This window comes from Pseudorhodobacter sp. W20_MBD10_FR17, from assembly GCF_052119765.1.
Lineage (GTDB): Bacteria > Pseudomonadota > Alphaproteobacteria > Rhodobacterales > Rhodobacteraceae > Pseudorhodobacter.
This window is the reverse complement of sequence record NZ_JBGQOQ010000026.1, coordinates 1-52,434: the sequence shown is the minus strand read 5'-3', so window position 1 is coordinate 52,434 and position 52,434 is coordinate 1. Positions and strand designations below refer to the sequence as shown.

48 protein-coding genes and 1 tRNA gene are annotated in these 52,434 nt (G+C 55.1%); 29 read left to right on the top strand and 20 right to left on the bottom strand.

The annotated features are described in order from the left end of the window. Positions 1 to 75 precede the first annotated feature (75 nt). Positions 76 to 1,065, bottom strand: a complete 990-nt coding sequence (locus ACEN2J_RS15880; RefSeq protein ID WP_442107087.1) for a glycosyltransferase — start codon at positions 1,063 to 1,065, stop codon at positions 76 to 78. A gap of 209 nt (positions 1,066 to 1,274) precedes the next feature. Here ACEN2J_RS15880 and ACEN2J_RS15875 point away from each other — a divergent pair, with 209 nt between their 5' ends. The 3 genes from ACEN2J_RS15875 to ACEN2J_RS15865 are packed head-to-tail and all read left to right on the top strand — an operon-like array spanning position 1,275 to position 6,386. Continuing rightward, a complete protein-coding gene (locus ACEN2J_RS15875; RefSeq protein WP_442107086.1) occupies positions 1,275 to 1,934 on the top strand; it encodes a TetR/AcrR family transcriptional regulator in 660 nt (219 codons plus the stop codon). A 4-nt stretch (positions 1,935 to 1,938) separates the two neighbouring features. Next, complete coding sequence (locus tag ACEN2J_RS15870; RefSeq protein WP_442107085.1) at positions 1,939 to 3,102, top strand: efflux RND transporter periplasmic adaptor subunit; 1,164 nt, start codon at positions 1,939 to 1,941, stop codon at positions 3,100 to 3,102. Between the two features lie 11 nt (positions 3,103 to 3,113). Next, positions 3,114 to 6,386, top strand: coding sequence for an efflux RND transporter permease subunit (locus ACEN2J_RS15865; protein ID WP_442107084.1), 3,273 nt, complete (start codon positions 3,114 to 3,116; stop codon positions 6,384 to 6,386). An 80-nt stretch (positions 6,387 to 6,466) separates the two neighbouring features. On the opposite strand, the gene ACEN2J_RS15860 is transcribed toward ACEN2J_RS15865, so the two are convergent. The 3 genes from ACEN2J_RS15860 to ACEN2J_RS15850 form a co-directional block, all read right to left on the bottom strand. After that, positions 6,467 to 7,579 carry a hypothetical protein gene (locus tag ACEN2J_RS15860; protein WP_442107083.1) on the bottom strand — a complete coding sequence of 371 codons (1,113 nt, stop codon included), beginning with the start codon at positions 7,577 to 7,579 and terminating at the stop codon, positions 6,467 to 6,469. After that, positions 7,518 to 8,363: a viral aspartic protease gene (locus ACEN2J_RS15855; protein WP_442107082.1), complete on the bottom strand. Its 846-nt coding sequence runs from the start codon at positions 8,361 to 8,363 to the stop codon at positions 7,518 to 7,520. Before ACEN2J_RS15855 ends, ACEN2J_RS15860 begins: the two co-directional genes overlap by 62 nt. A gap of 333 nt (positions 8,364 to 8,696) precedes the next feature. Continuing rightward, positions 8,697 to 8,772 (bottom strand) — tRNA-Thr (locus tag ACEN2J_RS15850). 232 nt (positions 8,773 to 9,004) lie between these two features. Here ACEN2J_RS15850 and glmM point away from each other — a divergent pair. The 7 genes from glmM (at position 9,005) to ACEN2J_RS15815 (ending at position 17,655) form a co-directional block, all read left to right on the top strand. Beyond that, a complete protein-coding gene (gene glmM / locus ACEN2J_RS15845) occupies positions 9,005 to 10,345 on the top strand; it encodes a phosphoglucosamine mutase (protein ID WP_442107081.1) in 1,341 nt (446 codons plus the stop codon). A 102-nt stretch (positions 10,346 to 10,447) separates the two neighbouring features. Next, positions 10,448 to 11,371 carry a sulfate adenylyltransferase subunit CysD gene (gene cysD, locus ACEN2J_RS15840; protein ID WP_442107080.1) on the top strand — a complete coding sequence of 308 codons (924 nt, stop codon included), beginning with the start codon at positions 10,448 to 10,450 and terminating at the stop codon, positions 11,369 to 11,371. Then, a complete protein-coding gene (gene cysN / locus ACEN2J_RS15835; RefSeq protein WP_442107079.1) occupies positions 11,371 to 13,290 on the top strand; it encodes a sulfate adenylyltransferase subunit CysN in 1,920 nt (639 codons plus the stop codon). The genes cysD and cysN overlap by 1 nt, the downstream gene beginning before the upstream one ends. 100 nt (positions 13,291 to 13,390) lie before the next feature. Next, a complete protein-coding gene (gene hslV / locus ACEN2J_RS15830; RefSeq protein ID WP_442107078.1) occupies positions 13,391 to 13,948 on the top strand; it encodes an ATP-dependent protease subunit HslV in 558 nt (185 codons plus the stop codon). Further along, positions 13,941 to 15,011, top strand: coding sequence for a hypothetical protein (locus tag ACEN2J_RS15825; protein ID WP_442107077.1), 1,071 nt, complete (start codon positions 13,941 to 13,943; stop codon positions 15,009 to 15,011). Before hslV ends, ACEN2J_RS15825 begins: the two co-directional genes overlap by 8 nt. Beyond that, positions 15,004 to 16,311: an ATP-dependent protease ATPase subunit HslU gene (gene hslU / locus ACEN2J_RS15820; protein ID WP_442107076.1), complete on the top strand. Its 1,308-nt coding sequence runs from the start codon at positions 15,004 to 15,006 to the stop codon at positions 16,309 to 16,311. The genes ACEN2J_RS15825 and hslU overlap by 8 nt, the downstream gene beginning before the upstream one ends. Positions 16,312 to 16,431: 120 nt before the next feature. Further along, complete coding sequence (locus tag ACEN2J_RS15815; protein WP_442107075.1) at positions 16,432 to 17,655, top strand: MFS transporter; 1,224 nt, start codon at positions 16,432 to 16,434, stop codon at positions 17,653 to 17,655. Here the strand turns inward: ACEN2J_RS15815 and ACEN2J_RS15810 are convergent. The 3 genes from ACEN2J_RS15810 to ACEN2J_RS15800 are packed head-to-tail and all read right to left on the bottom strand — an operon-like array spanning position 17,638 to position 19,912. Continuing rightward, on the bottom strand, positions 17,638 to 18,210 hold the full coding sequence (locus ACEN2J_RS15810) for a Smr/MutS family protein (protein ID WP_442107074.1): 573 nt from the start codon (positions 18,208 to 18,210) through the stop codon (positions 17,638 to 17,640). The two genes, ACEN2J_RS15815 and ACEN2J_RS15810, sit on opposite strands and share 18 nt — an antisense overlap. After that, complete coding sequence (gene mltA / locus ACEN2J_RS15805) at positions 18,210 to 19,253, bottom strand: murein transglycosylase A (protein ID WP_442107073.1); 1,044 nt, start codon at positions 19,251 to 19,253, stop codon at positions 18,210 to 18,212. The genes ACEN2J_RS15810 and mltA overlap by 1 nt, the downstream gene beginning before the upstream one ends. Next, positions 19,253 to 19,912: a Tim44/TimA family putative adaptor protein gene (locus ACEN2J_RS15800; RefSeq protein WP_442107072.1), complete on the bottom strand. Its 660-nt coding sequence runs from the start codon at positions 19,910 to 19,912 to the stop codon at positions 19,253 to 19,255. Before ACEN2J_RS15800 ends, mltA begins: the two co-directional genes overlap by 1 nt. Before the next feature lie 151 nt (positions 19,913 to 20,063). Between ACEN2J_RS15800 and ACEN2J_RS15795 the strand changes: the two genes are divergently transcribed. Beyond that, a complete protein-coding gene (locus ACEN2J_RS15795) occupies positions 20,064 to 20,582 on the top strand; it encodes an FxsA family protein (protein WP_442107071.1) in 519 nt (172 codons plus the stop codon). A gap of 53 nt (positions 20,583 to 20,635) precedes the next feature. Beyond that, on the top strand, positions 20,636 to 21,136 hold the full coding sequence (gene secB, locus ACEN2J_RS15790) for a protein-export chaperone SecB (RefSeq protein WP_442107070.1): 501 nt from the start codon (positions 20,636 to 20,638) through the stop codon (positions 21,134 to 21,136). 46 nt (positions 21,137 to 21,182) lie between these two features. On the opposite strand, the gene dnaQ is transcribed toward secB, so the two are convergent. Genes dnaQ through ACEN2J_RS15770 form a run of 4 tightly spaced genes read right to left on the bottom strand, consistent with a single transcriptional unit; the run spans position 21,183 to position 23,896 of the window. Next, positions 21,183 to 21,875, bottom strand: a complete 693-nt coding sequence (dnaQ, locus tag ACEN2J_RS15785) for a DNA polymerase III subunit epsilon (RefSeq protein WP_442107069.1) — start codon at positions 21,873 to 21,875, stop codon at positions 21,183 to 21,185. Next, complete coding sequence (coaE, locus tag ACEN2J_RS15780; RefSeq protein ID WP_442107068.1) at positions 21,868 to 22,461, bottom strand: dephospho-CoA kinase; 594 nt, start codon at positions 22,459 to 22,461, stop codon at positions 21,868 to 21,870. The genes dnaQ and coaE overlap by 8 nt, the downstream gene beginning before the upstream one ends. Then, a complete protein-coding gene (locus ACEN2J_RS15775) occupies positions 22,458 to 23,297 on the bottom strand; it encodes a shikimate dehydrogenase (protein ID WP_442107067.1) in 840 nt (279 codons plus the stop codon). Before ACEN2J_RS15775 ends, coaE begins: the two co-directional genes overlap by 4 nt. Then, the gene (locus tag ACEN2J_RS15770; RefSeq protein WP_442107066.1) at positions 23,294 to 23,896 is read right to left on the bottom strand and encodes a Maf family protein; all 603 of its coding nucleotides are present in this window, start codon (positions 23,894 to 23,896) and stop codon (positions 23,294 to 23,296) included. Before ACEN2J_RS15770 ends, ACEN2J_RS15775 begins: the two co-directional genes overlap by 4 nt. Before the next feature lie 388 nt (positions 23,897 to 24,284). Between ACEN2J_RS15770 and hemJ the strand changes: the two genes are divergently transcribed. The 7 genes from hemJ to ACEN2J_RS15735 all read left to right on the top strand — a co-directional run bounded on the left by hemJ (position 24,285) and on the right by ACEN2J_RS15735 (position 31,796). Then, complete coding sequence (gene hemJ, locus ACEN2J_RS15765; protein WP_442107065.1) at positions 24,285 to 24,734, top strand: protoporphyrinogen oxidase HemJ; 450 nt, start codon at positions 24,285 to 24,287, stop codon at positions 24,732 to 24,734. Between the two features lie 132 nt (positions 24,735 to 24,866). Then, positions 24,867 to 26,171: a transcription termination factor Rho gene (rho, locus tag ACEN2J_RS15760; RefSeq protein ID WP_442107064.1), complete on the top strand. Its 1,305-nt coding sequence runs from the start codon at positions 24,867 to 24,869 to the stop codon at positions 26,169 to 26,171. 105 nt (positions 26,172 to 26,276) lie between these two features. Continuing rightward, entirely contained in the window at positions 26,277 to 27,569 is a 1,293-nt protein-coding gene (gene mnmE, locus ACEN2J_RS15755) for a tRNA uridine-5-carboxymethylaminomethyl(34) synthesis GTPase MnmE (RefSeq protein WP_442107090.1), read from the top strand. An 11-nt stretch (positions 27,570 to 27,580) separates the two neighbouring features. After that, on the top strand, positions 27,581 to 29,446 hold the full coding sequence (gene mnmG, locus ACEN2J_RS15750) for a tRNA uridine-5-carboxymethylaminomethyl(34) synthesis enzyme MnmG (RefSeq protein ID WP_442107063.1): 1,866 nt from the start codon (positions 27,581 to 27,583) through the stop codon (positions 29,444 to 29,446). Continuing rightward, positions 29,443 to 30,069, top strand: coding sequence for a 16S rRNA (guanine(527)-N(7))-methyltransferase RsmG (rsmG, locus tag ACEN2J_RS15745; RefSeq protein WP_442107062.1), 627 nt, complete (start codon positions 29,443 to 29,445; stop codon positions 30,067 to 30,069). The genes mnmG and rsmG overlap by 4 nt, the downstream gene beginning before the upstream one ends. Then, complete coding sequence (locus ACEN2J_RS15740) at positions 30,062 to 30,883, top strand: ParA family protein (protein WP_442107061.1); 822 nt, start codon at positions 30,062 to 30,064, stop codon at positions 30,881 to 30,883. The genes rsmG and ACEN2J_RS15740 overlap by 8 nt, the downstream gene beginning before the upstream one ends. Positions 30,884 to 30,887: 4 nt before the next feature. Next, on the top strand, positions 30,888 to 31,796 hold the full coding sequence (locus tag ACEN2J_RS15735) for a ParB/RepB/Spo0J family partition protein (RefSeq protein WP_442107060.1): 909 nt from the start codon (positions 30,888 to 30,890) through the stop codon (positions 31,794 to 31,796). 10 nt (positions 31,797 to 31,806) lie between these two features. Here ACEN2J_RS15735 and hemW read toward each other — a convergent pair whose 3' ends face one another. The 3 genes from hemW to rph are packed head-to-tail and all read right to left on the bottom strand — an operon-like array spanning position 31,807 to position 34,297. Further along, positions 31,807 to 32,985, bottom strand: coding sequence for a radical SAM family heme chaperone HemW (gene hemW, locus ACEN2J_RS15730; protein WP_442107059.1), 1,179 nt, complete (start codon positions 32,983 to 32,985; stop codon positions 31,807 to 31,809). Continuing rightward, positions 32,973 to 33,581, bottom strand: a complete 609-nt coding sequence (locus ACEN2J_RS15725) for a non-canonical purine NTP pyrophosphatase (RefSeq protein ID WP_442107058.1) — start codon at positions 33,579 to 33,581, stop codon at positions 32,973 to 32,975. The genes hemW and ACEN2J_RS15725 overlap by 13 nt, the downstream gene beginning before the upstream one ends. Before the next feature lie 2 nt (positions 33,582 to 33,583). Continuing rightward, positions 33,584 to 34,297, bottom strand: coding sequence for a ribonuclease PH (rph, locus tag ACEN2J_RS15720; protein WP_442107057.1), 714 nt, complete (start codon positions 34,295 to 34,297; stop codon positions 33,584 to 33,586). A 117-nt stretch (positions 34,298 to 34,414) separates the two neighbouring features. Here rph and hrcA point away from each other — a divergent pair, with 117 nt between their 5' ends. Together hrcA and ACEN2J_RS15710 are read left to right on the top strand one after the other, a co-directional pair. Beyond that, positions 34,415 to 35,494, top strand: coding sequence for a heat-inducible transcriptional repressor HrcA (gene hrcA / locus ACEN2J_RS15715; RefSeq protein ID WP_442107056.1), 1,080 nt, complete (start codon positions 34,415 to 34,417; stop codon positions 35,492 to 35,494). Between the two features lie 6 nt (positions 35,495 to 35,500). Further along, entirely contained in the window at positions 35,501 to 36,079 is a 579-nt protein-coding gene (locus ACEN2J_RS15710) for a nucleotide exchange factor GrpE (protein WP_442107055.1), read from the top strand. Positions 36,080 to 36,148: 69 nt separating this feature from the next. On the opposite strand, the gene mutS is transcribed toward ACEN2J_RS15710, so the two are convergent. Beyond that, positions 36,149 to 38,749 (bottom strand): DNA mismatch repair protein MutS, encoded by a 2,601-nt coding sequence (gene mutS, locus ACEN2J_RS15705; protein WP_442107089.1) that lies wholly within the window; start codon positions 38,747 to 38,749, stop codon positions 36,149 to 36,151. A gap of 171 nt (positions 38,750 to 38,920) precedes the next feature. Here mutS and ACEN2J_RS15700 point away from each other — a divergent pair, with 171 nt between their 5' ends. Together ACEN2J_RS15700 and ACEN2J_RS15695 are read left to right on the top strand one after the other, a co-directional pair. Beyond that, complete coding sequence (locus tag ACEN2J_RS15700) at positions 38,921 to 41,179, top strand: NADP-dependent malic enzyme (RefSeq protein WP_442107054.1); 2,259 nt, start codon at positions 38,921 to 38,923, stop codon at positions 41,177 to 41,179. Positions 41,180 to 41,272: 93 nt separating this feature from the next. After that, a complete protein-coding gene (locus tag ACEN2J_RS15695; RefSeq protein ID WP_442107053.1) occupies positions 41,273 to 42,139 on the top strand; it encodes a ribokinase in 867 nt (288 codons plus the stop codon). On the opposite strand, the gene msrA is transcribed toward ACEN2J_RS15695, so the two are convergent. After that, positions 42,136 to 42,759 carry a peptide-methionine (S)-S-oxide reductase MsrA gene (msrA, locus tag ACEN2J_RS15690; RefSeq protein ID WP_442107052.1) on the bottom strand — a complete coding sequence of 208 codons (624 nt, stop codon included), beginning with the start codon at positions 42,757 to 42,759 and terminating at the stop codon, positions 42,136 to 42,138. The genes ACEN2J_RS15695 and msrA overlap by 4 nt on opposite strands. A 121-nt stretch (positions 42,760 to 42,880) precedes the next feature. Here msrA and ACEN2J_RS15685 point away from each other — a divergent pair, with 121 nt between their 5' ends. Then, positions 42,881 to 43,597 carry an HAD family hydrolase gene (locus ACEN2J_RS15685; protein WP_442107051.1) on the top strand — a complete coding sequence of 239 codons (717 nt, stop codon included), beginning with the start codon at positions 42,881 to 42,883 and terminating at the stop codon, positions 43,595 to 43,597. Positions 43,598 to 43,633: 36 nt separating this feature from the next. Here the strand turns inward: ACEN2J_RS15685 and ACEN2J_RS15680 are convergent, their stop codons facing one another. Both ACEN2J_RS15680 and ACEN2J_RS15675 read right to left on the bottom strand, forming a co-directional pair. Continuing rightward, on the bottom strand, positions 43,634 to 44,152 hold the full coding sequence (locus ACEN2J_RS15680) for a hypothetical protein (protein ID WP_442107050.1): 519 nt from the start codon (positions 44,150 to 44,152) through the stop codon (positions 43,634 to 43,636). Positions 44,153 to 44,371: 219 nt separating this feature from the next. Continuing rightward, positions 44,372 to 45,610 carry an argininosuccinate synthase gene (locus ACEN2J_RS15675; RefSeq protein ID WP_442107049.1) on the bottom strand — a complete coding sequence of 413 codons (1,239 nt, stop codon included), beginning with the start codon at positions 45,608 to 45,610 and terminating at the stop codon, positions 44,372 to 44,374. A gap of 169 nt (positions 45,611 to 45,779) precedes the next feature. Between ACEN2J_RS15675 and ilvA the strand changes: the two genes are divergently transcribed. Beyond that, a complete protein-coding gene (gene ilvA, locus ACEN2J_RS15670; RefSeq protein ID WP_442107088.1) occupies positions 45,780 to 47,027 on the top strand; it encodes a threonine ammonia-lyase IlvA in 1,248 nt (415 codons plus the stop codon). A gap of 3 nt (positions 47,028 to 47,030) precedes the next feature. Here the strand turns inward: ilvA and ACEN2J_RS15665 are convergent, their stop codons facing one another. Then, positions 47,031 to 47,363, bottom strand: a complete 333-nt coding sequence (locus ACEN2J_RS15665) for an Hpt domain-containing protein (protein ID WP_442107048.1) — start codon at positions 47,361 to 47,363, stop codon at positions 47,031 to 47,033. 177 nt (positions 47,364 to 47,540) lie between these two features. Between ACEN2J_RS15665 and ACEN2J_RS15660 the strand changes: the two genes are divergently transcribed. Continuing rightward, entirely contained in the window at positions 47,541 to 48,791 is a 1,251-nt protein-coding gene (locus ACEN2J_RS15660) for a PP2C family protein-serine/threonine phosphatase (RefSeq protein ID WP_442107047.1), read from the top strand. Here ACEN2J_RS15660 and ACEN2J_RS15655 read toward each other — a convergent pair. After that, a complete protein-coding gene (locus ACEN2J_RS15655; protein WP_442107046.1) occupies positions 48,780 to 49,226 on the bottom strand; it encodes an NUDIX domain-containing protein in 447 nt (148 codons plus the stop codon). The genes ACEN2J_RS15660 and ACEN2J_RS15655 overlap by 12 nt on opposite strands. Positions 49,227 to 49,302: 76 nt before the next feature. Between ACEN2J_RS15655 and hslO the strand changes: the two genes are divergently transcribed. The 3 genes from hslO to ACEN2J_RS15640 are packed head-to-tail and all read left to right on the top strand — an operon-like array spanning position 49,303 to position 51,993. Continuing rightward, entirely contained in the window at positions 49,303 to 50,289 is a 987-nt protein-coding gene (hslO, locus tag ACEN2J_RS15650; protein WP_442107045.1) for an Hsp33 family molecular chaperone HslO, read from the top strand. Continuing rightward, a complete protein-coding gene (locus ACEN2J_RS15645; protein ID WP_442107044.1) occupies positions 50,279 to 50,866 on the top strand; it encodes a CoA pyrophosphatase in 588 nt (195 codons plus the stop codon). Before hslO ends, ACEN2J_RS15645 begins: the two co-directional genes overlap by 11 nt. Beyond that, positions 50,866 to 51,993, top strand: a complete 1,128-nt coding sequence (locus tag ACEN2J_RS15640) for a CCA tRNA nucleotidyltransferase (protein ID WP_442107043.1) — start codon at positions 50,866 to 50,868, stop codon at positions 51,991 to 51,993. Before ACEN2J_RS15645 ends, ACEN2J_RS15640 begins: the two co-directional genes overlap by 1 nt. The last annotated feature ends 441 nt before the right edge of the window (positions 51,994 to 52,434 follow it).

Genomic DNA, 52,434 nt, shown 5'->3' with positions numbered 1-52,434 from the left:
CGGAATTGAAGCCACAACCCCAGACCAGATCGCCGCATGACCGACAAGCCTCAAACACCAGATTTGACAATAACTCTAATCAGGCGGCTTGACTGCCGCCCATGCCAGCACAGTTGCATGCGCCACATCGGTACGCCGCAGCAGCCCGTCCCAAATGGCGCGGCTTATCAGCTTTAGATAGCGAACACGCTCACCCCGATAGAACCGCACCTTAAGCGCCCATTTCACCACCATAAACAGCAGCACCAACCAGAACCACCGCCCCGCCGCCAAGCGGTAAACCATCAGCAGATTGCGAAAGTGGTAATACGCCTTCCACAGCGGATGAAACCGTTGGTCTGCACCCAGCAACGTGGTGAAATCATGCTCGAACCGGAGTGCGGGATCAAACAAGATCTGGCCGCCAGCCTGCCGCAGACCCAGCGAATACAGCACATCATCGCCATAAATAAACAGCGCGCCATCAGGATAGCCCACAGTCTGAATTGCGTCGCGCGAAATGAACAGCCCGACAAATGACCCGCTGTCTACAGACCGATGCGCCGTACCCGCATAATCAACCGCATTCAGATGAAACCCGTCACGCCCCCGCCCCCGCAGCACCCCGATCAGGGTGCGCCGCACCATGCCACGGTGCCAAAAGGGGTTAAGGGTTGGCCTGTTCATATCACAAATCCGGCCATCAGGATGATACACAGCCGCCGCCCACGCCATTGCCGTGCTGCGATCCGCGCTTAGAAAGGTCTTTATCACGCCGGGGGTTGGACGCGCATCATCATCCATCACCAAAACCCAATCAGGATCAGACTGCGCCACGGCAAGGCGCATACCCTGTTCAAAGCCGCCTGCCCCACCGCCATTGATCGCGCAACGCAGCACAACAAGGCGCGGATCGTTTTGGGCCGCAAGCCAAGCGGCGGTGCCATCGGTCGAGGCATTATCAATCACAATCACACGGTCCAGCCCCTCGGCCCGCGCGGCCAGCAAACGCTGCACAGTCACTTGCAACTGATCCAAACGGTTGTACGTCACAACAACCGCGACAAGGCGGGGCGGGCTCTGCATCTTTAACGCTCCTTTATCCCGAAGTCTGACTGTCAGTGATCGCAAAACCAAAACAAGTTAAACAACAGGCGCCACAGCTAATCTATCCCCTGCCACTCGGGCAAAATGCACCCTTGGCCGCTGGATTGATCAGCGGTGATCAGCATCTTGGCAAATCCTTAAAATTTGGTGTGATTTTTCGCTTGAAAAATCATTCGGCTGATATACCTATGCCCACGCTGAATGAACGTTCATTCTCGGGGGTGATGGTGACAGTAAAACAGATAAAATCGCTGCCCTTGGTAGACCAGCGAATCGCAGGCATCCTTGCCAGCGCGCGCACGGCCTTTTTAGAAAAGGGCTTTGACGGCGCGTCGATGCAAGATGTTGCCCGCACAGCCGACATGAGCGTTGGCAACCTGTACCGCTATTTCCCATCCAAGGCGGCCATCGTCGAGGCATTGGTGATGTCTGATATGGCCGAGATGGAGCAGGACTTTGCGGCGATATTAGAGCACGCCGATCCCCTATCGGCGTTGCGCGCCGCAATCGCCCAGCGCATTACAGCGGCCTGTTGCAGCACTGATACCCAGCTATGGGCCGAAATTGATGCCGCCGCCCTGCGCAAACCCGAAATAGGCAAGGCCTCGGCCCGAATGGAAGACGCGATTGTGGACCACCTGACCACCATCTTTGCCCGCAGCACAGGGCAGCCGCTGGCCACAGCACAACAGAAATTTACAGCCCATGCCCGCTTTTTGGTGATGCTGGTCAAGGCGGGCTCGTCCCAAAGCCGCGACTTGCCGGAAACCGATGATGTCACGCGGCTTGTACTGCGCAATATTAACCAAACCCTTGATGAAATTTCCCTGACAGCCCAGAAAGGCTGACCACATGACCCCCAAAATTTCTTTTTTAGTTGCTCTGTCTTTGCTTGGTTTACCTCTGGGGGCAGCAGCACAAACAGCCGAAGCCCCTGCGGCCCTCGTTTTGCCTGCCATCACGGTATCGGCGGTTGAACAGCGCATGTTGCGCGACCGTGCCATAGTGACCGGATTGATCGCACCCGTGGAATCCGTTCAGGTTGCCCCTTTGATTGAAGGCCAGCCAATTGAGGCGCTTTTGGCCGATGTGGGCGACGTTGTGACCGAAGGGCAAACACTTGCGATTTTGTCCAAAACCACGCTCGAATTGCAAAAAAGCCAGCTCGCAGCATCGCTCGCCTCGGCCCGCGCGACGATTGCGCAAGCCGAAGCGCAAATGATAGAGGCGCGGACAGCCGCAGATGAGGCGCAGCGCATCAATGAACGCACGACCGCGCTGCGCAAGCAAGGCTCGGCATCGCAGGCCGCCGCAGATACCGCCGCCTCTAACGCCATTTCCGCCACCGCGCGCGTGACTGTGGCCGCCCAATCGCTTGAAGGGGCGCGGGCGCAAGTTACCTTTGTTCAGGCGCAAACCGAAAATATCGACCTGCAACTGCGCCGTACCGAGGTGAAATCGCCGGTAAATGGCGAAATTACCCAGCGCAACGCGATTGTTGGCTCTATCGCGTCGGCGACAGGGGCGCCAATGTTTACGCTGATCCGCGATGGCGAACTTGAAATGGACGCGGATGTCGCCGAGGTTGACGTGATGCGCATCGCGGCAGGGCAAAAAGTATTGCTGTCGCTGGTTGGCGCAGAGACGGCCCTGACGGGCACGGTACGGCTGGTGGAGCCAACGATTGACGCCATTACACGGCTGGGCCGCGCCCGCATCACGCTGGATCAACCGCGCCAGTTGCGGTCGGGCATGTTCATTGACGCCGAGGTGTTGGTTTCGGAACGCAATGTGCTTGCGGTGCCTGTCACAGCCATCGGGCGCACACCTGAGGGCGCAACGGTCAAACGTGTCCAAGACGGGCTTGTTACCCAAGTGCCGGTACAAACCGGTGTCCGCGATTCTGGCTGGGTCGAGATTGTTTCGGGGCTAGTGGCAGGCGACAGTATTGTCACCAAGGCTGGCGCTTTTGTGCGGGATGGCGACCGGATTAATCCGGTCCCCGCGACGAACTAAGGGGGTTTGCAATGAACTTTTCAGCTTGGTCCATCCGCAACCCTGTTGCACCCCTACTCGCGTTCTTTTTGTTAATGATGCTGGGGTGGCAAAGCTTTAACGCGCTGCCGATCACCCGCTTTCCAAACATTGATGTGCCGCTTGTGGCCGTTTCAGTCTCACAGCCGGGGGCTGCCCCTGCTGAAATGGAAAATCAGGTTACCAAAAAGATCGAAGATGCGGTTGCCGGCATCAACGGTGTTAAAAACGTACGCTCGACCGTGAATGACGGGGTTTCGACCACTGTGGTTGAATACAACATGGATATCCCGACCGACAAAGCGGTACAGGACACCAAGGACGGTATCGACCAGATCCGCGGCGATTTGCCCGGCTCGATCGACGCCCCGATTGTCACCCGCATTGACGTTGAAGGGCAGGCGATTATGACCTTTGCCGTCAGCGCGCCGAATATGTCCTTGGCCGAATTATCTTGGTTTGTGGATGATGTGATCACACGATCCTTGCAAGGCAGGCCCGGCATTGGCCGCGTCGATCGCTATGGCGGGGCTGACCGTGAAATCCGCGTGGAATTGGATTCGACCCGCCTGAACAGCTTTGGCATCACCGCCGCCCAAGTGAACCAACAGTTGCGCCTGACAAACGCCAACACGGGGTCTGGGCGGGCCGAGTTGGGCGCAGGCGAACAGGCGATCCGCACCTTGGGCGATGCCGCCACTGTGCAACGCTTGGCCGCAACCACCATCGCCTTGCCCTCGGGGCGGCATGTGCGGCTGTCTGATCTGGGTACCGTTGTCGACACGAATGAGGAATTGCGAAGCTTTTCCAGCCTGAATGGCAATCAGGTTGTCAGTTTCGCGGTGTTCCGCGCCAAAGGCGCATCCGAAGTGTCGGTGGCCGAGGTGGTGAACGAACAGCTTGTCAGCTTGCGGGCGAACAACCCTGAGGTTGACATCAAGCTTGTTGATGAAACGGTATTTTACACCTATGGCAACTATGAAGCGGCGATTCACACCCTGCTGGAAGGGGCGTTGCTAGCCATTCTGGTGGTGCTAGCGTTTCTGCGCAACTGGCGGGCAACGTTGATTGCCGCCGTGGCGCTGCCCTTGTCTGCGGTTCCGACCTTTTGGGTCATGGATATGTTGGGGTTCTCGCTTAACCTAGTGTCATTCTTGGCGCTGACGCTGGCCACGGGTATTCTGGTCGATGATGCGATTGTCGAGATAGAGAACATCGCCCGACATATCCGCATGGGGAAAACCCCGTTTCGCGCCGCGATTGAGGCGGCGGATGAGATTGGGTTGGCGGTGATTGCGACCACCTTTACCATTATCGCCGTGTTTGTCCCTGTATCGTTTATGCCCGGTATTCCTGGCCAATATTTCCGACAATTCGGGCTGACTGTAGCGATTGCTGTGGCGTTTTCACTGCTGGTTGCGCGGCTTATCACGCCGATGATGGCGGCCTATTTGATGCGCGACAAAGACGCCCATGCCGAGGGCGACGATGACGGCCCGATCATGCGCGGCTATTTGCGGATGATCCGGCAAACCCTGCGCTTTCGCTATGTCACCTTGGTGGGGGCTATCGGGGTGCTGGCGGTTTCCATCTATTTCATGGTGCAAATCCCCGGCTCATTCATACCGCCCGAAGATGTGAGCCGCATTCCGATTTCGGTCGAACTGCCCCCCGGCAGCACATTGGACCAAACAGATAAAACCACGCAAGCGATGGTTGATGAAATCAAGTCGATTGACTGGGTAGATGATGTGTTCGTGCTGGGCGGGTCATCCCCCACCGGCGACCGCGACATCCGCCGCGCCTCGGTGACTGTATTGCTGGCGCGTCTTGATCATTCGTTGTTGTACAAACTGTCGCAAATTGCGTCTCGAACCCCGCTGATTGGCTCTTATATTCCCAAAATTGAAAGCACGGGGCGGACGGTTCCGCAAAACCAGATCGAGGCCGAAATTTTCAAACGTCTGGCCAACATTCCCGACGTGCGCGCCTTTAAGCTGAATGACAGGGGCGAGCGGGACCTTTCCTTTTCTATCCTATCCACCAATGAAGCCGACCTGAATGAGGCGGTGGCGCGGCTGGAAAAGGCCCTGTCAGGTGAGCCGCTTTTGGCCAGCGTTGCCTCATCAGGTGCGCTGCCACGGCCCGAAATTCAGATCAGCCCGCGCACAGATGAGGCGGCACGGCTTGGTATCACCTCGGCGCAAATCGCCGAAGTGGTGCGCGTGGGGACGATTGGCGATGTGGATGCGGCCCTTGCAAAACTGTCCATCGACAACCGGTTGATTCCTGTGCGCGTGCGGCTGAATGATGCCGCCCGAGAAGATTTGACCCGCTTGGGCGCCTTAAAACTGACCACGGCAACCGGCGCAGTTGTGCCGCTGTCAACCGTGGCCGATATTGCGATTTCCGAAGGGCCATCAACCGTGAACCGCCTGAACCGCGAACGGCTGGCAACCATTGGGGCAAACCTGCCGGTGGGTGTAGCACTTGGCACGGCAACGGCACGGTTCAATGAGATCATTGCATTGGTGGAATTGCCCCCTTCGGTGCGCGTAGCCCCCGCAGGCGATGCCGAGGTGCAAAATGAGCTGATGACCGCCTTTGGCAACGCGATGCTGATGGGGTTGTTCTTGGTGCTGACCGTGCTGATCTTGCTGTTCAAATCGGTGATCCAGCCGTTCACCATCCTGCTGTCTTTGCCGCTGGCGATTGGCGGCGTGGCGGCGGCCCTGATCCTAACCGGGTCGGCCGTATCGATGCCGGTGTTGATCGGGATATTGATGCTGATGGGGATTGTCACAAAGAATGCCATTCTGCTGGTGGATTTTGCTGTTGAGATGCGCGTGCAGGGCATGGACCGTGTCAAAGCGGTGATGGAGGCCGGGCACAAACGCGCACGGCCCATCGTCATGACCTCTATCGCAATGTCGGCCGGCATGTTGCCTTCGGCGCTTGGCGTAGGTGAAGGCGGATCCTTTCGCGCGCCGATGGCGACGGCTGTGATCGGCGGCATTATTGTGTCTACGGTGCTGTCGTTGGTAATCGTGCCATCGTTCTATCTGATCATGGACGATCTTAGCCGCTTGTTGGGCCGCCTGTTCGGGCGCTTGATTGGCAAAGCGGATGTTGAGGTGGCATCCCCAACGTCCGAAATTCTGGCCGAACGTATCGCCCTGCTGAACGCCGAACAGCAATCCCTGCGCGATAGGTTAGACGCCATTAGCGGCCCCAAGCCCCAAAAACCGCTGGCGGCCGCCGAATAGCCGCCACCAATGATTGCCCGTCAGCCTGCCCTTATTTCGGCGGGCTGGCGGGCCAACGCCAGCCGTTCATGTATGGGCCCTTACCAATGCACAGCATCAAAACGCACCTGAAGGGATGATTGCGACACATCAAACAGGTCAATATTTGAGCGATTTTCCATATACCCAAGCTGAACCGTCAAACCGGCGCGTGGTTGATAGGAAAGGCTAATGCCTGTTGCGGCGTCACTGCGCGCCGTTCCCAAAAACGCCCCGCCGGTAAAGCGTTGATGCCACAGGCCTACGCCCACCGCGTGCCCCCCCATCAACCACTGTGCATCGGCGGCAATCCGGCTGTTCAGGGCGATTTCTCCGGCTTTTGGGGCTGCTTTGGTCAGTGACAGCTTTGTTGCGGCACGGTCCCATATGGCCCCCCATGACAAAGTGACTGCAGGCTGAAACCCTGCCTCATCCTGCAATTGTGCAACCTCGGCCGTCATTTCGTGGTACCCTGCACCCGTCTGAAACAACTGCGTTGCAGATAGGGCTGTTTCCCGTGAAACACTGGACCCAAGCGCACGATCTGACCCTGTTGCGCTGTGGCACAGATCAAGGAACGTCCATGCTTTCACATGGTTGCGGCTGCACAATGACAGCGCGGCGGTGCTGCGCCCGATGTTATAATCTGGTGACCAGACAGACTCGGCGCGCAACTGCATCTCAATATAACGGCCACTGGACCAGGCAAGCCGCGACAGGCCACCCGCAGCAACCCCCATGACCACCCCCGCTTTGGCGCGAACGGTAGGATCGGCGTCAAAGACAAACCCGTTAAAGGTAAAGCTATCATTCAATACGCCGCCGTTTATATTGCTATCATAGTTCAGGACGGGTGCAGCCCAGGCCTCGGCCGCAATCACATGGCTCTCTCCGGGGGCATAGTAAAAGCCCTGACCCACCATAAGCTTTTTCATCCGCCCGACGACAGACCTTGGCGCCACGCCGGTTTCCAGAAACTTGCCATAGGTGAACATCCGCAGGCGGTCTGTTCCCGCTATGCCCGCAATTTGTGCACGATCAGCAGCATCAGCTTTCGCAGCATCAGCCGTTACGACAAGGCCCAATAAGGTGCCAAATATGGCTGCGCAAAGGCTAAGGTATCGCATTTGGATCAGTGCCGAAAAAGACACCATCAACCGAAACATCCACGCCATCAACAGTACCCGTTGCAGTATAGAGGCCCGATGTCGTCATACCATGAAGGCTATTTGTATAGGCAGGCGTGCCCCCTATATTGCCACGAAGGCTGCCGTAGATGTTATGATCTGTGATACTACCCGGCACCTTAACCTTCACGGTAATATCGCCGCCATAAGCGCCGGTTCGAATGTTGAAAAGGCTTACGGCTGTAATCTCGGTACTCAGGGTGGACGTGCCCGATGCTGTCGCGCGAAGGTTGATACTTGCGGTTTGGGTATCAAAATCCAAAACCAGATTTTCAAGGCCATCGCTGTTGCTGCCGCTTAGTAAATCCCCGCCGCCAATCGTGGCCCACACAAAATTCTGCCCGCGCAGATAATACTTGCCCGTCGCCGCAATCAATTCGCCATTTTGTTCGTTAAGGAACGGGGTTTGATCGGCGGTCAGACGCAAGATGCGGGTGGTGGTTTCCGTGCCGCCATCGGTTGTAATCTGGGCCAGCACCTCAATCGTCACCGAGCCTGCATAAAGCGCATCCGATAGGGTAATCAGGCTTTTATAGCCCTCAGGGCTAGACCAGTCGGCATCTTCAAACTGTGCAATAATGGACGCGTCTGCGCTTGTTGATTTGTCATAACGAACACGACTAAAGCCGGTGTCATCTGTCGTATAGGTATCAAAGGCAGGCGTCGACACAACCGCGCCATCCGGCAGGGTCGTAACGCTCGTCCCACCCCCACCGCAGCCACTTAGCAAGGCAAAGCAGGTAATTGCTGTCACTTTCCAGATCACAAGCATGCCAGCCTTTGAAGTTCATTTATGTAGGCAGGGCTTTGGCGCGAGATGCAGCAAGCCCCTTTGTAGGTAGCACTTACTGGGATGTGTCGCAAATTTTTGCCAAATTTGCAACGCACAAACGCCGAGCACACTGGCCCGCCAAACTTGACAAATTGCTTGCATAGAAAGGGGTTATTTTCCAAGACCCCACACTGCAGATATTGTTGGCAGCTTTGTCACCTACGATAGCTGGCAGCCAAATGACGGCCTTTGGTGCCCGTACCTTGCGTCGCATCTCCAATGCAGGGAAATTTACGGCAAACGTTTGATATTATTTTATTATATCTGGAAAAATGGTGCCCCAAGACGGATTCGAACCGCCGACCTACTATTTACGAAACAGTTGCTCTACCTGCTGAGCTATTGGGGCCATGTGGGCGATATAATTCGCTTGGCCCCCCTATGCAACAGTGTTCACAAACTCCGCGCTTAGTTTGCATATATCAACAGGATTTGCGCTGAGGCGCGCCACAGATTGCCAGACGATTGCAGCACACTGGACACAGTGCAGCGTCTGCTCTATTTGAATCTGTAAGAAAAATAGGCAAATGCAGCGTCTCTTTGGCAAAATTTCCTGCGGGGCGGCATGCAAAAGAGGCAGCATGACACAGACACTTTTCGGAACAGACGGCGTGCGCGGGCGGGCGAACAGCTGGCCAATGACAGCCGAGGTGGCGCTACGGCTTGGTGCTGCGGCGGGTCGGTATTTTCGCCGTGATAACCATGAATACCGTGTTGTTATCGGCAAAGACACGCGGCTTTCGGGCTACATGATTGAAAACGCTTTGACGGCTGGGTTTCTGTCAACCGGAATGAATGTATTTTTGCTGGGCCCAGTGCCCACGCCCGCCGTTGCCTATCTGACCCGATCTTTGCGCGCCGATGTGGGCGTTATGATTTCGGCCAGCCACAACCCTGCTGCAGATAACGGCATCAAATTTTTCGGCCCCAACGGGTTTAAACTGTCGGATGAGGCCGAAGCCACGATTGCCGAACTGCTTGAGTCAGGCGTGGCACCCGCGGCACCCGAAAATATTGGCCGCGCGCGCCGGTTTGAGGATGCCCGTGGGCGCTACATCGAATATGCCAAGACCACTTTCCCCGGCGGCAAACGGCTTGAGGGTTTGCGCATTGTGGTAGATTGCGCCAATGGGGCGGCGTATCGCACGGCGCCTGCGGTTTTGTGGGAATTGGGCGCCGATGTTATCCCGATCGGGGTGGACCCTGACGGCACAAATATCAACGCCAACTGCGGATCGACCCACCCCGAGGCTGCTGCCAGAAAAGTGCTGGAGACTCGGGCCGATATTGGCATTTGCCTTGATGGTGACGCAGACCGCCTTATCCTGATTGATGAAACCGGTGCTGTTGCCGATGGCGACCAGATCATGGGCCTGATTGCAACGCGATGGGCGGCAGAGGGTAAACTGGCGGGAAAAACACTTGTGTCGACCGTTATGTCCAATCTTGGGTTGGAACGGCACCTGCAATCACAAGGAATCGCGATGGAGCGCACATCTGTCGGCGACCGCAATGTGGTGGAGCGTATGCAAGCCGGCGGGTTCAATCTTGGCGGCGAGCAATCAGGCCATATCGTAATGACCGACCACACCAGCACAGGCGATGGCCTGATCGCCGCGCTGCAATTTCTGGGCTTTATGGTCGAAACCGGCAAAAAGGCCAGCCAGCTGGCCAAAGTGTTCAAACCCATCCCGCAGCGCTTGGTCAATTTGCGCTATACTGAGGGAACGGCACCGCTTGAATCTGATGAGGTGCTGTCAGCCATTCAGAAATGCGAAAAGATGCTAGAGGGCAGTGGCCGGCTTTTGATCCGCAAGTCCGGGACAGAGCCGCTGATCCGCGTCATGGCCGAAGACGAAGACCCGGCCAAGCTGGAGAAGGTTTTGAATATGGTTGTGCAGGCGGTTAAAAACGCCTGCTAAACGGGCACAGCATGCATAGTTTTGCAAAATTTGTCGTCACTGCCTTTCCGCTGACGCATGTTTTTGGCAAATAGAACAAAAGCAAATTACAAAGGTATTGTGATGCCATTATCTGAGACGATTTCACCAAGCAGATTGACGCATATTCAGCGGCTTGAGGCCGAAAGCATCCACATCATGCGCGAAGTGGTGGCAAATGCTGAAAATCCGGTGATGCTCTATTCGGTGGGCAAGGATTCTGCCTGCATGCTCCACTTGGCGAAAAAGGCGTTTTACCCTGCGCCACCGCCCTTTCCACTGCTGCACGTTGATACCACTTGGAAATTCCAAGAGATGTATAAGCTGCGCGAAAAGGCTGCCAAAGATGCGGGCATGGACCTGATCGTCCATCAAAACCCCGAGGCCATGGAAAAGGGTATCAACCCGTTTGATCATGGCGCAGCCCACACCGATATGTGGAAAACCGAAGGCCTGAAGCAGGCTTTGACCAAGTATAAATTTGACGTGGCCTTTGGTGGCGCGCGCCGTGATGAGGAAAAGTCCCGCGCCAAGGAACGGATTTTTTCGTTTCGCTCGGCCAATCACCGCTGGGACCCAAAACAACAACGCCCCGAGTTGTGGAAGCTGTACAATACCCGCAAAGCCAAGGATGAAAGCATCCGTGCCTTTCCACTGTCGAACTGGACGGAATTGGACATCTGGCAATATATCCACCTTGAAAACATCGAGATTGTGCCGCTGTATTTCTCGGCCCCGCGCCCTGTGGTGGAACGTGGCGGCATGTTAATCATGGTGGATGATGACCGGTTCCAACTGAGCGCGGGTGAGGTGCCGATGATGAAATCGGTCCGTTTCCGCACCTTGGGCTGTTACCCGCTGACCGGCGCTGTGGAAAGCATGGCCGCCACCCTGCCCGAGGTCATTCAAGAAATGCTGCTGACCACCACGTCAGAACGCCAAGGCCGTGCGATTGACCACGACCAAGCCGCCAGTATGGAGAAGAAAAAACAAGAGGGGTATTTCTGATGTCTACACTTACACCCAAAGACCCCACCTATGTGACCGATAGCCTGATCGCCGAGGATATTGACGCCTATCTGGTCAAACATCAGCATAAAACCATGCTGCGCTTTATCACCTGCGGGTCGGTTGATGATGGCAAGTCGACGCTGATCGGCCGCCTTTTGTACGACAGCAAGATGATTTTTGAGGACCAGCTTGCCAGCCTTGAGCACGATTCAAAATCGCACGGGACCCAAGGCGCGGGTATTGATTTTGCGCTGCTGGTCGACGGTTTGGCCGCTGAACGTGAACAAGGGATCACAATCGACGTGGCCTACCGTTTTTTCGCCACCGATAAGCGCAAGTTCATCGTCGCCGATACCCCCGGCCACGAACAATACACCCGCAACATGGTCACCGGCGCATCTACTGCCGATTTGGCCGTGATCTTGATCGACGCGCGCCAAGGGGTGCTGACCCAAACGCGGCGGCATTCGTATTTGGTGAACCTGCTGGGCATCAAAAACATCGTGCTTGCGGTGAATAAGATGGATTTGGTGGGCTACAGCCAAGAGCGGTTCTATGAGATCGTTAAAGAATACTCGCATTTTGCCCAGAAAATCGGGATGAAATCATTTTTGCCGATGCCTATTTCGGGGCTGGCTGGCGATAATATCGTCACCAAGTCGGAAAATATGCCTTGGTATCAAGGCCCTACCCTTCTGGGCCACCTAGAGGATGCACCGATCAACGTGGCCCAAATGGCGGATCAACCGTTCCGCATGGCCGTGCAATGGGTCAACCGCCCTAACCTCGATTTCCGTGGCTTTGCGGGGCAAATCGGGTCGGGCAGCATTGCCCCCGGTGATGCGATCCGCGTGCTGCCTTCGGGCAAAACCACGCGCGTTAAATCGATCGTCACCTATAACGGCAATCTTGATCGCGCTGTAGCGGGCCAATCGGTCACGCTGACCTTTGCCGATGAGGTAGATTGTTCGCGCGGTGACGTTATCACCGCATCCGACGCACCCTGCGAAGTTGCCGATCAGTTTGAGGCAACGCTGGTTTGGATGGATGAGGCCGAGATGTTGCCCGGCCGCCCCTATCTGCTGAAAATAGGCACCCAAACCATGACCGCCACAGTGACCGAGCCGAAATATGAGGTGAACGTCAACACGCTGGAACACCTGACCTCGCAAACCTTGGGGCTGAATGCGATTGGCGTGGTCAATATTTCGACCGACCGCGCCATTCCGTTCGAATCCTATGCGCAAAACCCCGATCTGGGCGGCTTTATCCTAATCGACCGGATGACAAACGCAACCGTCGCCGCTGGCATGGTGCATTTCGCCCTGCGCCGCAGCCAAAACATCCACTGGCAAGCACTGGATATTGACCGCAACGCCCATGCCGCGATCAAAACGCAAAAGCCCAAGGTTGTCTGGTTTACCGGTCTGTCTGGTTCTGGCAAATCGACCATTGCGAACATCGTGGAAAAGAAACTGCACGCGATGGGCAAGCACACCTTCCTGTTGGATGGCGATAACGTGCGCCACGGGCTGAACCGCGACCTTGGCTTTACCGATGCCGACCGCGTGGAAAACATCCGCCGCGTGGGTGAGGTGGCCAAGCTGATGACCGATGCCGGATTGATCGTACTGACCGCCTTCATCTCGCCTTTCCGCGCCGAACGGCAGATGGTGCGCGAAATGATGGCCGAGGGCGAGTTTATGGAGGTTTACGTCAACACCCCGCTGGCTGTGGCCGAAGAGCGTGACGTGAAGGGCCTTTATAAGAAAGCCCGCGCAGGCAACCTGAAAAACTTTACAGGTATCGACAGCCCGTATGAGCCGCCAGAAGATGCCGAAATCATCGTCAACACGGTCGAACTGACCGCCGAAGACGCCGCCGAACAGGTCATCGCGGCCTTGTTGAACAGCTAAAACAAAAAGGGCGGTCCATCACTCGGGCCGCCCTTTTTCGCTGCCGCCTTGTACTGCCCGCCTCAGCCAGCCATATATAACACTGATACGGAGGGCGATCATGGCTGAAGATAAATTCCCCGGTTGGCACGGTACAACCATTCTGGCGGTGCGGCGCGGCGGCGAGGTTGTCGTGGCGGGCGATGGGCAGGTTAGCCTTGGGCAAACCGTCATCAAAGGCTCGGCCCGCAAGGTGCGCCGCCTATCGCCAGGTGGGCGCGATGTGGTTTGCGGCTTTGCCGGATCAACCGCCGATGCCTTTACCCTGTTGGAACGGCTCGAAAAAAAGCTTGAGGCAATGCCGGGGCAACTGGCCCGCGCCTCTGTGGATCTGGCCAAAGACTGGCGGATGGACAAATACCTGCGCAATCTTGAGGCGATGCTGATTGTCACCGATGGGCGTGATCTGTTTGTCATCACGGGTGCCGGTGATGTGCTGGAACCCGAACATGACATCGCGGCCATTGGCTCGGGCGGCAACTTTGCCTTGGCCGCAGCGCGGGGGTTAATGACCACCGACCTGCCCGCCGAGGATATCGCCCGCAAAGCCATGGCAATTGCCGCCGATATTTGCGTTTACACCAATGGCAACCTTACCGTGGAAACCATCCGTGGCTGATATTTCCCCTGATGATCTGCGCGCTGCCGTTGCCGCAGGTACGATAACCGAGGCACAGGCCGCAAGCCTACTGGCCACGGCCCAAGCCCGCGCCGGACTGCGTATCGCCGAGGATGAACCCTTTGAACTGTTCAAAGGCTTTGCCGAGATTTTCGTAGCCGTGGGTCTGTGCATCCTGATCGCTGGCATCGCTGGCCTAACAATGCTTATTGAAAACAACGGTATCGCCGCCGCTGTTTATGCCGCCATGGCGTGGGGCCTCGCGCGGTATTTCACGCTAAACCGGCGAATGATGCTGCCCTCTATCGTTCTGGTCTGCGCCTATGCGGCGGCCTGTGCGGTCGTGGTGTTTTGGCTGCTCGCGCTGGTTATGCCAAAGCCCGCAATGCAGGCTGTGCCCATCGGCCTAACCCTTACAGGCACAATCGGGTTCTTACTGCTGTGGTATCGCAAGTTTCGCTTGCCCTTCACCATGTTTCTGATCGGGCTTGCTGGGTTCAGCATCGCGATGTCCATCTCGGGCAACCTTGATGGCACCGGTTTTACGCTCCGCAACTTTGGGCAAGCCTTTGACCTGCGCACAGGGTCAAACCTGCCACTCGGCACGCTGATCTTTGGCCTAACCGCGCTGGCGGCTGGGTTGTGGTTTGATATGCGCGACCCGCACCGCCTTGGGCGCAACGCGGCATCGGGGTTTTGGCTGCATATTTTGGCCGCTCCCGCCTTGGTGAACACCGTCGCACTGACGTTTTACAACATGGGCGCGGGGCTGGGCTATGCGCTGCTGGCGCTGTCTCTGGCGCTGGTTGCCGTACTGGCACTGGTGATCGACCGCCGCTCCTTCCTGACAGCTGGTATCGGCTATCTGATCTTTCTGATCGGCTATGTGCTGACCGACCCCACCTCGCCCGGATCTTGGGCCTTGGTGCTGTTCATCGTCGGCCTTGGCCTTACCCTGCTGGGCACGTTTTGGACCCAGTTGCGCATCGGCTTGATGCGCCTTTTACCTAATTTCCCCGGCAAATCCCGTTTGCCGCCCTATGCTAAGGTGATCCATGACTGATCTTACCCCCCGCGAAATCGTATCCGAGCTTGACCGCTATATCATCGGCCAAAATGACGCCAAGCGCGCCGTTGCCGTGGCCTTGCGCAACCGCTGGCGCCGCAAACAACTGGGCGATGATCTGCGCGATGAAGTGTACCCAAAAAACATCCTAATGATTGGGCCAACCGGCGTTGGTAAAACAGAAATCAGCCGCCGCCTCGCCAAACTCGCCCGCGCGCCGTTTCTGAAAATTGAGGCGACCAAATTTACAGAGGTCGGCTATGTCGGCCGCGATGTCGAAAGCATCATCCGCGATCTGGTTGATGCCGCCATGATCGACACCCGCGCCCATATGCGCGAAGACGTCAAAGCCCGAGCCAAACTCGCCGCCGAAGACCGCGTGATTGAGGCCATTGCCGGCAAAGACGCGCGCGAACAAACCCGCGAAATGTTCCGCCGCAAACTAAAGGCAGGCGAGCTGGACGACACCGTGATCGAGCTTGAAATCGCTGACACTACCAACCCCTTTGCCGCCTTCGACCCAACCGGCCAAGGTGCAGGTGGCCAAATGGGCGGCATGATGAACCTCGGCGATATCTTTGGCAAAATGGGCCGCACCCAAAAACGAAAAATGACAGTCGCCGAAAGCCATGAAATGCTCGTGTCCGAAGAGGCCGACAAGCTGCTGGATGATGAGGCCGTGAAGCTGGCAGCATTAGAGGCCGTTCAAGAAAATGGTATTGTTTTTATTGATGAAATTGACAAAGTTTGCGCCCGCGCCGATGCCCGCGGCGCCGATGTTTCACGTGAAGGCGTACAGCGCGACCTGCTACCATTGATTGAGGGCACAACCGTTTCCACCAAACACGGCCCCGTCAAAACCGACCATATCCTGTTCATCGCCTCGGGCGCGTTTCACACCGCCAAACCCTCGGATCTGCTGCCCGAGCTCCAGGGCCGCCTCCCAATCCGCGTTGAACTCCGCCCACTGACCGAAGGCGATTTTGTCCGCATCCTGACAGAAACCGACAATGCCCTCACCTTGCAATACTCGGCACTTATGGGCACCGAAGGCGTCACCGTCACCTTTACCGAAGACGGCATTCAGGCCCTCGCCCGTATCGCAGCCGAGGTGAACCAGTCGGTCGAAAACATTGGCGCCCGCCGCCTCTACACCGTAATCGAGCGCGTCTTTGAAGACCTCTCCTTCAACGCCCCAGACCGCGACGGCGAGTCGGTCGAGGTCAACGCCGCCTTTGTTGAACAACACCTTGGTGAACTTTCCCGCTCCACCGATCTCTCTCGCTACGTCCTCTAACAGCCCCAATTTCATCTTGGCAAAAATACCTCGGGGGTCCGGGGGCTGGCCCCCGGCTCTTTTCAGCAAAACCCGCTTTTCGGGCTTCCCTCCGCGACAAAACCCCCGCATCAAAGGCGGATGAAAACCCTAACCTTCCTGCGCAACAACGCCCCCTTCCTCGCGACTGGCGCTTTGCTGTCGTTCCTGTCCAGTTTTGGCCAGACCTTTTTTATCTCAATCTTTGGCGGTGAAATCCGTGCGCAATTCGGGCTGACCAATGGCGATTGGGGCCTAATCTATATGCTTGGCACCGGACTTTCTGCGTTGGTGATGGTGTTTGCAGGCGGGCTGGCCGACAAGTTTCGCGTTCGCGTCCTCGGCCTTGGCGTCATCGCCCTCCTCGCGATGGCCTGCCTTGCGATGGCCTTCAACCCCTGGGCCGCAGCCTTGCCGCTGGTTATTTTCGCGCTACGCTTCACCGGCCAAGGCATGACCAGCCATGTCGCCACCGTGGCAATGGTACGCTGGTTTGTCGCCGCACGGGGCCGCGCGCTGGCTGTGGCAACGATGGGCTTTATGACAGCCGAGGCGCTGCTGCCCATCAGCTTTGTCTGGCTTAAAACCCGCTTTGAGTGGCACCATCTCTGGATCGCAGCCGCACTGTTTTGCTTGGCCTGCCTGCCCATCCTCCACCGCCTGCTCCGGCTTGAGCGTACCCCGCAAAGCGCCGCAGAAAATACCGCAACCCTAGGCATGAACGGCCAACATTGGACCCGCGCGATGGCGCTACGCCACCCGCTGTTTTGGGCGCTGACCCCCGCGATGATGTTCTTTCCTGCCTTTGCCACTGCATTTTGGTTTCACCAAGTCCACTTTGCCAGCATCAAAGGCTGGGAACACCTCTCCCTCGTCGCGATCTTCCCTCTGGGCACGCTAGCCTTCGGGCTTTCCACCATTTTCTACGGCTGGGCGATTGATCGTTTCGGGGCCGCGCGGTTACTGCCTATCTACCTGATCCCGCTGGTCTTTGCGTTCAGCCTCCACGCCTTTGCCCCGACAATCCCTTGGGCCGCTGTGGGTGTTGTGCTGATGGGCATGGCCGGTGGTGGCCAAGCCACCATCCCCAGCGCCGTCTGGGCCGAGTTTTACGGCACCCGCTACCTCGGGTCGATCAAATCGGCCGTGGCGGCGGTGATGGTGCTCGGCTCGGCCATCGGCCCCGGCCTTTCAGGCTGGCTGATTGATGCAGGCATAGGTTTTGAGGCCCAGCTCTACGGGTTTGCCGCATCCTTTGTCTTCGCGATTCTGGTCATGCTGATCCCGCTGCGCAACGCCCAACGCGCCCTAACGACTGCGCCGTAGGTACACATAGCAGGCACCACTGCCGCCATGCCGCAAATGCGCCTCGGTCACTTGCAAAATGGCGGGCGCGCAGGGGTTTTGGCGTAACCAATGCGGCACCTGCTGGCGCAAAATCCCCGAACGGCGCGGAATTGGGCCACTATCGACGCCCGGTTTGCCCTTGCCTGTAATCACCAGCACCAAGCGCAACCCATTGGCATGGGCGCTCAGGATAAACCGGACCAATTCAGGGTGCGCCACGTCCAAGGTCATGCCGTGCAAATCAATCCGCGCCTCGGGCACCAACTTGCCGCGCGTCATTTTGCCAAAGGCTTTGGCATCCATGTGCAAACCAGAGGCCGCGACAGGTTTCGGTTGCGGGGTGGCAGGCTTTTCGCCCATCCGAAACGGAGCGATGCGCGGCGCCGATGGCAGTTTAAAGGGGGTAACAGGCGGTTCCAAAGGCGTTTCAGTGATTTTTCGGCGAAAAATCGGGGCGTGCATTGGTTTGGCCGTCCGCGCGACTGCTTTCCACAATTCCTCTTCTTCGGGGTGTAGGGACCGGCGACGTGACATCACTCTGCCTCCAGCTGGGCAAAGGCCCGCTCTATTGGCAATAGCACGACCATGCGGCCGTTATCTTTTAGCTGGCCCGCATCTTCGCCTGCCTGCACGCCCGTACCAAAGAAAATATCGGCCCGTTGCGCACCTTTAATCGCACCACCCGTATCTTGGGCAATCATCAGCCGCCGCAATGGGTTGCGCCCGTTTTTTTCCACCCAAACCGGCGCGCCCAGAGGCATATAGGTTGGGTCCACCGCCACACTGCGCATGGTGGTGATAGAGCGCCCCATCGCCCCAATTGGCCCTTTTTCAGGCGGTAAATCGGGCAAACGGCGAAAGAACACGAATGACGGGTTATGTTGCAAAAGTTCTCTGCCAAGCGCAGGGTTTGCCCGCACCCACGCCTTGATCCCTTGGGCAGAGGCATCGTGTTCACCCAAAATACCGCGGCGTATCAACTCTTTGCCAACAGACCGGTAGGGATGGCCGTTGCGCCCCGCATATCCCACCCGCACCACCTTACCGTTCGGCAGCCTAATCCGACCAGAGCCTTGAACTTGAAGGAAAAACACCTCCACCGGGTCTTCTAGCCAAGCGATTTCCAGACCCCTGCCGCGCAACGCGCCGCTAGCCTCAATCGCGCTACGGTCCAGCCATTGCTGGCCGTCTTGCAGCTCGGGCGGGCGGGCGTAGATTGGGTAGGGATAGCGCGGGCTGCGCACGGGTGAGCCCGCTAGCTCTGGCTCATAATAGCCGGTAAACAGCGCTGGCCCCTCGCCAATAACGACAGGTCGAAACAGCATTTCAAAGAAGCTGCGCGCGGCGGCGTCTGAGGCCATTGCATCGGGCGCAAGGCGGCAAATCGGGGTCCAGTCAGGATCATCCAACAGCGAACAGGTATCGATAAAAGTGGAAAGGGCGGCGCGATGATTATCATCTTGCCACCCGTCCAAATCACTGAATTCCAACATCTGCGCCATTGCAGGCCCCGTTATTAACCCGAGCGCAAGCACGGGCGCAGCGGCCCATGCAAAAAGGCGGGCCGCGCCACGCATCAGTCGCCAGTGGCAACCAGCAGCCAGTTCGGGTCTTTCGCCCCCATCTGGCGCGAGAACGTCCAAACATCGCGCTGACGTTTGATTTCGGTCGCGCTGCCTTCGACAATCTCACCCAGTTTATTGCGCACAACCGAGTTCAGCTCGGCCACAAAGCGCACCGAAATTTCGCCTTCACGGGTTGCGGCATCAAAGGTCGCATCTTGCAGCGCCAATTCACGAATACCGATGAACTTTGCCTCGATCGTCAGGCCCTGCGCCTCACGCGCCTCTACCGCCTCGGAAAAGCTTTCAAATACATCTGCGCTCAGGAATGGCTTGATCTGCGCCATGTCGCCTGCTTCAAACGCCATAAAGATCATCTCATAGGCGCCACGCGCGCCGCCCAAAAACTCACCCACGGCAAAGCTTGGCTCGGCTGATTTCATCGCGGCCAGTGCTTTGGCGGCATCGCTGCCTTCGGGCGCATGGTCAATGATATCACGGTCAGGGCCGCCTTCGATCACCTCAAATGACTTGCGGCCCCGTGGCTTGGCATCCTCTTGCGGGATGGGCGGTTTTTCAAAACCTTCGCGCGTGCCGAGCACAGATTTCAGCTTTAGGATCAGGAAAACAGCAATCCCTGCCAGAACGAGAAGTTGGATCAGCGAAGAATTCATAATCAGACCTCAGAACGCCGGGGATAGGCCCCGAAACAAGATTGGGGTGTTGGTGTCACACCGCTTTATCCTTATGTAGGGTGTGGGGGGGCGCAAGTCTACCGCCACGCATGTAAAGAAATCACCGGGAAACCGGGAAAGGAGGCCCATTATGTGGCTTTTTCTGGCTTTCATCGCCGTACCTCTGATTGAGATCGGTTTGTTCGTCAAAGTTGGTGGTTGGCTGACCCTTTGGCCAACCCTTGCGATTGTGCTGTTGACGGGCATCATCGGCACGCATTTGGTGCGGCAACAAGGCATTAAGGTGCTGGGAGAGCTGCGCAATTCAATGTCGCAGATGCGCGACCCGCTTTCGCCGCTGGCACATGGGGCGCTGATCGTGCTGGCAGGGGTTTTGCTGCTGACACCGGGGTTTTTCACCGATGCGATCGGGTTTTTGCTGTTGGTGCCATCAGTGCGGCAGGCCGTCATTGGCTTTTTGGCATCGCGCGTGCAAGTCAACAGCTTTAGCGCCAGCTTTCAGGCGGGGCCAAACCCACACCCAAATTCTGGGCGCCGCAGTGACGATATAATCGACGGCGAATATTCCGATCTGTCCGACGCGCCAAAACCACAAGCCACGTCGCATAAACCCATAAACAAGCACCCTTCTGGCTGGACAGAGCATTGAGACCGTTTCAATGACCTGCTAAACAATGCGCAACGAATTTATGGGAGAGTAAGATGACCGAAGCAAACGGGGCCGCCGCGGCCCAGCCTTCTGAAGGCGTAAAAATGCAAGTCCTTGGCCAGTTCATCCGCGATTTGTCGTTTGAAAACGCTGTGGCGCAACGCGGCATGCAGGCCGGCGACGTGCAGCCCGATACCCAAGTGGCCGTTAGCCTTGATGCGCGCAAGCGGTCGGCTGACAACCAATTTGAAGTGATCACCAAGTTCCGTGTTACGTCGAAAAACAAAGCCAATGATGAGGTTTTGTTTGTGGTAGAGCTGGATTACGGCGGCATCTTCCACGTTGAAGGCGTGCCAGAAGATCAGATGCATCCGTTCTTGCTGATCGAATGCCCCCGTATGCTGTTCCCATTCGTGCGCCGCATCATTTCAGATGTGACCCGCGATGGTGGCTTCCCGCCGTTGAACATCGACACGGTTGATTTCTTGGCGCTGTACCGTGCCGAGCTTGCCCGCCGTGTAGAAGAGCAAAAAGCGGCACAGCCAGCCAACTAAGCTGTTGATATAAATTAGGAAAGGTCGGGCGCTTTGCCCGACTTTTTTATTGGCGTTTACGCCAGATCGCAGTTTCACCCAGTTTCTCGACAAAAGTGATATGGGCCGTGATCTCGACCTCGGTAATGCGCGGGGGCAGGGCGGTCGGGCGCGGTTTTGGCCGCCACTCATCAGCTTGGGGACCGCCTGCCGCACGCTGGCTTTCGGCTGACAGAGCAAAATCGGGCTGGCGGCCGCCAATCAGCTCTAAATACACCTCGGCCAGAATTTCGCTATCCAACAACGCGCCGTGCTTTTCACGGTTCGAGTTATCAACCCCGAAACGGCGGCACAGCGCATCCAGCGACGCGGGTGAGCCGGGGAACTTTTGCCGCGCAATCGCCAGCGTATCCAGCGCTTGTTTCAAAGGCAGTTTCGGCAAGCCGACAACGCCCAACTCATGGTTAAGGAATTTCATATCAAAGCTGGCGTTGTGAATGACCAGCAGATCGCTGCCAACAAAATCAAGAAATGCCTGCGCAATATCGCGGAAAACCGGTTTGTCGCGCAAGAAGTCATCGCCCAGCCCATGCACCTCAAACGCGGCTTTGGGCATGGGGCGTTGGGGGTTGATATATTGATGATAGGTGCGGCCGGTGGGCATGTGATTGAACAGCTCAACAGCGCCGATTTCGACAATGCGGTCACCTTCGGTCGGCTCAAACCCCGTGGTTTCAGTATCGAGTACGATTTCACGCATGGCGCACCTCTCGGATATAGCCAATCAGCGCAGTCACACAGGCACTGGCCGCAGATAAGCTAAGGGTTTCAATGATATGCGTCGCGCGTTGCCGCTTATCAACGTCGGGCATTTGGCGCGATAGGATGGTTTGAAACTGCGGCTCGGTCATGCCCTCACGTGCCATAACGCGGGCGCGCTGCAGGGCAGGGGGTGCGGTGACCAGAAGCGTGGCATCCATATCGGCCTCGGTCCCTTTTTCAAACAAAAGAGGGATGTCAAAAACAGCGATATCGGCGGTGCAGGCAGCCAGAAACGCGGCGCGGTCTTGGGCAACCAACGGGTGCACGATCCGCTCAATCTGGCCCAAGGCTGTTGGATCTGCCGCAATAACCGCTTTCAACGCCGTACGATCAATCGCACCCGCGTTTTGCGCCTGTGGCCACAGCGCTGTAATCGGCGCCACCGCCGCACCACCCATTCCATACATCCGGTGCACAGCAGCGTCAGCATCCCACACTGGCACGCCAGCAGCCGCAAAAAAACCAGCAGTGGTCGATTTGCCCATACCGATAGAGCCGGTTAGCCCCAACAGATAGGGCATCACACGCCCATCACGGCATCACGGGTTTCCTCATCCACCTCGGGGCGGTGGCCAAACCAACGCTCAAACCCCGGTGCGGCCTGATGCAACAGCATGCCAAGGCCATCAACCGTTTTACAGCCCCGCTCGGCTGCGGCGGTTAGAAATTCGGTTTGAAGTGGGGTATAAACGAGGTCATTGACCAAAGCTTTGGGGTTTAGGTTGTCCAGCGCGATGTTCAATTCCGGCTTACCAATCATGCCCAAAGCGGTGGTATTGATAACTGTGGCAGCATCATCCAACATATGCGGAATTTGCACCCAATCCACCGGCGTAATCTTGGCCCCAAAATCAGCGCGCAACGCCTCGACACGGGCGCGGGTGCGGTTGGCCAGACGAATTTCGGGCACACCAACCTCTATCAACGCGGCGATGACTGCACGGGCCGCACCCCCCGCACCAAAGACCACCGCAGGGCCAGCTTTGGGCTGCCAATCCGGAGCGTTTTGACGCAGGTTAGCGATAAAACCAGAACCATCGGTATTGTCGGCATGAATTTTGCCATCGCTACGGAAAATCAGCGTATTGGCGGCGCCGATCAAAGCGGCACGGTCGGTCACAATATCAGCCAAACGAATGACGGTTTCTTTGTGGGGAATAGTGACATTCAGACCGACAAAACCCATCCTGGGCAACATGCGCAATGCCTCGGCCAGATCGCCTTGGCCGATATCCATAGGGATATAATGGCCTTTAATACCATAGCGTTTCAGCCAGTAATTGTGCAAAATCGGCGAACGGCTGTGTGCGATCGGCGAGCCGATAACCCCTGCCAGTGGAATGCGCGGATGGTCTGTCATGTCTCTATAAATCCCCTCGATCTGAGATAGCCCAAGAGCGGCAACAGGGGAAGCCCAAGGATGGTAAAGTAATCACCCTGAACCGCAGAAAACAGGCGCACGCCTTCGTGTTCTAGTAGATAGCAGCCAGCGGAATGACGGATGCTATCCCAGTTTCGATCAACATAGCCCGCCAAAAATTGGTCAGATACATCATGCATAGTAAGCTGTGCCTTACCGATATGCCGCCAGACCGGTTCACCCTGATGATAGGCGACGATAGCCGATAGCAGATGATGCGTTTGGCCCCGCAGTTGGGTAAGCTGGTCAATAGCATCTTGTTCTGTCGAGGGTTTTCCCCATACCTTTCCTTTAAAATCAAGTACTTGATCACATCCAATTACAAAGGCATCAGGGTTTTTCTCGGCCAGTTTTCGGGACTTCATTTCGGCGAGCAGGTCTGCGATGTCGCGCGGCTTGGCACCTTCGGCCTCTAGGCTGGCGCGAATAGCCTCTTCATCTATGCGGGCAGGGGCGTGGGTAAACACAAGACCGGCGGCGTTTAGCATCTGTACGCGGGTTTTGGATGACGAGGCGAGAATGATTTCTGGGGCAGTCATGGCTGTGAACAGTCCTGTGGAAAATCTTGATATGTTCCGGCATGCAGTTTTGTGGAGAACGCAGGGTTTAGAGGCTGGTGTGGGTAAAGTGGGCTTTTTGAAAAGCTTTCAGAGATGATATCCACATGTGGACAGCGGGTAAATACGGGTTGGGAAAACTGTGCTTAGGTTCCCCATGTGGAAAAGTTTTTAAGATCAGATGGAATTCAAGTATCAGAAAACTATACGTTTTTATAGGCTCCTTTTTTTATTCACATTCCTATCCACAAGTTGAAATCTGTGGATGAATACTGGGGCAATTTGCGCTATTCCCATATCCATAGGCCCATCTATTACTACATCCTCTATAAATACTTATATTTATTAGAAGTAAGAAAAGGAAAATCACATGACTTCATTTCTGGCGGATGTCTATCTTTGGGTAAAAGCACTGCATGTCATGTCGGTCATCACGTGGATGGCCGGGTTATTTTATTTGCCACGGCTGTTTGTGTATCATGCCGAGCAGGTGCAGACGGGTGAGGTAACAGATAAGCTGTTTCAAACGATGGAGATGAAGCTGCTACGGGTGATTATGAACCCGGCGATGATCGCTACATGGGTTTTTGGGCTTTTGTTAGTGGCAACACCGGGGATTGTGGATTGGTCGATGGTCTGGCCATGGACCAAAGCGGCATCGGTGATTGTGATGACTTGGTTTCATCATTGGCTTGGCCTTCGGCGGAAGGATTTCATGGCGGGGCAAAATACGCTGACAGGGCGGCGCTACCGAATGATGAACGAGCTGCCCACAGTGCTGATGATCGTGATTGTCTTGTCGGTTATCGTCAAGTTTTGACGCGATGATTGACTTTTATCTAAGGCTCGCCTAATTGCGAGTGAGCTGGACCGTCCGGTCTGTAAAGCGATTCCCATTTCTTAGGCGATGTCTGGCCCCGTTTTGGGGTTTGGACCAAGGATGATTTAGAAGATGAACGAAGAAAATACCATTGTTGAAGAAGAAGAAGACGTGCAGCGTCTTAATCTTGCGGATCTAAAGGCGAAAACGCCTGCCGATTTGCTGGCGATGGCAGAAGAATGGGATATCGATAACGCACCCTCGATGCGCAAGGGCGAGATGATGTTCTCGTTGCTGAAAGAGCATGCCGAAGAAGGCTGGGAAATCGGCGGCGACGGTGTGTTGGAAGTGGTGCAAGACGGCTTTGGCTTTTTGCGGTCGCCTTCGGCCAACTACCTGCCCGGACCAGATGATATTTACGTTTCGCCCGAGATCATTCGGATGTTTTCACTGCGTACCGGTGACACGATTGAAGGTGTGATTGCGGCGCCGCGTGAAACCGAGCGTTATTTCAGCATGACCAAGGTGACGCGGATCAACTTTGATGATCCAGAAAAAGCACGTCATAAGGTCCATTTTGACAACCTGACGCCGCTGTACCCGGATGAGCGGTTTAAGATGGAAGTTGACGATCCGACATTGAAGGACCGGTCAGCGCGGATCATCGACCTTGTGGCCCCAATTGGTAAAGGCCAGCGTGGGTTGATCGTCGCGCCGCCGCGGACGGGTAAGACTGTGCTGCTGCAAAATATCGCGCATTCGATCGCAACCAATCATCCGGAATGTTATTTGATCGTTTTGCTGATCGATGAACGGCCTGAAGAGGTGACGGACATGCAACGCTCGGTTAAGGGCGAGGTCGTGTCTTCGACGTTTGACGAGCCAGCAACGCGTCACGTAGCAGTGGCCGAAATGGTGATTGAAAAGGCAAAACGGCTGGTCGAGCATAAGCGCGACGTGGTGATTTTGTTGGATTCGATCACGCGTTTGGGCCGTGCATTTAACACGGTTGTGCCATCATCTGGTAAGGTTTTGACCGGTGGTGTGGATGCGAATGCGTTGCAACGGCCGAAGCGGTTCTTTGGTGCCGCGCGGAACATCGAAGAGGGTGGCTCTCTGACGATTATCGCGACTGCGTTGATTGATACTGGGTCGCGCATGGATGAAGTGATCTTTGAAGAGTTCAAAGGTACGGGTAACTCGGAAATCGTGCTTGATCGTAAAGTTGCGGATAAACGCGTGTTCCCAGCAATGGATATTCTTAAATCTGGTACGCGTAAGGAAGATCTGCTGGTTGATAAAAATGATCTGCAGAAAACCTATGTTCTGCGGCGGATTTTGAACCCAATGGGGACGACCGACGCGATTGAGTTCCTGATTTCGAAGTTGAAACAAACAAAATCGAACGCAGATTTCTTTGATTCAATGAATACATAAAACCGACAGGCCTTTGTTCGAATCTTTCGGTTTTCGCAGCCTTGATAAGGAAGCGAAAACCGATTTTGTTTGTGAAGTCTGTTCTTGGCTGGGGAATTTGCAATGATCGATACGATTTATGCGCTGGCCTCGGCACGGGGGAAGGCTGGCGTGGCCGTTGTTCGTATATCTGGACCAAAGGCGCATGACGCCTTGGCGATGATGACGACAGTGCCGAAAACGCGGCAAGCAAGCCTACGAAAATTGATGTGGCAGGGCATTTTGTTAGATGAAGCGCTTGTTTTGGTGTTTGATCACGGCGCAAGCTTTACGGGGGAATCGAGTGTTGAGCTTCACTTGCATGGGGGGCAGGCAGTCGTTGCCGCTGTCTTGGGCGCTTTGGCTAGTATTGAAGGCCTAAGGTCTGCAGAAGCTGGAGAGTTTACGCGCCGGGCGTTGGAGAATGGGTGCCTTGACCTTACGCAAGTTGAGGGGCTTGCGGATTTGATTGATGCAGAAACCGAAGCGCAGAGAGTGCAATCCTTGCGGGTTTTGTCGGGTGCCATTGGTAAAAAAGTGGACGGCTGGAGGCGTGATTTGGTAAGGGCCGGGGCGCTTTTGGAAGCGACTATCGATTTTGTCGATGAGGATGTTCCAATTGATGTAATGCCCGAAGTTCATGAATTATTGGCCGGATTGAAAACCGAATTAACCAAGGAAATCGAAGGTTCAAAGATTGCTGAGCGTGTTCGAGAGGGTTTTGAAGTTGCGATTGTTGGTAGGCCAAATATAGGAAAATCCACACTTTTGAACGCGTTTGCAGGCCGTAAAGCTGCAATCACTTCGGAAATTGCGGGAACAACGCGCGACGTTATTGAAGTTCGGATGGATGTCGACGGCCTTGCTGTTACATTTTTGGATACGGCAGGGCTTCGGGATACCGAAGATAAAGTTGAGGCATTGGGTGTTGATCTTGCGATTGAACGCGCAGATGCTGCAGATCTTCGGATTTTTTTGACTGACGGTGCAGATGAAATTGTTGGCGTTCTGCCACAAGACGGTGATTTGATCGTTCTTGGCAAGGCTGATACTGAGGGTGATAAGGTATCCGACTTGGTTCGTGTTTCTGGCTTAACGGGCGAGGGCGTCTCGTCGTTGCTATTGGCGGTTTCAAAAAGCTTGTCCGACAGAGCGGCCGCTGCGGGAACCTTGACCAGAGCACGTCACAGAAATGCTATTGTTGGCGCCGTTCATGCGTTAGACGCTGCATTGGATGAGTTGGCAAAGCCATTTGCTGTGGTGGAGTTGGTGGCCGAAGAGCTGCGATTGGCCGCGCGTTCGCTAGAAGTGTTGTTGGGACGAATCGACGTTGAAGTATTGCTTGGGGAAATATTCGCAAGCTTTTGTATTGGCAAATAAGGATGTTTCACGTGAAACAGTTTGATGTAATCGTAGTGGGTGGTGGTCATGCCGGCTGTGAAGCCGCCGCAGTTTCGGCGCGTATGGGCGCAAAAACTGCTCTTATTACATTGAAACGTAACTCTTTGGGCGTCATGTCGTGCAATCCTGCGATTGGCGGGCTTGGTAAAGGCCATCTGGTTAGAGAAATAGACGCGTTTGATGGGATAATGGGCGTAGCTGCCGACCTGGCAGGTATTCAATTTCGGCTTTTAAACCAAAGCAAAGGGCCCGCTGTACAGGGCCCGCGCACTCAGGCAGACAGAAAGCTCTATCGTCACGCAATTCAGAAAATCCTGAGCTCGACGCAAAATTTGCAGATCATTGAAGGTGAAGCAGTTGATTTCATTCAAAATGGAACAAAAATTTCCGGAGTGACCTTGCACGATGGCACAGAGCTTACATCGCATAGTGTAATTCTGACTGCCGGAACCTTTTTGAATGGAATCATTCATATTGGCGATAAAAGAAGCTCGGGCGGCCGGATGGGCGATCTACCATCTATTCGTTTGGCCCAAAAGCTGGCAGAATTCGGATTTTCGAGAGGGCGTTTAAAGACCGGTACTCCGCCGCGTTTAGACGGAAAAACAATCGATTGGGATAAATTGCAAATGCAGGCGGGTGATGAAACTCCGACCATGCTTTCATTTCTAAGCGAAAAGCCGAGTGCCCCGCAGATCAGTTGTGGGATCACGGAGACGAATGAGCTAACGCATGAGATTGTTCGGTCGAATTTGTCGCGTTCTGCAATGTATGGGGGGCATATTGAAGGTGTCGGTCCCCGCTACTGCCCATCTATTGAGGATAAAATCGTTCGATTTGCCGATAAAACATCGCATCAAATTTTTCTTGAGCCTGAAGGAATCGATGACGATACCGTTTATCCAAACGGTATCTCTACGTCTCTTCCCGCCGACGTTCAGGAAAGCTATGTAAGATCTATTGAGGGGCTTGAAAATACGGTCATCCTTCAGCCGGGTTATGCGATTGAATATGACTTCTTTGATCCAAGGGGGCTCTCACCTAGCCTTTTAGTGAAAGGCTTTTCGGGCCTCTATTTTGCCGGTCAGATTAACGGGACTACAGGATACGAAGAGGCCGCTGCGCAAGGGCTGGTTGCTGGGTCAAATGCTGCTGCGGCAGCCCTTGGGCGCGATGAAAACATATTTAGCCGCGCCGACAGTTATATTGGCGTGATGATTGATGACCTCACAACCCGCGGCGTTTCAGAGCCTTATCGGATGTTTACGTCACGTGCAGAGTATCGTCTGGTGTTACGCGCTGACAATGCTGACCAACGTTTAACGCCAAAAGCTATTGCACTGGGCAGCGTAGGGGCCAAAAGGCGAGCGATTTTTTCTGAAAAGATTGAGTGCTTGAATCGGTACAAGTTATCATTGGAAACAATAACTTACACGCCAAAGCAGATCTCGGATTCAGGTTTCAAAGTGCGCCAAGATGGATCTCGCCGAAGTGGCTTTGCTGTCCTTTCTCACTTAGAGGGCGGTGTCGGTGAGATATCGCAGCGCTTACCCCAGTTTCCAGATATTCCTGTTGAGTATTTGACCCAACTTTGGCGCGAATCATTATATGCGAACTATTCGGACCGCCAAGCCAGCGAAGCAGTAAAGCTTAAACGTGACGAAGAAACGCGGATTCCAGTTGAATTTGACTATGAAAACCTATCGGGTTTGTCTCGGGAATTGTGCCTTAAATTGGTTTTTCATCGGCCGTCATCTATAGCTCAAGCTAGTAGGATCGAAGGAATGACGCCTGCCGCTCTTGTACTAATTCTCTCACGCCTCAAAGGCGCTTCAAACAGGCGCGATGCAATATGAATGGTTTTGATCTGATTGACTTGCCGGGCATTAATGTTTCACGTGAAACAGTTGAAATGCTTAAAACCTATGAACAGCTGGTTCGGAAATGGAACCCCACAATAAATCTAGCTTCCAAACAAAGCATGGCGGAACTTTGGAGTCGCCATATTGTTGATTCTGCGCAAATTTTTCCACATATACCCGAGGCATCCAAGCTTTGCCTGGATGTAGGGAGTGGGGGAGGCTTTCCGGGCATTGTTCTAGCAACGATTTCTACAGCTCTATCGCAAGACCGCCAATTTATTCTGGTAGAATCGGATCAGCGTAAAGCTACCTTTTTGCGCCAAGTGATCCGTAGCCTTAAATTGAAAGCCGAGGTGCGATCTGACCGTATTGAAGCGCTTGATAAAATTGGCGCTGATTTCTTCACTGCAAGGGCATTGGCGCCTTTGTCGAAACTCTTGGTGTTTGCACAACAACACTTAAACCCTCAAGGTATTTCTATATTTCCGAAGGGCGAGAACCATTTAGAAGAAATAAGAGAGGCCCAAAAGCTTTTTCGCTTTGACTATCAGTTGATCCAAAGCGTTACGGATCCCAAAAGCGCAATCTTAAAAATTCACGGAATTGAAAATGTCTGAAGCCCTAACTGAGAATGCGCCACGAATTATTGCCCTTACAAACCAAAAGGGCGGGGTTGCCAAGACGACGACTACAATCAATTTAGCCGCGGGTCTTGCAGAGCTTGGGGCGAAGGTTCTGATCATCGATCTAGATCCGCAAGGGAACGCGTCGACCGGTCTGGGTGTAGAAAGTGCAAACCGTGGTCTGACAACCTATGATCTGATGGTTGAAGATGCGCCGCTGAACTCGGTGGTAAATGAGACCGGCGTTAAGGGCGTTTTCATTTGCCCAGCCAATTCAGATCTTTCTTCGGCGGATATGGAGATGATTGCAAATGAAAAGCGCAGTTTTCTGCTCCATGATTCATTGCGCCAACCTGCGATGGCCGGCTTCGGCTTTGATTTTATTCTCATAGACTGCCCACCTTCGCTTAACCTTCTGACGGTAAATGCCTTGGTTGCATGCCATTCAGTGCTTATTCCGCTCCAAAGTGAGTTTTTTGCATTGGAAGGTCTCTCTCAATTGATGCTTACTATTCGCGAAATTCGCCAAACTGCGAATGCTGATTTGCGTATCGAAGGCGTACTGTTGACCATGTATGACAAACGGAACAACTTATCGCAGTTAGTTGAAGCAGATGCGCGGGAAAACTTGGGCGAATTGGTATTCAAAACAGTCATCCCGCGCAATGTTCGTGTCAGTGAGGCGCCATCTTATGCCTTGCCTGTTCTTGTATATGACTCGGCATCAAAAGGATCCGAAGCGTATCGCGCTCTTTCGCGAGAGATCGCAGAGCGCTATGGTTTGAAAGTTAGAAAGAATAAGGTGTGAGCTGATGGAAAAGAAACAAGAGCGGCGTGGCTTGGGGCGAGGGCTTTCTGCTCTCATGTCGGATATCAACCTGGCACCTGAAAAAGTCGGCGAAGCTCAAGAGGGGCGGCGTCAAGATCTGCTCATTTCGGTTGAGAAATTGACTCCAAACCCTAACCAGCCACGTCGTGACTTTACTTCAGATGCCTTGGAAAGTTTAGCTGCTTCTATTCGGCAAAAAGGTGTTCTGCAGCCTTTGATTGTACGCCCGATTGCGGGTTCAGATATGTTTGAAATTGTCGCGGGTGAGCGTCGCTGGCGTGCTGCTCAGATGGCGCAAGTTCATAAACTTCCCGCTATTGTTCGAAACTTCGACGATACAGAGGTGCTTGAAGTCGCGATTATTGAAAACATCCAACGCGCCGACCTGAATGCCATTGAAGAGGCTGCAGGTTTTCGACAACTCATGGACCGTTTTGGGCATACACAAGAAAAGATCGCTGAGGCACTATCGAAAAGCCGGAGCCACATTGCGAACTTGCTTCGTTTGCTTAATCTACCGTCTGACGTCCAAGACCATATACGCGCTGGTAGCCTTTCAGCAGGTCACGCGCGGGCCCTTATTAATACGACCGATCCATCCGGTTTAGCAAAGTCGATCATCGAAAAAGGGCTTTCAGTTCGAGAAACTGAAAAACTGGCGCGCGAGACATCCACAACGCCACCTCGATCAAAGGCGGCGGGTAGTCGTGGCCGGTTTGAAAAAGATGCGGATACCCGTGCATTAGAGGCTGATCTGGCGGCTAACCTTAAGATGTCAGTCAGTATCAATCATGAGCCAGGAGGCGAGCAGGGCACATTATCGATACGCTACAATACGTTGGATGATCTTGATAATCTGTGCCGCACTCTTTCGCAAATGGATCGCGAGTAACTAATTCAAGTTAGTCCATCAGGTTTTCTATAACCGCATTCAAGACAAGCCGCCCTTGCAGTGTTGCAATGAGGCGGCTTTCTTTTACCTTTACCATCCCAAGCTTACAAAGAGCGTCTATTTTTGTTGCTGAAATTGGTTTTCCGGATATGTGCAGAAACCGATCAAGATCAATCCCAGTGTTTCGCCGCATGCCCATCAAAAGATACTCAACACCTTGCTCCGTTGGGTCAATACGCTCTCTTTTTTCTACAACGCCTTGTGTTTCAACCGTCCTTAGCCAGTTTACAGGGTTGGAAATGGCTTCTGTCGACAATCTTGTATCTGATAGTGTAAGCCTGCCATGCGCGCCAGGGCCGATGCCAGCATAGTCACCGGCATTCCAGTAAATGCAATTGTGTTTGGATTCTTGTCCGGCTTGGGCGTAATTTGAGATTTCATACGACCCGTAGCCCGCTGCACCCGTCATTTCTTGTGTCATATCATACATATCTGCGCCGAGGTCTTCATTCGGAAGGCCGCGTAAAAGACCGCGCTTAAACCTATCGCCAAATGCTGTACCATCCTCGATTGTCAGTTGGTAAAGTGACAAATGCCCGCTAGCCATGGCCATGCCCTCGGCAAGTTCGGCCTTCCATTCAGTTAATGTTTGGTTCTGGCGCGCATAAATCAAGTCAAAGCTTACGCGATCAAAGATGCTTTGCGCCATAGAAACCGCCAGCTTTGCGTCTTTTACATCATGTAGGCGCCCCAAAGCCTTTAGATCTGCGTCATTTAGTGCTTGAACGCCAATAGAGACGCGGTTTACCCCGGCATCCCGATATCCATGAAACCGTGCGCGCTCCACTGAACCGGGGTTCGCCTCCATGGTGATTTCAAGGTCATTAGCGGTGGACCAAGTGGCCTTGATCTTAGAAATCAATGCATGAACCAGCTCTGGCGCCATGAGTGACGGTGTCCCGCCGCCAAAAAATACGGTTTGCAAAACCCGACCGCTTGTCTCGGCACCTAAGCGCTGGATCTCTGATAAATACGCGGCTTCCCATCGTTTCTGATCAACGTTGGCAGAAACGTGGCTGTTGAAATCACAATAGGGGCATTTTGATTGGCAAAATGGCCAGTGAATATACAATCCAAATCCGCCTACTTGCCAATCCTCAACAGTGATAAATGGTTTCACGTGAAACATCCTGCGACGAGTTTGCGGAAAGCATCAGATCGATGGCTGATTTCGTTCTTCAATCCGGCATCCATTTCGCCAAAAGTTATATCAAACCCGTCAGGTTGGAAGATAGGGTCATAGCCATGCCCTAAATTTCCGCGCATTGGCCAAATAACTTGGCCTGGCATGGTGCCATCAAAAACTTCATCGTGGCCGTCCGGCCAAGCCATGACAAGCGTACAGCAAAACCGAGCCGAGCGTGGATGCGGCGCGCCAACCTCTTCCAGCTCTCGCCAAGTTCGTTTCATCGCCATTTCGAAATCCCGGCCATTCGGCGTTTCTGCCCAATCGGCGGTATAAACCCCCGGAGCGCCACCCAACCCATCAACACAGATGCCTGAATCGTCAGCGAGCGTGATTAATCCTGCAGCTTGGGCGGCCGCATGCGCCTTGATGCGGGCATTTCCAATAAAATTGTCCTCAGTTTCAGCAGGTTCGGGCAGGCCGAGCGACCCAGCAGAAACCACAGAAACGCCAAACGGTTTCAGCAAGGCCTCTATCTCAGATAGCTTCCCCGCATTATGCGTTGCGACTAAAAGCGTTGTACCTTCAAACTTGCGCATCTTCAGGCCAGTGCCGCTTTTTGCGCGGCGACCAATTCGGCACAACCTGCCTCAGCCAAGTCCATCAGTTCACCCATTTCGGCCCGCGAAAATGTTGCCCCTTCGGCAGACAACTGAACTTCAATCAAACGCGCAGAGCCGGTAAGAATAAAATTCCCATCTGTGCCTGCGTTCGAATCCTCGGCATAGTCTAAATCCAACACTGGTTGGCCTGCATAAATGCCACAAGACACGGCGACAACATGGTCAACAATCGGATCAGATGTCACTAACCCCGCCTTAATCAGCTTATTTATCGCCAACCGCAGCGCAACCCAGCCGCCTGTAATAGCTGCACAGCGCGTCCCGCCATCGGCTTGCAACACATCGCAATCTACAACAATTTGCCGCTCACCCAATGCCCGCCGATCAACCCCGGCGCGCAAAGACCGCCCAATAAGCCGCTGAATTTCCTGCGTCCGCCCGCTTTGCTTGCCTACAGCAGCCTCACGCCGATTGCGTGAATTCGTTGCGCGCGGTAGCATTCCATATTCCGCTGTGATCCAACCTTGCCCGGTATTTTTCAAAAACGATGGCGCGCGATCTTCGATAGAGGCCGAACACAAAACATGCGTTTCCCCCATCTTAATCAAACAAGACCCTTCGGCATGCTTCATCACACCGGTTTCAATGGTCACGTTGCGCATTTGGTTCAGATCTCGGGCGGATGGTCGCATAGGATATTCCTTTTAAAAACTTATCCACAGTTACCTGTCCTCTCGATATGGATGCAAGCCTCATTGACGAATGCGCCCGCTGCTCCTTAATGTACAAAGCCTCTTGGAAGCAGATTAATGACCGATCACAACAGACCCGCCGCCATCATGTCCGAACTTAACGACCGCTCGCGCGAGGTGTTTCGCCGCGTGGTTGAGGGCTACCTGGCCTCGGGTGGGCCTGTCGGCTCGCGCACGCTCAGCCGAACCATGTCGGAAAAGATCAGCGCTGCAACCATCCGCAACGTGATGCAAGATCTCGAATACCTCGGCTTGCTAGGCAGCCCGCACACGTCCTCCGGCCGCATTCCTACGCAAACCGGCCTGCGTATGTTCGTCGATGGTGTGCTAGAGGTCGGTGAGGTCGCTGCCGAAGATCGCGATTTGATTGATGCTACCATGGGCAATCGCCAATCAGATGTGGGCACTTTGCTGGATCGTATCGGCTCCACCTTGTCCGGCATTACCCAAGGTGCCAGCCTTGTGCTTACCCCGAAACACGAAGCACCGATCAAACATATCGAGTTCGTTAGCCTAAGTGCCGAGCGCGCCTTGGTGGTGCTGGTCTTTGCTGACAGTCACGTCGAAAACCGTGTGTTCACACCACCCCCCGGGCAAACGCCCTCATCGATGCGAGAGGCTGCAAATTTTCTCAACGCTCTTGCTGCCGGTAAAACCTTGACCGAGTTGCGCAAATCCGTCACCGCCGAGATCAGCACCCATCGGCAGGAAATTGATATCCTCGCACGGCAATTGGTCGAAACCGGCCTTGTTCTGTGGGAAAATCCGGGCGAACAAAGCGAGCGCCTGATCGTGCGGGGCAGGGCGAACTTGCTCGACGGCACAACCGAGGCATTAGACTTTGATCGAATCCGGCACCTCTTTGATGATCTTGAACGCAAGCGCGATATCGCCGAGTTTCTGGAGCTGACCGAAGAAGGCGAAGGTGTCCGCATTTTTATTGGCTCTGAAAACAAGTTGTTCTCACTTTCGGGGTCGTCTCTTGTTGTTTCTCCCTATATGAACGCTGATCGAAAGATCATCGGCGCTGTCGGCGTGATTGGTCCGACGCGGTTGAATTATGGCCGCATCGTCCCCATCGTTGACTATACAGCCCAGCTTGTCGGCCGGCTGATATCCGACCGGTCAAGAGGATGATTGCGAATGAGTGAAACAAGGAAAGACGACATGGCCAACGAACATGCAGCCAAAACCGACCCCCTAGACACGGCAGCAGCCGAAATTGATATGTCCGAATTCGGCGCCGAGCCCGTGATGGATGAGTTGCATGCCGTCCGCGCCGAGCGTGACGACTTTCGCGACCGATTTATGCGCGCGCTCGCCGATGCCGAAAACGCCCGCAAACGCGGCGAACGTGACCGGCGTGAGGCCGAGCAATACGGCGGATCTAAGCTTGCCCGTGATTTGTTGCCCGTCTACGACAACCTGCGCCGCGCCCTCGATGCTGCCACCGACCATCACCGCGCCGAGGCTTCGCCGATTATTGAAGGTGTAGAGCTGACCTTGCGTGAATTGCTGTCTGTGATGACTAAGCATAACATGACGCCAATCGTTCCCGACATTGGCGAAAAGTTTGATCCGCAGTTGCACCAAGCCATGTTCGAGGCACCGGTTCCCGGCACTAAAGCCGGTCAAATCATCCAAGTGATGACCGAGGGCTTTATGCTTCACGACCGTCTGCTGCGCCCTGCGCAAGTTGGCGTTTCCTCGACTGCGGGCTGATTACTTGGCAAGCGCCGGGGGCTGTCTGCCCCCGGACCCCCGAGGATATTTATACCGAACAGAAAGTGGTCATGGCTTTAGCTGGCTCTTGAGTTCATAAATGAGACTGAGTGCCTCCATTGGCGTTAGTTGATCGGGCAGAACGTCACGCAACCTTTCTTCGACGCCTGAGGCCTTTGTAGGCTTAATGGTTGGGGCAGGAGGGGCGGCCCTAAACAAGGGCAAGTCATCGATCAGTGCCTTTTGCTTGCCGCCGGTACGTTCGCCGGCCTCCAAAGCCTCTAGTACAACTTTGGCCCTGTCGGTTACGGCCTCTGGCAATCCGGCCAGTTTGGCGACCTGCACGCCGTAAGACCGATCTGCAGCACCTTTGCGCACCTCGTGCAAGAAAATTACGTCACCTTCCCATTCCTTTACGCTAACGGTGGCATTTTCTACACCTGCTAGCTTGCCAGCAAGTGATGTCATTTCATGGTAATGCGTGGCAAATAGCGCGCGACATTGGTTTTTATCGTGTAGATATTCCAGCGTGGCCCAAGCAATTGACAGCCCGTCATAGGTCGCTGTACCGCGCCCGATTTCGTCCAAGATCACTAGCGCGCGCGCATCAGCCTGATGCAAAATCGCCGCCGTCTCAACCATTTCCACCATAAAGGTGGACCGTCCGCGCGCCAGATCATCCGCCGCCCCGACGCGGCTAAAAAGCTGACTAACAAGGCCGATATGTGCAGATTTTGCCGGCACAAAGCTACCCGCCTGTGCCAAAAGAGCGATCAGCGCGTTTTGCCGTAGAAACGTCGATTTACCCGCCATGTTGGGACCAGTCAGCAGCCAAATCGCCGCTGTATCCCCAGCCGAGACATCGCAGTCATTTGCCACAAACTGTGGACCACCTTGCTTGCGCAAAGCGCGTTCGACAATAGGGTGCCGCCCGCCTGTAATCGCAAAGGCGCGGCTGTTATCAACCACAGGCTCAACCCAGTTTTCCTCGGCTGCCAAATCGGCAAAAGCTGCGGCTAAATCGATCTCGGCAATCGCCCGCGCAGTACCAGACAGCGCTGCTGCCTCATCCAAAATCGCTTGGCGCAAGCTCGCATAGTGCCGCTTTTCGATTTCCAGCGTCAGATTGCCTGCGTTCAGAATCTTGGTTTCCATTTCCGACAGCGGTACGGTTGTAAACCGCACTTGTCCGGCTGTGGTTTGCCGATGGATAAAGGTTTCCGATAGGGGGGCTGACAGCATCTTTTCGGCGTGGGTCGAGGTTACATCAACGAAATAGCCCAGCACGTTGTTGTGCTTGATCTTTAGGCTGCTGATACCGGTTTGCGCCGCATAATCGGCCTGCATCGCCGCAATCACTGCGCGGCCTTCATCGCGCAATGTGCGGGCTTCATCCAGCTCCGAATCATAACCTGCAGCGATAAACCCACCGTCTCGGGCCAAAAGCGGTGGTTCTGCCACCAGTGCTGCATCCAGCAATGCGTGCAATGTGTCATGCCCTGTCAAAGCAATTGCGGCGCTTTGCAGCAAGTGGGGGCCTTGCGATCCGATCACAGCGCTCAGCAAGCGCGCTTGTTCCAGACCGGTCCGTATCGCAGTTAAATCGCGTGGCCCGCCACGGTCTAACGCAAGGCGTGACAGGGCACGGTCTGTGTCGGGACAGCGCCGCAAAAAATCGCGTAGGTCTGTGCGAAAACGGCTCTGATCCCGCATAAACCGAACCATTTCCAGCCGTTCATGGATCACGGTCAAATCGCGTGACGGCGCCGAAAGCCGCCGTTCCAATAAGCGCCCGCCTGCCGCCGTCAAGGTCCTGTCAATTGCTGCCAGCAACGATCCTTCCTTGCCCCCCGACAGCGCCGCCGTAATTTCAAGGTTCCGCCGCGTCGATGCATCAATCTGCACCAACCCACCCGGATCTTCATGTATTGGCGGCCGCAAAAGCGGTAGGTTCCCGCGCTGTGTTAGGTCCAGATAGTCAACCAGCGCCCCCATCGCCGAAACCTCGGCGCGGTCGAAATTCCCAAAACCCTCGAGCGAGGCCACACCAAACAGACCACACAGCTTGCGTTCCGCCCCGGCGCTGTCAAAGCTCGATCGTGCCAGCGGGGTTATCGCGGGTCCCTCTTCCAGCGATAAATCAAACCCGTCGACGACGAGCAATTCCTTTGGCACAAGCCGCGCCAATTCTGGCCCCAACCGTGTGGCAGGGCAGGGCATCACACGAAACTCTCCCGTAGAAATATCGCACCAAGCCAGAGCAGCTACGTCTCTGACTTCGCTAAAAGCGGCTAAGAAATTGTGCCGCCGCGCATCTAGTAACGTGTCTTCGGTCAAGGTTCCCGGCGTGACCAACCGCACCACATCGCGTGCGACAACCGATTTTGCCCCGCGCTTTTTCGCCTCGGCGGGGTTCTCCATTTGCTCGGCAATCGCCACCCGAAAGCCCTTGCGGATTAGCGTCAGCAAATATCCTTCGGCGGCATGCACTGGTACGCCGCACATCGCGATGTCCTCGCCCAGATGCTTGCCGCGTTTTGTCAGCGCAATATCTAGCGCGGCCGCTGCATTCACGGCATCGTCAAAAAACATCTCATAGAAATCGCCCATCCGGTAAAACAGCAGCGCATCGCGGTGCCGTCCCTTAATTTCCAGATATTGCACCATCATCGGCGTTGCAGTTTCGGTATTCAAAGCACACCCCCAGTTTCGCCCCGACCCTACAAAACCACGGGCCAAGGTGAAAGGGGGTCCATTTGCCGCGTAATGTTGGGCGCTAACAAAGTTGTGTCAGCGGCCATGCGTCCTTAGTATCGTGGAAGTCTTACAGAAAGTTAGCCCATGTCGTCCAAGAACCGCGTTACCCCCGAAGAAGCCCTCGCCTATCATCTTGAGCCAAAGCCAGGCAAATATGAGATCACAGCGTCAACGCCGATGGCGACCCAGCGTGATTTGTCGCTTGCCTACAGCCCGGGCGTTGCTGTTCCTGTGCAGGCCATCGCCGACAATCCTGAAACCGCGTATGATTATACGGTCAAAGGCAATATGGTCGCTGTTATTTCTAACGGCACGGCAATTTTGGGCATGGGTAACCTTGGCGCGCTGGCGTCAAAACCGGTGATGGAGGGCAAGGCCGTTCTGTTCAAACGCTTCGCCGACGTGAACGCGATTGATATCGAACTTGATACCGAAGACGCCGAGGAAATCATCAAAGCGGTTTCTCTTATGGGGCCCACCTTTGGCGGGATTAACCTAGAAGATATCAAGGCGCCCGAGTGTTTCATCATCGAGCAGCGGCTGAAAGAGATCATGGATATCCCCGTTTTCCATGATGATCAGCACGGTACGGCTGTAATCTGCGCAGCGGGTTTGATTAACGCCTTGGAAATTTCAGGCAAAAAGATCGAAGACTGCCGCATTGTGTTGAACGGGGCAGGGGCCGCAGGCATTGCGTGTCTAGAGCTGCTGAAATCTATGGGGGCCAAGCATGATAATTGCATCATGTGCGACACCAAAGGTGTGATCTATCAAGGCCGGACCGAGGGCATGAACCAGTGGAAATCGGCCCATGCCGCCAACACCGATCTGCGCACGCTGGACGACGCGATGAAGGGCGCTGATGTCTTTCTCGGGGTGTCTGCGAAAGGGGCGGTTACACAAGAGATGGTCACTAATATGGCCGAAAACCCCGTTATCTTTGCGATGGCCAACCCCGATCCCGAAATCACACCCGAAGATGCCCATGCCGTGCGCCCTGATGCAATCGTTGCCACAGGCCGTTCCGATTATCCAAATCAGGTGAACAACGTCCTCGGGTTCCCCTATCTGTTTCGCGGGGCGCTCGACATCCACGCCCGCGCGATCAATGATGAAATGAAAATCGCCTGCGCCAACGCATTGGCCAAACTTGCCCGCGAAGATGTGCCGGATGAGGTGGCAATGGCTTACGGCCGCAAGCTGTCGTTTGGCCGTGATTACATCATTCCCACCCCGTTCGACCCGCGCCTGATTTACGTTATCCCGCCCGCAGTCGCCAAGGCTGGCATGGATACCGGTGTCGCCCGCCGCCCTATCGTCGATTTGCACGCTTACGAGCTTACCCTGAAGTCGCGGATGGACCCGACGGCGTCGATCCTTCAAGGGCTGCACGCGCGTGCGAAACAGGCGCAGGCCCGGATGATTTTTGCCGAGGGCGATGACCCGCGCGTGTTGCGCGCCGCCGTGGCCTATCAGCGTGCCGGTCTTGGCAAATCCATCGTTGTCGGCCGCGAATCAGACGTCAAAGAAAAGTTGGAAACCGCAGGCCTCGGCGATGCGGTGCGAGAGCTTGAGGTCGTAAACGCCGCCAACACCCGCCACCTCGATACCTATCGCGAATTTTTGTATAACCGCCTGCAACGCAACGGTTTCGACCGGCTTGATATTCACCGCCTTGCCGCCCGCGACCGGCATGTTTTTGCGTCCCTGATGTTGGCCCACGGTCACGGTGACGGCCTTGTCACCGGCGTCACGCGCAAATCGGCGCATGTTTTGTCGCATATCAACCACGTCTTTGATGCCAAAGCGACCGATGGCGCAGTGGGGGTAACCGCCTTGCTGCACAAAGGTAAAATTGTGCTGATCGCCGATACGTTGGTCCATGAATGGCCCGAACCGGAAGACCTCGCCACCATTGCCACCAAAGCGGCCGGTGTTGCGCGCAACCTTGGGCTAGAGCCGCGGGTCGCCTTCGTCTCGTTCTCGACCTTTGGTTATCCGGTTTCCGAGCGCGCGACCAAGATGCACGAGGCCCCGAAGGTTCTCGACAAGCGCAAAGTCGATTTCGAATACGAAGGGGAAATGACTGTCGATGTCGCCCTTAACCCCGAGGCCGCAGCGCATTACCCCTTTAGCCGCCTTACGGGTCCAGCCAATATCTTGGTGGTTCCCGCGCGCCATTCTGCTTCGATCTCGGTTAAACTGATGCAAGAAATGGCCGGTGCCACTGTCATCGGACCGATCTTGACCGGCGTGAACCACCCGATCCAAATTTGCAGCACCTCTTCGACGGTGAATGATATTCTAAACATGGCCGTTCTCGCCGCGTGCAAAGTGGGCTAAACCGCGAGACGGGGCCCTCATCAGCCCCGTCTTGTTCAAAATACTCCGGGGTTCGCAGCGGCAACCCCGCGCCTGCAAATTAAAGGTACAAACATGGCGATTTATACCCTCGGCTCTATCAATATCGACCATGTTTACCACGTCCCACATCTGGCCAAACCGGGTGAAACCCTTGCCGCCACCGACTATACCAAGGGCCTCGGTGGCAAAGGCGCAAACCAATCTGTCGCAGCTAGCAAAGCTGGTGCTAAGGTCTTTCACATCGGTGCCATCGGCCCCGATTCCGCTTGGGTTTTGGATGAGCTACACGGCTACGGGGTCAACACCAGCAACGTTTTGCAAATCACTCGGCCCACCGGACACGCGATTATTCAGGTCGATCCTGCCGCCGAAAACAGCATCATCCTCTATCCGGGTGCAAATCGCCAAATCACGGATTCTCATGCCACCCGCGCCTTGGCCTCTGCGCGCCCCAAAGATCTGTTGCTGGTTCAGAACGAAACTTCGGCCCAGTCGGCCACCATCCGCCTTGCCGCCGATATGGGGTTGCGCGTTTTGTACACCCCAGCCCCGTTTGACCTTGCGCCACTGCAGCAGGCCATCCCTTACGCGCATCTACTGCTGATGAACGCGGGCGAGGCCGCCGAGATGACCCAAGCCCTTGGTGCCATGCCAAATTGCAACGTCATCATTACCAAAGGTGCCGACGGGGCCGAGTGGCACAGCCCCACCGCCAGCCCGCTGTTCATTCCTTCATTTCCGGTTAATCCGGTCGATACCACAGGCGCAGGCGATTGCTTTGCCGGCACGATCGCGGCCGCCCTCGATGCTGGGCTGCCGCCCGATCAAGCGCTGCGCCGCGCCACGGCCGCCGCCGCTTTGCAAGTCACCCGTACAGGTGCGGCGGCCGCAATGCCGAACGGCGGCGAGGTGGATTCCTTTCTGGAATCCGCCCCTTAATGCGCAAAAGCTGCGGCCTGGCCCCAAAGCGACTTTACCTTCGTATCCCGCCCGCAAGCATCGCGGTAAAACTTATATGCCTCTGATTGCGCCTTTGGCCCGCGGCGGGTGATCACGATATTGCTGCCCTTATAGTAATCTTGATGATAGCCTTCGGCCTTATAAAACGGCCCCGCCATAAGCACTGGCGTCACAATCTTGCGTTTCAAAGCGCGCTCCGCCTCGGCCTTCGCGGCCTCGGCCACAGCCTTTTGCTGCGCATTTAGCGCAAATACCGCCGTCCGATAGCTTTCACCCCGATCACAAAACTGCCCGCCCGCATCCGTTGGGTCGACCGACCGGAAATACAGCTCTATAATCTTGGCATAGCTTATTTTTGCTGGATCAAACGCAATTTCTACGGCCTCATAATGACCGGTGCCACCCTTTCCAACTTGCTTGTAGGTCGGGTTCGCCGTCTTGCCGCCGGTATAGCCAGACACCACAGATTTCACCCCTGGAACGGACTCAAAATCCGACTCGACACACCAAAAACACCCGCCGGCAACAATCGCCTTTTCGGTGGCCGCATGTGCTGCCCCCGCGCTCATCGCCAACGCCACCAAAACCCATTTCAACATGCTTAACCCTCCATTTGCGCCAGCATGACGCGGCATCTGCCAGCCGCGCAACCGTAACAATGGTGTTGTCACGGCAAGGTGAAGCTCATACCCTCGGGTAACTAACAATCGGAAAGCTTATATGAAAATCGCCATGTGGTCCGGCCCGCGCAACCTTTCAACCGCTATGATGTACAGCTTTGCGGCCCGCGGTGATTGCGGGGTGGTAGATGAACCGTTCTACGCCGCGTATCTTACGCAATCGGGCCAAACCCATCCGATGCAGACCGAAACGCTGGCAACCCAATCCAGCGATCCGGCGCAGGTTGTGGCTGATCTGATCGGCCCAAACCCGCATGAAAAGCCGTATTTCTACCAAAAACACATGACGCACCACATGCTGCCGGGCATGGATCTGTCGTGGATGGCGCAATGCAAGAACGTCTTTCTTATCCGTCACCCGGCCCGCGTTATCGCCTCGTATGCCCGCAAACGGCAGGGGCCAACGCTGAATGATATCGGCTTTGTGCAGCAGGCCGCCTTGTTCCATTCGGAAACAAACCGCCTTGGCCAGCCGCCCATCGTCATCGACAGTTCTGATATCCGTGCCAACCCTGCCGCCGCATTGGCCAAGCTTTGCGCAGCTTTGGGCATGCCCTACACTCAAAACATGCTGCACTGGCCTGTCGGCGGCCACCCCGATGATGGCGCGTGGGCGCCGCATTGGTACGGCGCTGTTCACCGTTCGACTGGGTTTGAGGATGCTGAAGGCCCGCTTCCAACCCTGTCGGATGACTATGCCGATTTGCTTGGAGCAGCCTTGCCGCTGTACGAAACCCTTGCCCAGCATAAAATATAGCGGCCCCCTCGCATGGCGCGAAAAGGCCGCTAGGCTTTAGGCATAAAAATCAATGACTGATTTCGTTGTGTCATAGCCTGCCGCTTGCAGTGCCGGTTCTAACACCGACCAAAATGATTGGGTGGTGCCGTCAGTTTCGGCCGCACTGGTATAGCTTTCCAGCACATCAGAGATCAGAGAAACGGCGGTGTCATCGACGCTATCCCGCCCTTTGCCGCCGCTTGGGGGTGGGCCACCTGCGCCGCCTGGGCCACCTTGGCCGCCGCCGGGGGGCGGCCCGCTGGGCTTGGTGCCCTCGGCCCCTTGAACGCCGGCCAGTTCGGCCAAACCTTTGGCGTCAATCCCGTTGGTTTCCAGAGCCGTGGCAAGGCTGGAACCTGCTTTGATCCCCAGCTCTTTGATCTGCGAAACAATTTCTTTCGCATCGTTTTCAGATAGGTTTGACGAGTCGTAATTGGTTAGAAACTCATTCAGTTTTTGGCCTTGCTGCACGGTCAATTTTGACGATTGCTGCGTAGCGTTCTGCATATAGCTAGCGGCTGATGTGATTTGCATTTGGTCATGCTCCTTTTGCACTGAGTCGCATCTTTCTGCACCTTTGAAAGCAATGCGCCGCAAGGGTAAACACCACGTCAAAATTTGGGCGAGCAGTTAAAATGCAACGCAAATAAAAACGCGGCCCCCGATGAAAGAGGCCGCGTTTTAAAGTTCAACATGCCGACGTCACATCATAAATATCGTTTATTATCAATATTTTAGCGTGTTTTTCAGCCGTTACTTTACCCGTGCATTCCGTGTCGCGATCAGCTTCAAACGCAACGCATTCAACCTAATAAAGCCCGCCGCATCCTTTTGATCGTAAGCGCCGGCATCGTCTTCGAACGTGACATGCGCCTCGGAATAGAGGCTGTGATCGGACCAGCGGCCAACACAGCTCGCCACGCCTTTATACAGCTTCAACCGGACAGTACCCGACACATGCTCTTGCGATTTGTCGATCAAAGCTTGCAACATTTCTCGCTCGGGGCTGAACCAGAAGCCGTTATAAATCAGCTCGGCATAGCGCGGCATGATGCTGTCTTTCAAATGGCCCGAACCAGCATCCAGCGTGATTTGTTCGATCGCGCGGTGGGCCTCGAGCAGCACGGTGCCGCCGGGGGTTTCATAGATGCCGCGCGACTTCATACCGATGAAACGGTTTTCAACAAAGTCGAGACGGCCAATCCCGTGTGCACCGCCCAGTTCGTTCAGCTTGGTCAAGATCGTGGCCGGGCTCATCGCCTCGCCATTAATTGCGATCGCGTCGCCTTTTTCAAACGTCACCTCGATATACTCGGGTGTGTTCGGGGCTTCCTCGGGCGAAACGGTGCGCTGATATACATATTCCGGTGCTTCCTGCGCGGGGTCTTCCAAGGCTTTGCCTTCTGAAGACGTGTGCAACAGGTTCGCATCGACCGAGAACGGCGCTTCGCCGCGCTTATCCTTGGCAATCGGGATCTGGTTTGCTTCGGCAAATTCCAGCAGCTTGGTGCGGCTGGTCAAATCCCACTCACGCCACGGCGCGATAACTTTGATTGCAGGGTCCAAGGCATAGGCAGACAGTTCAAACCGAACCTGATCGTTGCCCTTGCCAGTTGCGCCGTGTGCAACCGCATCGGCCCCGTGTTCATGCGCCAATTCCACCAAACGTTTGGAAATCAAAGGCCGCGCGATGGATGTTCCAAGCAGATACAGCCCTTCGTACAGCGCATTGGCGCGGAACATTGGGAACACGAAATCGCGAACGAACTCTTCGCGGACATCCTCAATATGGATGTTTTTCGGGTCAATCCCCAGCAAAACGGCTTTTTGGCGGGCTGGCTCCAGCTCTTCGCCTTGGCCGAGATCGGCGGTAAAGGTGACAACCTCACAGCCGTATTCGGTTTGCAACCATTTCAGGATGATCGATGTATCAAGACCGCCGGAATAGGCGAGGACGACTTTTTTCGGGGTAAATTTCGGGGCGGCAGACATGGGCTTCTCCTTCGCAATTTCCCTGCGATTACTGGGTATTTGCGCTAAGGGCAAGCATTGGCTGCGGGCTTTGTCGTCTGCTTTGCTAATCCTTGCATTTTCTGAACCTATTGAGGTGTGCGCTATTGTCAGACTTGTCTTTTGGGGCCGGTTGGGTCTAATCGAAATTATGAATGATTTCGCCCAAGCCGCCCGCACCGCCACCGCCGCCCTGCGTGATCTTTTTGATCCGACGCCGTTGCAGCGCAATGACCATTTATCTGCACGTTATAATGCCGAGATTTGGCTGAAGCGCGAAGATTTGGCGCCTGTTCGGTCGTATAAAATCCGAGGCGCGGTGAATGCGATGCGCAAAGTGCGCAGTAACAACCCGTCGCAAGGCCAATTTGTTTGTGCCAGCGCGGGCAACCATGCGCAGGGTGTGGCCTATGCATGCCGTCATTTCGGGGTGCGCGGAACGATCTTTATGCCGGTGACAACGCCGCAGCAAAAGATAGACAAAACCCGCGTTTTTGGCGGGGATAGTATCGAAATCGTGCTGACGGGCGATTATTTTGACCAAACCCTAAGTGCCGCGCAAAAGTTTTGTGCCGAAAAAGGCGCGCATTTTCTGTCGCCCTTTGATGACCCTGATGTGATTGAAGGGCAGGCGAGTGTTGCGGTTGAGATTTTGGAACAGCTTGGCCGCGCGCCAGATATGATTGTGCTGCCGGTTGGCGGCGGCGGTCTTGCGTCGGGTGTGACGGGGTTTATGCGTCAGGTTGCGCCAGAAACGCAGTTTCGGTTTGTTGAACCTTTGGGTGGGGCCAGCCTGACGGCGGCTTTGGCCAGTGGTGCGCCGGTGACGATTCCCAAGGTGAACTCTTTTGTTGATGGGGCAGCCGTCGCGCGGCTGGGGGCCTGCACGTTTGAGATGCTGAAATGGGTTGATCCGGCCGATGTTTTGCTCGCGCCCGAGGATCGGATTTGCACGACTATGCTAGAGATGCTGAATGTTGAGGGCATCGTCTTGGAACCTGCAGGCGCGCTTTCGGTGGATGTGCTGCCCAGTTTGGCAGACCAAATTGTCGGAAAAACCGTTGTTTGCGTAACCTCTGGCGGGAATTTCGATTTTGAGCGTCTGCCCGAGGTAAAAGAACGGGCGCAGCGCTATGCCGGATTGAAGAAATACTTCATTCTACGCATGCCTCAACGCCCCGGCGCGCTGCGCGAGTTTTTGATGATGCTTGGCCCCGATGATGATATCGCGCGGTTTGAATACCTTAAGAAATCGGCGCGAAACTTTGGGTCTGTTTTGATTGGTATTGAGACGAAAAACGCCGATAATTTTAGGCAGTTGTTTGGCAATATGGACAGTGCGGGCTTTACCTTTCGCGACATTACGGCAGATGAAGCGCTTGCCGAGTTTTTGATCTAGCAGTTATGCGGCACCCTCGGTGGGTTCACCTGCCTCAAAGGCGGCTTTTGACGCTTGATAGACTGCGGCAACCTGACGCAAGTCTATTCCGTCGATTGCGCCCAAAGATGCCGCCTTTTCACCGGTCTGGCATAATGCTGCGAGCTTGAAAAAGCCTAGGTTAAGGGCGCTTCCTTTTAAAAAATGCAGTGCGGATTCAATTGCTTGTGGTGAAGTGTTGTTAACCAGATTCGCGGAAACCTCATCGGTTTCTTCCAGAAAAAGTTGCGCCACTTCATCGAAATCTTTGGCCCCGATTTCATTGCGAAGCTCACGTACACGGCCCCAATCTATCATAATAACCCCTACGGTTTGCTGTCTCCACCCATATGCTGGGCATTTTGGGGCACCGTTCTTAACAACTTGTGTTTTCGAAAGGCTAAGAAACTGAAAGTTTTACGGTTCATAGGGCCTTAAGTTTTTCGCGGCATATCCGAAGGAGGTAAAGCAAAGGGAAAAGCTGTGGCTGCAGTGATGCCAGAAAAAACATTGAAAGTGGGCGCGACTGCGACGCCTCGGCACGTGTTGGTTGTGGATGACAGTCGCGCGCAGCGGCGGATTTTGGCGCTGGCTCTTACGCGGGGGGGCTATAAAGTAACCGAGGCGGATTCGGGGGTTTCGGCTTTGGCGCTGTGCCAGGAAACCTGTTTTGACATCGTGCTAAGCGACTGGATGATGCCCGAGATGAACGGGCTGGATTTTTGCCGTTCTTTCAGGGCCTTACCGCGCGAAGGCTATGGCTATTTTATTCTGCTAACAGCAAAATCCGAAAAAGGTGAGATCGCGGACGGGCTGGATTGTGGCGCCGATGATTTCTTAGCCAAGCCTGTTAACCCTGATGAATTGCGGGCGCGATTGCGGGCCGGCGAACGTATTTTGGGAATGCAGTCTGAACTGGTGCAAAAGAACCGGCTTATCAGTGCCACATTGGATGAGCTGCAAAAGGTATATGATTCGCTTGATCGTGATTTGATCGAGGCTCGGAAATTACAGCAAACCTTGGTGCGTGAAAGGTTTCGCGATTTCGGGCGGGGCGAGGTTTCGGTTTTGCTACGCCCTTCGGGCCATGTCGGCGGCGATCTGGCTGGTTTTTTTGAAATTAATGCACAGCGAATCGGGGTATATTCTGTTGATGTTTCTGGCCATGGCGTCGCCTCGGCGATGATGACGGCACGGCTTTCTGGCTTACTTTCGGGGTCTTCCCCCGATCAAAATGTTGCCTTGATGCGGGGTGAATTTGGCGAAAAAGATGCACATCCACCAGAGGTGGTTGCGGCCCGTCTGAATCGCATGATGTTTAATGATATTCAGGTCGAGCAGTATTTCACGCTCGCCTACGCGGATATCAATCTAAGAACGGGAAATGTGCAGATGGTGCAAGCGGGTCATCCGCATCCCGTGCTGATTCGTGATAGCGGCGAGATTGAGTATATTGGTTCGGGCGGCATGCCGATCGGCCTGATCCCAAGCGCCGAGTACGAGCGGGTTGAAGCAACACTAGGTCCGGGGGATCGCCTTTTTTTGGTCTCAGATGGGGTAACAGAATGCCCGTCGCCGCTTGGTGAAGAGTTGGGGGAAGACGGATTGTCCAAAATTTTGCAGGCAAATTTGGCTATGGGCAGTTCTGCGTTGCTTGAGGCGCTCGTCTGGGATCTGTCAGCGCATTTCGGCGGTGAAGATTTCCCGGACGATGTTTCTGGCGCGCTGTTTCTGTTAAAGAACTAGCCGTGCAAAGCTTTCCATCATCGCGCGGTCCCCCGGGTTGCCCAAAACGGATGCCGCACTTTTTATTGGCATCCAAAGCGGTTCGTGGTCCGGCTCGGTCGGGGCGGACATTTGCAATGTGGGGCGGCCAACATAAATGGTGCAAATCTTTTCAGCCCAAAGGTTGTATTCGGGCATAAAGGCAAAGCGGCGAAAGGTGCCAAATTTGAACTGTAGGGTCATGTGCCACCCCGTTTCCTCATAAACTTCGCGATGCAGCGCGGCGATGGGGTTTTCGCCGGCATCAATTCCGCCACCCGGAAGCTGGATTTCTGACGTTGGCACCGCCTGATGCGTCAGCAAAACCTCGCCGTCGCGGTGCAAAATCGCATAGACGCCCGGCCGCCGCGTATAGCTTTGGCCCGGTTTCGGCGCGTCACCATAACGTTTAATCATCGATACCCCCTTGGTCCTTTGGTTGCTGTCCCTATATGTTAGCGGTATGCCAAGGCTGGCTTGCCAAGGGAACCCCATGACTATCGGAAAAAAAATCGCTTGGGACGATACCGTCCTACCATTTCAGCTTGATAACTCTGACATCCGGGGTCGCGTCGCGCGTCTTGATGGTGCGCTGGAGTCTGTGCTGAAGCAACATGAATATCCACCGCAGATAGAGGCACTGGTCGCAGAAGCTACGCTTTTGACGGCGATGATCGGCCAAACCATTAAATTGCGTTGGAAGCTTTCGCTGCAAATTCGGGGCGATGGCCCTGTTAGCATGATTGCGACCGACTATTACGGCCCGACCGAAGATGGCGAACCTGCGCGCGTGCGGGCCTATGCCGCCTTTGATAAAGACGCCGATATCGACGGGAAAGAGCCGTTTTCCCTGATCGGCGAAGGTTTTTTCGCGATCCTGATCGACCAAGGCGCGGGTATGGTGCCTTATCAGGGGATCACCCCGATTGCCGGATCATCGCTTTCGGACTGTGCCGAGGCGTATTTCGCCCAATCCGAACAGTTGCCAACCCGCTTTCAGCTAAGCTTTGGCAAAAGCACGTTACCCGGTGAAAATGCGGCATGGCGTGCGGGCGGGGTCATGTTGCAGATGATGCCCAAGGCGTCACCCTCGGCGCAGGGCGAAGGTGGGTCTGGCGAAGGCGGCTTGCTTGGTCATCAAGATTTGCTGGATGATGACGAGGGCGAAAACTGGCGCCGTGCGAATCTTTTGCTGGATACAGTTGAAGAAATTGAGCTTATCGGCCCACAGGTTGCACCAACGGATCTGCTCATCCGCCTGTTCCACGAAGAGCAGCCGCGTGTTTTTGATCCGCAGCCCATTCGTTTTGGCTGCACCTGTTCCGAGCAACGGGTACGCGAATCGCTTTCGATCTATACGGCTGACGATTTGGCCGACATGATCACCGAAGACGGTGTGATCACGGCGGATTGCCAGTTTTGCAGTTCACATTATGTGTTGGACCCGAAAACGCTGGGGATACAGCCGGATGAAACCTGATGCCTTGCGCCGGGCCCTTGAACGGGAAACCGGCGCATCATCGGATTTTGACCTGAACCCCGGTATCGTCTTGCCTCCGGGGCGAAAGCTGCGTGCCGCTGCCGTATTGGTGGCGGTGCAAGAATTCAGCACTGGTCCGCATCTGTTGCTGACCAAGCGATCTTCGCATTTAAAGCATCACCCCGGTCAGATTGCTTTTGCTGGGGGCAAGCTTGATCCGTGTGATGCCGATGTCACCGCCGCTGCCCTGCGCGAGGCCCAAGAAGAGGTGGGCTTGCCGCCGTCTTTGGTGACCGTTCTGGGTACTTTACCTGCGCATGAGACGGTAACCGGCTTTACCATGACGCCGGTATTGGCGAAAATAACAGGCCCGTTTAACCCAATACCTGAGGCGGGAGAGGTGGACGAAGCATTTTTTGTGCCGCTGGATTTCGTCATTAACCTAGCCAATTTTAGGGTTGAGGCCCGCGCGTGGCGCGGAGAAATACGGCACTATTACACTGTCCCTTATGGCCCTTATTATATTTGGGGCGCTACTGCGCGAATATTGCGCGGTTTGGCCGAAAGAATGGTGTGATGCGGGTAACGGGCAATTGGCTGCATCATTCCGGCACACAAGCCTTGTGCCACGCCTTAGAGGTAGCGGGCTTTCAGGCCTTGTTTGTTGGTGGTTGCGTTCGGAATGCCTTGATCGATGCGCCGGTGAATGACATTGACATCGCGACAGATGCAACGCCAAAAAACATCACTAATATAGCAGAAAGTGCCGGTTTTAGGGTAATACCAACGGGTATTGAGCATGGGACGGTGACCGTCATTGCCAAGGGCGCGGCGCATGAGGTGACCACTTTTCGCCAAGATGTTGAAACCGATGGCCGACACGCGACCGTGCGGTTTTCAACCGATCTGGCTGAGGATGCTGCACGGCGTGATTTCACGATGAACGCCCTTTATGCGCGGGCGGATGGCACTGTTGTCGACCCATTGGGCGGGCTACCCGACCTTGTGGCGCGGCTTGTGCGGTTTGTGGGTGACGCCGATTTGCGCATTACCGAAGACTACCTTCGCATCTTGCGGTTTTTCCGGTTTTTCGCTTGGTATGGCGACCCTGCGCAAGGCTTGGATGCCGAAGGATTTGCAGCCTGTGCTGCACATTCCGCAGGTATAGAGACACTTTCGCGCGAACGGGTAGGGGCCGAGCTGCGCAAATTGCTTTCGGCGCCTGACCCTTCGATGGCTGTGGCCGCCATGGCGCAATCGGGTGTTTTGGCGGCAGCCTTGCCGGGTGCCGATGCGCGGGCATTGCCTATTGCGGTGCATTTGGGGGCACAAGATTGGCTGACGCGGCTGGCTGTTTTGGGCGGCACCATCGAAAGCTTGCGATTGTCGCGCAGTGAATTGGCACAAGTGACCCTGATACGAGATGAAGTTGGAAACATGCGCCCGCCACAAGAGCTTGGCTATCGTCACGGGCTGTCGGTGGCGAAGGCAATTGTTTTGTGTCGCGCTGCTCTGTTCGAAAGCTTGCCACCAGAGGGCTGGCAAGAGGGTATTGAAAATGGTGCAAAAGCTGTTTTTCCCGTAACTGCCGCTGATTTGATGCCGACTTTGCAAGGCAAAGCGCTGGGCGACCGTCTTCGTGATTTGGAGCAGCGCTGGATCAATTCTGGGTTTGCATTATCAAAAGCCGCGTTGATGGGCTGAATTGCTTCGCCGGCGATGGTTGTTCAGGCAAATCGCACGAGGTGTAGCGGATGTAATTGCCCAAGATCGCGCTTAGATAATACCAATCCCGTCTGTTACCGAGCAGTGGTTTGCGCTGCAAACTATGTTTGTGCAATATGTTCACCGTCAACGCTTCGACAGCACCCAGCACCCAGCACGCAACCCGCGCCATTAGGAGACTGCCCCCTCGTGTTTTGCGATGCAAAACCCTGCCGGGTAACAGTTCAACTTTTACAACAACCGATGCCTATATCAGGCGCAGGACATGAAAACGCCAGCAGAACAGCCCTATCGACGGAAAGGGAAAGCTGCGGAACGAATGGCTCAACGAAACGCTATTTGGTGGAATGCCCCCACTGAAGTGGTCCACCAATTGGGATATGATTATCCCGTTTTCAGGAGGACTAAACAATGGCTGGA

Excerpts from the sequence above, each read along its gene's own strand:
- ACEN2J_RS15775 (WP_442107067.1), bottom strand. The coding sequence starts at position 23,297 with ATGACAGACCATCCGCGCATTCCACTGGCAGGGGTTATCGGCTCGCCG.
- secB (WP_442107070.1), top strand. The coding sequence starts at position 20,636 with ATGACCGAAGCAAACGGGGCCGCCGCGGCCCAGCCTTCTGAAGGCGTA.
- cysD (WP_442107080.1), top strand. The coding sequence starts at position 10,448 with ATGCCATTATCTGAGACGATTTCACCAAGCAGATTGACGCATATTCAG.
- ACEN2J_RS15800 (WP_442107072.1), bottom strand. The coding sequence starts at position 19,912 with ATGAATTCTTCGCTGATCCAACTTCTCGTTCTGGCAGGGATTGCTGTT.
- ACEN2J_RS15795 (WP_442107071.1), top strand. The coding sequence starts at position 20,064 with ATGTGGCTTTTTCTGGCTTTCATCGCCGTACCTCTGATTGAGATCGGT.
- ACEN2J_RS15815 (WP_442107075.1), top strand. The coding sequence starts at position 16,432 with ATGAAAACCCTAACCTTCCTGCGCAACAACGCCCCCTTCCTCGCGACT.
- ACEN2J_RS15700 (WP_442107054.1), top strand. The coding sequence starts at position 38,921 with ATGTCGTCCAAGAACCGCGTTACCCCCGAAGAAGCCCTCGCCTATCAT.
- ACEN2J_RS15725 (WP_442107058.1), bottom strand. The coding sequence starts at position 33,581 with ATGCGCAAGTTTGAAGGTACAACGCTTTTAGTCGCAACGCATAATGCG.
- hrcA (WP_442107056.1), top strand. The coding sequence starts at position 34,415 with ATGACCGATCACAACAGACCCGCCGCCATCATGTCCGAACTTAACGAC.
- ACEN2J_RS15660 (WP_442107047.1), top strand. The coding sequence starts at position 47,541 with ATGCCAGAAAAAACATTGAAAGTGGGCGCGACTGCGACGCCTCGGCAC.
- ACEN2J_RS15655 (WP_442107046.1), bottom strand. The coding sequence starts at position 49,226 with ATGATTAAACGTTATGGTGACGCGCCGAAACCGGGCCAAAGCTATACG.
- hslO (WP_442107045.1), top strand. The coding sequence starts at position 49,303 with ATGACTATCGGAAAAAAAATCGCTTGGGACGATACCGTCCTACCATTT.
- hslU (WP_442107076.1), top strand. The coding sequence starts at position 15,004 with ATGACTGATCTTACCCCCCGCGAAATCGTATCCGAGCTTGACCGCTAT.
- ACEN2J_RS15810 (WP_442107074.1), bottom strand. The coding sequence starts at position 18,210 with ATGTCACGTCGCCGGTCCCTACACCCCGAAGAAGAGGAATTGTGGAAA.
- ACEN2J_RS15875 (WP_442107086.1), top strand. The coding sequence starts at position 1,275 with ATGCCCACGCTGAATGAACGTTCATTCTCGGGGGTGATGGTGACAGTA.
- msrA (WP_442107052.1), bottom strand. The coding sequence starts at position 42,759 with ATGTTGAAATGGGTTTTGGTGGCGTTGGCGATGAGCGCGGGGGCAGCA.
- rsmG (WP_442107062.1), top strand. The coding sequence starts at position 29,443 with ATGAATGGTTTTGATCTGATTGACTTGCCGGGCATTAATGTTTCACGT.
- glmM (WP_442107081.1), top strand. The coding sequence starts at position 9,005 with ATGACACAGACACTTTTCGGAACAGACGGCGTGCGCGGGCGGGCGAAC.
- ACEN2J_RS15860 (WP_442107083.1), bottom strand. The coding sequence starts at position 7,579 with ATGGCGTGGATGTTTCGGTTGATGGTGTCTTTTTCGGCACTGATCCAA.
- ACEN2J_RS15710 (WP_442107055.1), top strand. The coding sequence starts at position 35,501 with ATGAGTGAAACAAGGAAAGACGACATGGCCAACGAACATGCAGCCAAA.
- hemJ (WP_442107065.1), top strand. The coding sequence starts at position 24,285 with ATGACTTCATTTCTGGCGGATGTCTATCTTTGGGTAAAAGCACTGCAT.
- ACEN2J_RS15645 (WP_442107044.1), top strand. The coding sequence starts at position 50,279 with ATGAAACCTGATGCCTTGCGCCGGGCCCTTGAACGGGAAACCGGCGCA.
- ACEN2J_RS15740 (WP_442107061.1), top strand. The coding sequence starts at position 30,062 with ATGTCTGAAGCCCTAACTGAGAATGCGCCACGAATTATTGCCCTTACA.
- ACEN2J_RS15665 (WP_442107048.1), bottom strand. The coding sequence starts at position 47,363 with ATGATAGATTGGGGCCGTGTACGTGAGCTTCGCAATGAAATCGGGGCC.
- cysN (WP_442107079.1), top strand. The coding sequence starts at position 11,371 with ATGTCTACACTTACACCCAAAGACCCCACCTATGTGACCGATAGCCTG.
- ACEN2J_RS15735 (WP_442107060.1), top strand. The coding sequence starts at position 30,888 with ATGGAAAAGAAACAAGAGCGGCGTGGCTTGGGGCGAGGGCTTTCTGCT.
- hemW (WP_442107059.1), bottom strand. The coding sequence starts at position 32,985 with ATGTTTCACGTGAAACCATTTATCACTGTTGAGGATTGGCAAGTAGGC.
- ACEN2J_RS15675 (WP_442107049.1), bottom strand. The coding sequence starts at position 45,610 with ATGTCTGCCGCCCCGAAATTTACCCCGAAAAAAGTCGTCCTCGCCTAT.
- ilvA (WP_442107088.1), top strand. The coding sequence starts at position 45,780 with ATGAATGATTTCGCCCAAGCCGCCCGCACCGCCACCGCCGCCCTGCGT.
- ACEN2J_RS15685 (WP_442107051.1), top strand. The coding sequence starts at position 42,881 with ATGAAAATCGCCATGTGGTCCGGCCCGCGCAACCTTTCAACCGCTATG.
- ACEN2J_RS15640 (WP_442107043.1), top strand. The coding sequence starts at position 50,866 with ATGCGGGTAACGGGCAATTGGCTGCATCATTCCGGCACACAAGCCTTG.
- ACEN2J_RS15865 (WP_442107084.1), top strand. The coding sequence starts at position 3,114 with ATGAACTTTTCAGCTTGGTCCATCCGCAACCCTGTTGCACCCCTACTC.
- ACEN2J_RS15695 (WP_442107053.1), top strand. The coding sequence starts at position 41,273 with ATGGCGATTTATACCCTCGGCTCTATCAATATCGACCATGTTTACCAC.
- ACEN2J_RS15880 (WP_442107087.1), bottom strand. The coding sequence starts at position 1,065 with ATGCAGAGCCCGCCCCGCCTTGTCGCGGTTGTTGTGACGTACAACCGT.
- dnaQ (WP_442107069.1), bottom strand. The coding sequence starts at position 21,875 with ATGCGTGAAATCGTACTCGATACTGAAACCACGGGGTTTGAGCCGACC.
- hslV (WP_442107078.1), top strand. The coding sequence starts at position 13,391 with ATGGCTGAAGATAAATTCCCCGGTTGGCACGGTACAACCATTCTGGCG.
- rho (WP_442107064.1), top strand. The coding sequence starts at position 24,867 with ATGAACGAAGAAAATACCATTGTTGAAGAAGAAGAAGACGTGCAGCGT.
- mutS (WP_442107089.1), bottom strand. The coding sequence starts at position 38,749 with ATGATGGTGCAATATCTGGAAATTAAGGGACGGCACCGCGATGCGCTG.
- ACEN2J_RS15870 (WP_442107085.1), top strand. The coding sequence starts at position 1,939 with ATGACCCCCAAAATTTCTTTTTTAGTTGCTCTGTCTTTGCTTGGTTTA.
- ACEN2J_RS15770 (WP_442107066.1), bottom strand. The coding sequence starts at position 23,896 with ATGACTGCCCCAGAAATCATTCTCGCCTCGTCATCCAAAACCCGCGTA.
- rph (WP_442107057.1), bottom strand. The coding sequence starts at position 34,297 with ATGCGACCATCCGCCCGAGATCTGAACCAAATGCGCAACGTGACCATT.
- ACEN2J_RS15855 (WP_442107082.1), bottom strand. The coding sequence starts at position 8,363 with ATGCTTGTGATCTGGAAAGTGACAGCAATTACCTGCTTTGCCTTGCTA.
- mltA (WP_442107073.1), bottom strand. The coding sequence starts at position 19,253 with ATGCGTGGCGCGGCCCGCCTTTTTGCATGGGCCGCTGCGCCCGTGCTT.
- ACEN2J_RS15680 (WP_442107050.1), bottom strand. The coding sequence starts at position 44,152 with ATGCAAATCACATCAGCCGCTAGCTATATGCAGAACGCTACGCAGCAA.